Genomic DNA, 54,406 nt, shown 5'->3' with positions numbered 1-54,406 from the left:
GGTCAGCTGCAGCGTGCTGTAAGGCGCGGCTTTGTCGACAGGGTCTGTGGTGGTTGTGGTGGGCTGGCTTGGGACGGGCATCGACACGCTGTTGGTTTTTGGCAGCTCGACATTCTGCGTCGCCTGGCCTTCGGGCGGCTGGTCGGTGAATACCGTATTACCACTGGCATCGGTGTATTTGTAGATCTGCGCACTGGCCGGCAATGCCAGGCCCAGTAGCAGGCAAATAAGTAGAGGGCGCATACCGGACTCTCCCTAGTAAGGTGCCCTAAGCCTTGCACTGGTAGCGCGCGCTGGCAAGCATGTTGATGGCTGGGCGTGTACCAGCGCAGAAAACTACGGGCCGAAAGGTGGCTTGTGCCAGGCGCCAAACGCAAAAAGGCCACCCGAAGGTGGCCTCTTGTATTGCGTGCGGGCTTAGACGCTGTAGTACAGGTCGTATTCCAGCGGGTGTACGAAGGTGCGTACTTTGATTTCTTCTTCTGACTTCAGCTCGATGTAGGCATCGATGAAGTCGTCGGAGAACACGCCGCCTTTGGTCAGGAACGCACGGCCCTTGTCCAGCTCTTCCAGGGCTTCTTTCAGGCTGCCGCACACTTGTGGGATCAGCTTGCCTTCTTCTGGCGGCAGGTCGTACAGGTTCTTGTCGGCAGCATCGCCAGGGTGGATCTTGTTCTGGATACCGTCGATACCGGCCATCAGCAGTGCAGCGAAGGCCAGGTATGGGTTGGCAGCCGGATCCGGGAAGCGTGCTTCGATACGGCGAGCTTTTGGGCTGGAAACGTATGGAATACGGATCGAAGCCGAACGGTTACGCGCCGAGTAAGCCAGCATTACCGGAGCTTCGAAACCTGGGACCAGACGCTTGTAGGAGTTGGTCGACGGGTTGGTGAAGCCATTCAGGGCCTTACCGTGCTTGATGATGCCGCCGATGAAGTACAGAGCGGTATCGGACAGGCCGGCATAGCCTTCGCCGGAGAAGGTGTTCTTGCCATCTTTGGAGATGGACATGTGTACGTGCATACCCGAACCGTTGTCACCGTACAGTGGCTTCGGCATGAAGGTCGCGGTTTTGCCATAGGCATCGGCCACGTTGTGTACGCAATACTTCAGGGTTTGAACTTCGTCAGCCTTGGCAACCAAGGTGTTGAACTTCACACCGATTTCGTTCTGGCCGGCAGTCGCCACTTCGTGGTGGTGAACTTCGATGACCAGGCCCATTTCTTCCATGGCATTACACATGGCAGTACGGATTTCGTGGTCGTGGTCGCACGGCGGAACTGGGAAGTAGCCACCTTTAACGGCTGGGCGATGGCCCTTGTTGCCGCCTTCGATGTCAGCGTCGGTGTTCCAGGAGCCTTGTTCGGAGTAGATCTTGAACATGGAGCCGGAGATGTCGGACTTGAACTTCACTTCGTCGAAGATGAAGAACTCAGGCTCTGGGCCGACGAATACGGTGTCGCCGATGCCTGTGGTTTTCAGGAACTCTTCAGCGCGCTTGGCGATCGAGCGTGGGTCACGGTCGTAGCCCTGCATGGTGCTTGGCTCGATGATGTCGCACACGATGATCAGGGTTGGTTCTTCGGTGAACGGATCCAGTACGGCGGTTTCGTCAACCGGCAGCAGGATCATGTCGGAGGCTTCGATGCCTTTCCAGCCGTGGATGGATGAGCCGTCGAACATTTTGCCGACTTCGAAGAATTCGTCGTCCAGCGCATCGCGTGCCGGCATGGTCACGTGGTGCTGTTTGCCCTTGGTGTCGGTGAAGCGCAGGTCAACCCACTTCACGTCGTGTTCTTTAATAAGTTGAATCGACTTCGACATGCTGTCCTCCAGGTGGATAAGGCTCGAATCGTGAGCCCTCAATAGTACGGTACGGCCGCGGCATACTCCGCCAGGGCATCCTGCCTCACAAGGGAGCAAATTGCATGCCAGTGCACAGGAATGGGTGTAAGCCCTGAAACTCAGGGCTGGCGGGGGTTGCGCGGCGCTGCCTGATAAATATTTGCACCGTTATGGATCGCTATATTTGTTGTGCGCACATTAATGGTGCGTGTTTTGCGCGAGTGAGGATTTTTGATCAAAGCGTGAGCAATTTCCGCTATAATCCGCGCCCCTGTTTTTTCGCGGCCTCGGCACCCCCTGTTTTCATGAAACTGATTGTTAAAGTCTTCCCAGAAATCACCATCAAAAGCCGGCCGGTGCGTAAGCACTTTATCCGGCAGCTGGCGAAGAACATTCGTTCGGTTTTGCGTGAGTTCGATCCCCAGCTGCAGGTCAGCGGTGTGTGGGACAACCTGGAAGTCGAAACCCAGATCAGTGAACCGAAAACCCTGCAGGCGATGATTGAGCGTTTAAGCTGCACGCCGGGCATTACCCATTTTCTGCAGGTCGACGAATACCCGTTGGGTGACTTCGATGACGTGCTGGAAAAGTGCAAGCGGCACTTCGCCGATCAGCTGCCAGGTAAAATTTTCTCCGTGCGCTGCAAGCGTGCGGGTAAGCACAGTTTCAGCTCCATGGATGTCGAGCGCTATGTTGGCAGCCAGTTGCGCCAACAGTGCGGCGCGGCCGGCATCTCGCTGAAAGACCCAGACGTGGTGGTGCGCATGGAGATTCGCGACCAGCGCCTCTTCGTTATTCATCACCAGCACGAAGGTCTGGGAGGTTACCCGCTGGGCTCGCTGGAGCAGACCCTGGTGCTGATGAGCGGTGGCTTCGACTCCACCGTTGCCGCCTACCAGATGATGCGCCGCGGCCTGGTCACCCACTTCTGCTTCTTTAATCTAGGCGGCCGCGCTCACGAGCTGGGCGTGATGGAAGTGGCGCATTACCTGTGGCAGAAGTTCGGCAGCTCGCAGCGCGTCCTGTTTATCAGCGTGCCGTTTGAGGAAGTGCTGGGCGAGATTCTCGGCAAGGTTGATAACAGCCAGATGGGTGTCATCCTCAAGCGCATGATGCTGCGCGCCTCCACGCGCATGGCTGAGCGCCTGCAGATTGATGCGCTGGTCACCGGCGAGGCGATTTCCCAGGTGTCGAGCCAGACCCTGCCGAACCTCGCGGTGATCGATTCGGCCACCGACATGCTGGTGCTGCGCCCGCTGCTGGCCAGCCATAAGCAAGACATCATCGACACCGCCACGCGCATTGGCACAGCTGAGTTCGCCAAGCACATGCCGGAATATTGTGGGGTGATTTCGGTCAACCCGACCACCCGCGCAAAGAAGCTGCGCATCGAGCATGAAGAGAGCCAGTTCGACATGGCCATTCTCGAGCGCGCCCTGGAACGCGCGACCTTGCTGCCGATCGACAAAGTGATCGACGAGTTGGGCAAGGACGTGCAGATCGAGGAGGTCAGCGAAGCGCTGGCCAACCACGTGATCATTGATATTCGTCACCCCGATGCTGCCGAGGACGAGCCACTCGCCCTGCCTGGCGTCGAGGTCATGGCGCTGCCGTTCTACGCCCTGAACAGTTCGTTCAAGGCGCTGGATGAGGCGCGTCAGTACCTGTTGTATTGCGATAAAGGTGTGATGAGTCGTTTGCACGCCCACCATCTGCTGAGTGAGGGGCATGCCAATGTGCGCGTTTATCGTCCGGCATAAAACGCCCGGGTTGAATGGCGGCAGCATCCGCCATCGCCCTCCCGACCTACAGGCGGCGTGATTAACACGCTCGCGCCGCCTGGCAGAAATCGCAATTAGTTAATACTCGCCGCCTAGACTAAGTGGCACACCGAATCCTCTGATCGAGATACACACGTGATCGAAAATCTACGCAACATCGCCATCATTGCCCACGTTGACCATGGTAAGACCACCCTGGTAGACAAACTCCTGCGCCAGTCCGGCACCCTTGAGCGTAACGAGCTCAACGATGAGCGCGTGATGGACAGCAACGACCAGGAAAAAGAGCGCGGCATTACCATTCTCGCGAAGAACACCGCGATCAACTGGAACGGCTACCACATCAACATCGTCGACACCCCCGGCCACGCCGACTTCGGCGGTGAAGTTGAGCGCGTAATGTCGATGGTTGACTCCGTGCTGCTGCTGGTTGACGCCCAAGACGGCCCGATGCCGCAAACCCGCTTCGTGACCAAGAAGGCCTTCGAAGCCGGCCTGCGTCCAATCGTGGTCATCAACAAGGTTGACCGTCCAGGCGCGCGTCCGGATTGGGTTCTGGACCAGATCTTCGACTTGTTCGACAACCTCGGTGCTACCGAAGAGCAGCTGGACTTCAAAGTCGTCTACGCCTCGGCCCTGAACGGCATTGCCGGTCTGGATCACACCGACATGGCTGAAGACATGACCCCGCTGTACCAGTCCATCGTCGACAACGTGCCGTCCCCGCAGGTTGATATCGACGGTCCGTTCCAGATGCAAATCTCCGCACTGGACTACAACAGCTTCCTCGGCATTATCGGCGTTGGCCGTATCGCCCGTGGTCGCGTCAAGCCGAACACCCCGGTGATCGCCATCGACGCCGACGGCAAGAAGCGCAACGGTCGTATCCTCAAGCTGATGGGCCACCACGGCCTGCACCGCATCGACGTTGAAGAAGCCACCGCCGGTGACATCGTCTGCGTCAGCGGCATGGACTCGCTGTTCATCTCCGACACCCTGTGCGACATCAACCATGTTGAAGCGATGACCCCGCTGACCGTTGACGAGCCGACCGTATCCATGACCTTCCAGGTCAACGATTCGCCGTTCTGCGGTAAAGAAGGCAAGTTTGTCACCAGCCGCAACATCAAAGAGCGTCTGGACAAAGAGCTGCTGTACAACGTGGCCCTGCGTGTTGAAGAAGGCGACAGCGCCGACAAGTTCAAAGTCTCCGGCCGTGGTGAGCTGCACCTCTCGGTACTGATCGAAACCATGCGTCGCGAAGGCTTCGAAATGGGTGTAGGCCGTCCAGAAGTGATCATCCGCGTTGTGGATGGCGTGAAGCAGGAACCGTTCGAAAACGTCACCATCGACACCCCGGAAGAATCCCAGGGCAAGGTCATGGAAGAAATGGGCCTGCGTAAGGGCGACCTGACCAACATGGTGCCGGATGGCAAAGGCCGTGTACGTCTGGAATACAACATCCCTGCTCGCGGTCTGATCGGTTTCCGTAACCAGTTCCTGACCCTGACCAACGGTGCTGGCATCCTGACCTCGATCTTCGATCGCTACGACACCATGAAGTCCGGCGACATGTCCGGCCGTCAGAACGGTGTTCTGGTCTCGGTAGAAACCGGCAAGGCACTGACCTACTCCCTGGAAACCCTGCAGGCGCGCGGCAAGCTGTTCGTCGAGCACGGCCAGGAAATCTACAACGGTCAGATCGTCGGCCTGAACAGCCGCGACAACGACATGGGCGTAAACCCAACCAAAGGCAAGAAGCTCGACAACATGCGTGCTTCCGGTAAGGACGAAACCATTGCCCTGGTTCCGCCTGTTCGCTTCACCCTGGAGCAGGCGCTGGAATTCATCCAGGACGACGAACTGTGCGAAGTCACGCCGAAGTCGATCCGTCTGCGTAAGAAGATCCTCGACGAAGGCGAGCGCACCCGCGCTGCCAAAAAAGCCAAGAACTGATAACAGTTCTAGCTAACTGAAAAGCCCCCGCCGGCGCGAGCCTGCGGGGGCTTTTTGTTTTCGGATGGTCTACTAGACGTGTGCTGAGTTTGCGCGCAAGGTTTGACGAGTTTTTCACAGTCTGTCTGGCATAACAGGCACCACTATTGGGCTGCAATGAGGTTGCTATGTCTGCAGTGTTGACAGGAGCGGCGCGCCAGCGGGTCGATTGGGCCGGGCTGGGTTGGGCGTTTGTGTTTTTCTGGTACTTCTCCGGCGTGACCCAGCTGTTGATCCAGCTGACCGGTACGGCTGGGTTTTCTGGCTTTCGTCAGGCATTACTGGCCAGTGCCTTGTGGCTGGTGCCGTTGCTGCTGTGGCCGGCGCGCTCGCGTCAGCTGGCTGCGGTGATTGGGGCGGTGCTATGGCTGTGTTCGCTGGGCAGCTTTGGTTACTTTCTGATTTACGGGCAGGAGTTCTCCCAGAGCGTAATTTTCATCATGTTCGAGTCGAACCTGAATGAGAGCCGCGAATACCTGATTCAGTACTTCTCCTGGTGGATGCTGTTGGCATTTGCCGCTTACGGTCTGGGCGGGTGGTGGCTGTGGCGCCAGGTGCGGCCGGTGTATTTATCGCGCCCGGGCGCACTGTTCGCAGCGGCTCTGGCGTTGTTTGTGTCGCTGGGTTACCCGGCGTTGCGTCAGTTCAGTAAGCACGACAGCTGGCAGGCAGGCTTCGACAATTTTGCCCAACGCATTGAAACGGCTACGCCGTGGCAGTTGGCGGTGGGCTACAAAAATTACCGTGAGCAGCTGGCCAATATGCAGGTCTTGCTAGCGGAGAACGCCAGCATTGCGCCCTTAAGCAACTTACAGGACGCCCATGCTGGGCAGCCGACCACCTTGGTATTAGTGATTGGCGAGTCGACCAATCGCCAGCGCATGAGCCTTTACGGCTACCCGCGTGAGACCACCCCGGAGCTTGATGCGCTGCGTGACCAGTTGCAGGTGTTCGATAACGTGGTCACGCCACGGCCTTACACCATCGAGGCCTTGCAGCAGGTGCTGACCTTTGCCGATCAGGAGCACCCGGAGCGCTACCTGACCACGCCTTCGGTGCTCAACCTGATGAAGCAGGCGGGTTACAAAACCTACTGGATCACCAACCAGCAGACGATGACCAAGCGCAACACCATGCTCACGACTTTTTCCAAGCAGGCGGATGAGCAGGTTTACCTGAACAATAACCGTGAGCAGAACGCCCGCCAGTACGACGGGGATGTGCTGGAACCCTTTGCCAAGGTGCTGGCCGACCCGGCCCCGCGCAAGTTTGTGGTGGTGCACCTGCTGGGCACGCACATGAGCTACCAGTACCGCTATCCGCCGGAGTTCGCGCGTTTCAACGACCGTACGGGTGTGCCGGCGAATGTCACGGATGATCAACTGCCGACCTATAACAGTTACGACAACGCGGTGTTGTACAACGATCATGTAGTGGCCAGCCTGATCAAGCGCCTGGCTGGGCAGGAACCGAATGGCTTTCTGCTGTACCTGGCGGACCATGGCGAGGCGGTGTTCGATGCGCCCAAGGCCGATGTGTTGGGGCGTAACGAGGCCGCGCCGACCAGCCCGATGTACACCGTGCCGTTTATTCTCTGGAACTCGCCCCAGTGGCGCGCGCAGCAACCCCGGGATTTCACCACGGCGCTGTCACGGCCCTACAGTTCGGCGCACTTTATCCACACATGGGCGGACCTGGCGGGCCTGCGATTTGATATGTATGAGCCGCATAAAAGCCTGGTGAGTGATGCGTTCAGGCCGTTACCGCTGCTGATTGGCAATCCCGAGCAGCCGAAGAGCCTGATCGATTTCAGCCTGATCAAGCCCAAGCTCGATGTGACAGAACTGGCTCAACGTGAGCGGGAGCAGCCTGCTGCCGAGCTGTAAGACGCATGAAAAAGCCCCCGTCAGCCTGGCTGGCGGGGGCTTTCTATGGGCTCGTTACGCTGCCCTCGGTTAAATCCCGCTTTTCACCTTGCTCCAGATGCGCGTGCGCACCCGGTCAATCTTCAGTGGCATGGCTTCCAGGGCGTAGAGGTTGTTCATCGCCTCTTGCGGCGGGTAAACCGTGGCATCGGCTTTCAGCTTGGGGTCAACCAGGCTGTCGGCAGCGCTGTTACCGTTGGCGTACTGCACGTGATTGGTGATCTGTGCGATGACCTGGGGCTGCAGCAGGTAGTTCATAAAGGCGTAGGCGGCCTGCTCGTTATTACTGTCGGCGGGCATGGTGACCATGTCGAACAAGATCGGCGTGCCTTCCTTGGGGATCACGTAGTTGATACGGATGCCGTTGTTCGCTTCTGCCGCGCGGTTGCCGGCCTGCATGATGTCGCCAGAGAAGCCCACGGCCATGCAGATGTCGCCATTGGCCAGGTCGCCGACGTACTTGGATGAGTGGAAGTAGCGCACGTTCTTGCGCATCTCCAGCAGCAGTGCCTCGGCCTTTTTGTAGTCCTCAAGGTTCTGGCTGTGGTGTGGCAGCCCCAGATAATGCAGGGCGATGGGCAACAGCTCCGGGCCGTTGTCGAGAATCGCCACACCGCACTGGCTGAGCTTGGCCAGGTATTCGGGCTTGAAGATCAGGTCCCAGGAGTCGAGCGGCACGTCCTCGCCGAGCACTTCACGCACCTTGGCCACGTTGTAGCCGATGCCGGTGCTGCCCCACAGGTAGGGAAAGCCGTACTGGTTACCAGGGTCGTTGGTTTCCAGGGCCTTCATCAGGATCGGGTTGAGATTGTTCCAGCCGGGCAGGCGGCTCTTGTCGAGTTTCTTCAGCGCGCCGCCCTGAATCTGCCGGGCCATGTAGTGGTTAGACGGGAATACCACGTCATAGCCCGAGCGCCCGGCCATCAGTTTGGCGTCGAGGGTTTCATTGCTGTCGTACACATCGTAGTGGGTGCTGATGCCGCTGCTTTGCTCGAATTGCTTGAGGGTGTCGGGGGCGATGTAGTCCGTCCAGTTGTAGATGCGCACGGTTTCCGCGGCCTGGCTGATGCTGCTGAGCAGCAGCAGAGGAAGCAGTTTTTTCAGCATGGGAATACCTCATCGTTTTTATCGGTGTTGTCGAAGCGGCAGTTGAATAGGGTGGAGCAGGGCCTGCGCTGGGCCCGGTTACTTGAGCAGAACGAAGCTCTTGCGTACGGTTTCCGTGATCTCCCACACGCCGAAGGTGTTGGCGGGCAGCAACAGGGCGTCGCCAGCTTGGATCTGCATGGGCTCGCCGCCATCTGGGGTGAAGGTGCAGCGCCCGGCGATAAAGTGGCAAAACTCCTGCTGGGCGATCTGCCGGCGCCAGCGCCCGGGCGTGCATTCCCAGACACCGGCGGCGACGCCGTCGGCATGTTCAATGCCCTGGCTGCTGGTGATCGCCACCGGCTCGCCGAGCGGCACGGCCACCGGCGTGGCATCGCTCAGGGGCAGGTGGGCGGTGTTTTTGAAGTGTTCGATGCTCATGAAACTCTCCGTTAACGCATGAATTTTTCCATGGTGCCGGCCAGGCTGCTGGCCAGCTGGCGCCGCCAGGGCGCGCTGTCTGGGTTGGCCAGTACGCGGTCCTCATGCACAAAGCTCTGGATGATCGCGTTGTAGCCGAGCCAGCGCAGCGGTTCCGGCTCCCAGCGCGGCAGGCGGTTGATCGGCTGGTCGCCGAGCACCCAGGGCTGGCGGGTTAGCTCGCTCTGCTGATCGAGAATCAGGTCGGCCAGGGTGCGCCCGCCGAGGTTGCTGGCGCCCACGCCTTCGCCGCCGTAACCGCCGGATAAGGCGATGCCGTTGCTGCGGTCCACCAGCATGTGCGGGCGAAAGCGCCGCGCCATGCCCAGGTTGCCGCCCCAGGCATGGGTGATGCGCACCTGCTTGAGTTGCGGGAAGAGTTCGCCGAACAGGTAGCGGCGTAGGTCGCGCTCGTCCTCGCTGAGGTTGAAATCGGTGCGCAGGCGGCCGCCAAAGCGGTAACCGCCTCGGGCGCCGAATACCAAACGGTCGTCGGCGCTGCGCTGGCCATAGGTCACCTGGCGACTGTTCTCGCTGAAGGCCTGACCGCGCTCCAGGCCGATATCGGCCCAAACTTCCTTGGGCAGTGGCTCGGTGGCCACCAGCAGGCTCTGTACCGGCAGCTGATGGTTGCCTAGCGGTGGCAGGCTGGCGGCGTAACCTTCCACGGCCGGGACGATCCAGTCAGCGCGCACGCTGCCAGTGGCGGTACGCACCAGGCCGGTTTGCCAGTCGACTACCCGACTCTGCTCATACAGCTCGACACCCATGGCCGCCACGCAGCGCGCCAGGCCGCGCACCAGCTTGGCGGGTTGAATGGTGGCGCAGTGCGGGGTGTAGATGGCGCCAAAGGCGTTGGCCAGCTGCAGCTGTTTGCCCAGGTCGAAGGGCGTCAGCCAGCGGTAGTCGGTTTCGTCCAGGCCCAGGGCACGCAATTCGGCCAGGTGTTGACGCAGGCTGGTCAGCTGCTCGGGGTAGCGCGCGGCACAATACAGTACGCCGGCCTTACGGTAATCGCAGGCGATCTGCTCGTCCTGCAGCACACTGGCGACTTCATCAGGAATGCCATGCAGCAGGGCATAGGCACTTTGGCGCGCGGCGCTGGGTTGGTCGGCGAGCAGGTTGTCCTGGCCGAGCAGGTTGCCCATCAGCCAGCCGCCGTTGCGCCCGGAAGCGCCGAAGCCGGCAATCTCGCCTTCGAGGATGACGATGCGCAGGTGTGGCGCCTGGCGCTTGAGGTAATAGGCGGTCCACAGGCCGGTGTAGCCGGCGCCGATGATGGCCACATCGGCATGCAGGTCTTCGGTCAGCGCGGGGCGGGCGGTCAGCGGTTCGGTCAGCTGATCCATCCACAGGCTGAGGGAGTGCCATGGGCTCATCGTCGATCTCCGGCAGTCAATCACTATGCGATGCGCAGAGACTAGGAGGTCGATCAGGGCTTGTCTTGTGTGCGTGCCCGCAAGGAAATTTGTTTGAGGTAGGCCTTGGGCGACAAGCCGGTGTGCCGGCGGAAGCAACTGTAGAAAGCCGAGAGCGAATTGAACCCAGCGGCGAAGGCCAGCTCATCGATGCGGAGCAGGTCGTTGCCGGCGTCCAGCCCCGCCAGCAGGTGCTGCAGGCGCTTCTGGTTGATGTAGCGGTAGAAGCTCTGGCCGAGCACCTGGTTGAGCAGGTGGGAGATCTGGTTGCGGCTGTAGCCGGTGGCGGCTGCGACCTGCGGCAAACTGAGTTGCGGGTCGAGGTAAGCCTGGGCGCGCTGCATGTAGTCTTCCAGGTCCTGCGCCAACAGCCCCAGCTGGCGGGCACTGAGGCCGAGGCGGCTAAGGGCCGGGCGGGAGTCAGCGCTAGAGGATAGCTCGCGTTCTTCGCGCATCAACGTGGCGTATTCATGGATGCGCCAGATCAGCCCGTCACGCACGGTAATCGCCTCGCCGGTGCGGAACGCCAGCAGGCCGCCACTACCGTGCAGGCTGATGCGGTACTGGATAAACGCGGTATGGCCGTCGATGCGGATGCGGTCGGTGTGCTCCAGCGCTTCACCGGGCTGGCGCGGCAGGTTGTTGCGCACGTAGTCGCGCAGCTCGGCAAAGCCCATGCAGCGCTGCTGGAAAAAGTCATGGTACTGGATATCCGGGTGATACAGCGCCATCACCGCGTCGAGGTCGCGGTCTTTCCAGCTGTAGTGATAGCGCATCACCGTGGCGCGGGTGCGCTCGGTCTGTTGGGCGTCATCGGGGAAGTCGGCGTTGTGCATGCCTGCCAGCTTGCCCGAGGCGTCGCGGCAGCTCAATGCTGTTGCTTAGCTCTTCGGCTTGTAGGCGCAGTAGCCGGGACGTGGGCCGATCTTTGGGTGGTTGCGGCAGGTGTCCGGGCGCTTCTCGTAGATGGTGCACAGGCGGGTTTTACGATCGAGGTAGTAGCAGTCGTTGTTGCTCATGCGGGTCAGGGTGAAGATGCCCGACTTCTGATGGAAGCGTTCGACGATGCCGTCTTTCTGCAGGCGCTTGGCGATGTTCTTCAGCGGCTCGCTGCGTTCGAACTCATCGACCACGCCAATGCGAATCAGGTCATTCAGGCGCGCTTCGACCGGCAGCGTGCAGCAGCTGGACATGCAGCTGTGGCACATATCAGCTGTGTATTTGGCCCAGGTTTCCAGGCGGTCGAGTTCGGCGGCGGCAATCAGGTTGTTTTTCATCGGGGCAGGCATGCATCAGTGGTTCGGCGCGCGATGATAGCGGCCTGGCGGCGTTTGTGAATGACTATCTGCCGGCTGGTCATCGTTTGTGCGGCAGCGTCGCCCCGAGTTTCTTGTTGTGCTGTGATGCGTGCGGCATGCGTCTCTCTGGGTATGTACCGGTCGGGCTCCTATACTGCTGCGCAGTGTGCGCCGGGTGCCGGGCAACAGGATGTTCGGGTTTAGCTGATATAGGAACGCGCTGCATGCAATGGATCTTCATGCTGGTGGGGTTGGTGCTTGGGGCGTTGGCGGATGAGACGCTGACGGCATCACTGCTGGGCGCTCTGATAGGCTTGGGCCTTGGCCAGGCGCTCAAACTGCAGGGTTTGGCGCGCGAGAATGCTGCGCTGACAGCGCAGCTCAAGGCGTTTTCGCAGCGCTTCGAGCAAGGCACTGCGGCGCTGTATGAGCGCTTGCTCAAGTTTGAGCAGGCTGCCACGCCAGCTGCCGAGGCACCGCCTGTTTCGGAACCGATCAGCTCCGTTGCCGAGCCTGCACCTGAACCTATCGTCAGTGCCCAAGCGGCCCAGCCTGAACTGGATTGGACCCTGGATTTTGTCCTACCCGAAGTCGCTCCCGAACCTGTCATGGCCATGCAGGCTTCGCCTCAACCCGCAGACGCCGCGCCGATAAAACCGCCGCCCGCGACCCCCTGGAAACCTGCCGAACCGCGTCAGCCAACGCTGCTTGAGCGGGGCTTCACTGCGGCCAAGGACTGGTTACTGGGCGGCAATACGGTGCTGCGCGTCGGTGTGGTGCTGTTGTTTCTCGGTCTGGCCTTCCTATTGCGCTACGCCACCGAAGGTGTGGTGGTGCCGGTGGAATTTCGCTACGCCAGTGTCGCCGCCAGTGCGGTGGCCTTGCTCGGCCTCGGTTGGTGGTTGCGTCTGCGTAACCCGAACTATGCCCTGATGCTGCAAGGCACCGGCGTTGCCGTGCTGTATCTGACGGTGTTTGCCGCGATGCGCTTACACCCGCTGTTGGATCCTGGCGTGGCGCTGGGTCTGCTGGTGCTGGTCACGGTTTTTTCGGCGATTCTGGCGGTCAAACAGGATGCCCTGGGCCTGGCGGCTGCAGCGGCGTTGGGTGGTTTCGCCGCGCCGATCCTGACCAGCACGGGCAGTGGCAACCATGTGGCGCTGTTCAGTTACTTCGCCCTGCTCAATGCCGGGATCTTTGCCATTGCCTGGTTCAAGGCTTGGCGGCTGCTCAACCTGATCGGCTTTGTCGGCACCTTCGGCATCGGCTTCGCCTGGGGCATTCGCTCCTATAAACCAGAGCTGCTGTGGAGCACCGAGCCGTTCCTGATTCTGTTCTTCCTGATGTATGTGGCCATCGGCCTGCTGTTTGCCCGGCGCAAGCTGCGTGAAGCCCTGGATGCGCCTGAGGACCGCGATGAACTGTTGCGCTGGGCCGCACGCAAAGGCGACTACATCGACGCCACCGTGCTGTTCGGCCCGCCGCTGGTGGGCTTTGGTTTGCAGTTTGCGCTGGTGCAACACATCGAGTTTGCCGCAGCGTTCAGTGCGCTGGCGCTGGGCTTGTTCTACCTGCTGCTGGCGCGGCTGCTGGTCGGTCGCACCGGTGATCGTGCCGTGTTGCTGGTGGAAACCTGCCTTGCGTTGGGCGTGGTATTCGGCAGTTTGGCGATTCCCTTGGGCCTTGATGCGCGCTGGACTTCGGCCGCCTGGGCGGTGGAAGGTGCGGGCATCTTCTGGCTCGGCCTGCGCCAGCAACGCAGCCTGGCACGGGCATTCGCCCTGCTGCTGCAGGTGGGCGCGGCGCTGGCGTTCGTCATCGGCTTACGTGGCGGTGAACTGACGCTGCTGGACGGTGCGCCGTTGGGTGCGTTGATGCTCGGCGTGGCTTTGCTGTTCAGTTACTGGCAGCTGCGCCAGAACACGCAATACGCCAGCAGCTGGGAGGTGCGCGGATTGCCGGTACTGGCCTGCGCCGGGCTGGCGTTTCTCTATCTGCTTGCACCACTGCTGTTTGCCGCCCAGGGCACGGCGATCAGCTGGGCGCTGGCCGGTCTGCTGACGCTGTGGCTGGGTTTGCGTATTCAGGCGCCGAGCTTTCTGTTCAGCGCCTTTGCTGTGCAGTTGCTAGGTGGGGTGGTGTTTATGCTGGACATGGCCGGCAATGTGGCCACCGGCATGGGCGGCTTCTCTGCTGGTTGGCAGGGCTTGCTGACTTCGTCCTTGATCGGTTTCGGCCTGATCGCCGGCATGCTGCTGGCCGCGCGCGATCCGCAGGTGGGTAACGACCGTCGTCTGCTGCGCGGGCTATCCGTGGTGCTGCTGGTGGGTCTGGTGTTCCTCAATCTGGCGGTGCTGTTCGTCCTGCCGTGGGCCACGGCCAGTGCGGTGTGGGGCGGCAGCGGGCTGCTGATTATCTGGCTCAGTCTGCACTTGCAGCAGCGCGCCAGTTTTATCTTCGGTCTGCTGTTGCAGGTGCTGGCGGGACTGGTGTTCCTTGCGGTCAGCCCGCTGCTGTTTGGGCTGCTGTCGACCGAGGGCATTCGCCCACTGGCGCATATGGATTTCTGGACGCCGCTGGTGCTGGGTGTCGCCGCGTTGGTCGGCGCCTGGCGTTTGCAGCAGCTGGCGCGGCGCGAGGGGCCTAGCGCTCTTGGCAATTTCAGTTTGCTTGGTCTGGCGCAACTGCTACTAGTGTGGGGCGCAGCATGGTGGGCGTTGGCGCTGAGCAGCGAAGTGCTGCGCTTTGTGACGCCTGAGTGGCAGAGCAGTACCTTGCTTGTTGTGTTGGCGGCCAGCGTCGCCCTGGCGGCTTTCCTCGCGCCGCGTACACGCTGGGCCGAACTGGCGTTGCTGTGCTGCCTGCTGACGCCGCTGGCCGGTGTGGTACTGCTGCATGCCTGGCACTTGCACTATCACCCCGCTGCGCAGTTCGGCTGGCTGGCCTGGACGCTGCTGTTCGCCGTGCACTTCTGGGCGCTGCGTCGCTTGGCTGCGCAGTTGCCGGCGGGGGCGCTGAGCGCTGCCCATGTACTCGGCTGCTGGTTGCTGCTGGGCGTGCTGGCGCTGGAGTTGCGTTACCTGCTGCTGGCACTGTCGGAGCATTACAACGCCTGGCGTTGGCTGGGCTGGGCGCTGCTGCCGAGCGCCTACCTCTGGCTGATGGCGCTGCCGCGTCGCTGGCCTTGGCCGGTGGCCGCTTATCCGCGCGAATACCGCGTGTTGGCGTCGGCGCCGTTGGCGCTGCTGATGCTCGGCTGGTTCTGGCTGGCCAATGTCGTCAGCGCTGGGGAGGCTGAACCGCTGGCCTATCTGCCGCTGCTCAACCCGCTGGAGCTGGGCCTGCTGTTTGCCCTTGGCGCGGTATTCGCCTGGGCGCGCCTGGGGCTGGCCGAGCTGTGTGTCGAGAGTCTGCGCAGTCAGTGGCTGACTCAGGGCGTGGCGGGCGCCTCGCTGTTCGCGTTGCTGACTGCCATGGTGATGCGCACCGCACATCATTGGGGTGGCGTGCCTTATCAACTGGATGCGCTGCTTGATTCGATGCTGGTGCAGGCGGGGCTGTCGATTGTCTGGACGCTGATCGCGCTGCCGTTGATGGTCCTCGGCAATCGCCTTGGCCGTCGCGAGCTGTGGCTGATTGGCGCGGCGCTGATCGCGCTGGTGGTGGCCAAGCTGTTCTTCGTCGAGCTGGGTAATCGCGGTGGCCTGGAGCGCATCGTGTCGTTTATCGGGGTGGGTGTATTGCTGTTGGTGGTGGGCTATTTTGCGCCCTTGCCAGCACGCAAAGCGGATGCGGATCAGCCGCAGGAGCCAGCATGATCAGTCGTTTAATCAGCACTATTTTGCTCAGCCTGCTGTGCAGCGCGTCAGCCTTGGCGAAGGAGCAGCCAGGCGACTATGCCGTGCAATTACCGCTGAGCCTCAGTGGCGAAGGCCCCTGGTATCGCCTGGATGTGCCGATGGCACTGCATTTCGCTGCGCGCTATGGCGATTTGCGTGATCTGCGGGTGTTTAACGCCGAAGCCCAAGCACTGGCTTACGCCTTGGTGGCAGGGCAGGGCGAGTCGCGCGACAGCCAGCAGGAGCAGGCGGTGAAGTGGTTTCCGCTGTACGCCGAACAGGGCGACAACGCGGCCTCGCCAAGTTTGCGGGTACAGCGCAGTACCAGCGGCACCTTGATCGAGCTGCTTGATGAGCCAGATGCAGCCGCCAAGCCGGCTCTGCTGCGCGGCTGGCTGCTGGATGCCAGCGCAATGGACGAGCCGCTGGTGCGCTTGCAGCTGGATTGGAGCGGCGCTCAGGACGGTTTTCAGCGCTTCAGCATCGAGGCCAGTGATGACCTGCAAGACTGGCAGTCCTGGGGCAGTGGCCAGCTGGCGCGCCTGTCGTTTGATGGTGAGCGTGTCGAGCAGCGCCAGGTCGAGCTGCCAGGGCTTAAGGCGCGCTATGTGCGTCTGCTCTGGCAAAGCCCGCAACAGGCGCCGCAGCTGACGGCCGCGAGTCTGCTCAGTCAACGCAGTGACAGCGTGCCCGCGCCGCTGGTGTGGTCACAGCCGCTGGCAGCAACGCGCAGCCCGGATGGCGAATACCAGTGGCAGTTGCCCTTGGCCTTGCCCCTGGAGCGTCTGCATGTCGAACTCAGTCAGGCCAATAGCCTGGCGCCGATTCGCGTCAGTGGTCGCCATGAAGCCAAGGGCGCTTGGCAATCACTGGCGCAGGGCCTGCTGTACCGGTTGCCGGAAAATGGTGCGGAAATCCGTCAGGACGAATTGCTCTTGCCGGGCTGGCCGGTACAGCAGCTGCGTTTACAGGTGGATGAGCGTGGCGGCGGTTTGGGTGTCGAGCCGCCACAGATAAAGGTGGCGGTGCGCGCCACCCAGCTGGTGTTCCTCCAACGTGGCAGCCCGCCTTATCGGCTGGCGTTGGGGCGAGCGGGAGCGCAGTCGGCGGCTTTGCCGCTGACCACTCTGATTCCGGGTTATGAGCCACAGCGCCTGCAGCAGCTGGGTATAGCTGAGGCGCAGTTGCAGGCTGAGAGTCTGGTGCAGCAAGAGCAGGCCGCAGCGGGTGAGAGTGACTGGAAACGCTGGGGTTTGTGGCTGGTGCTGTTACTTGGGGTGGGCTTATTGGCGCTGATGGCGGTCAGCCTGTTGCGCCGGCCGAGTGCTGAATAGCGACTGTTGGTGAAATAAAGGCCAGCTGGCTAACGATTTTTGCAGTATGGTTGGCACCTTAAATTGATTAGCGTTTGAGGTCAGGAAGGCCCTTGCGTATCTCGACTTTGCCCCGTCTTGTGGGCGCGCCTGTGCGTTTTCGCGGTCGCTCTGACCGATTCGCTCAGCTGCTTCTTTCGGCAGAACCTACCCGATGAATGCCTGCGGTAATTCTGGCTGGGCGCTCAGCGCCCCGGTCATTCTCACCGGTCTGGTGTGCGTCGGGGTGCTCTTGCTGGCCCGCTGGGTCACGCGGCAGCGCTATTTCCCAGGGCGCGAGAGCTTTATCGTGCTGCACTTGGCGAGCCTCTGGTGGATGATTGCCGCCAGCCTGGAAATGGCTGCGCAAGGCCCACAGTGCAAAGTGTTCTGGGCCACCATGGCCTGGCCGGGCATTCTGGTGGTGCCCACCTTCTGGGCCATTTTCCTCTGGCAATACGTCAACAGCGTGCGTCAACCGCTGCCGCTGCGTAGTACCCTGGGGTTGGCCGTGGTGCCGGTGCTGATCTGGCTGATGGCCCTGAGCAACCCCTGGCACGGCCTGTTCTACGGCGCGGGTACGGCGCCACTGAGCGATGAACCAGGCGCGCCGATTCGCTATCAGCACGGGCCGCTGTTCTACGCCGCTGCTGCTTACGTCTACCTGTTTATGACCTTCTGCATGGGGGTGGTGCTGCGCGCAGCCATCGTCAGTTATGGCGTGCATCGCCGTCATTACCTGGCGTTTGTCTTCGTCACGGCGGTGCCCTGGGTTGCCAATATCAGTTATGTGGTGTTTGGCTGGATGCTCTTTGGCTTCGACCCGACGCCCTTCAGTTTTGCCTTTACCCTGGTGGCGTTTGCCTGGTTGATCGTTGGCGTAAGGTTGTTTGACCTGCTGCCGGTGGCCCGTCACCTCCTGTTGGATGCCTTGCTCGATCCGGTGCTGGTGGTTGATGCGCAATTGCGCGTGATCGAGGCCAATCCAGCCGCCTTGAAGCTCGCCAACCTGCGCAGCGGCTGGCAGGGCCGGCAATTGGAGGATTGGCCGATTCTCGGGGCAGATTTGCAGCAGCTGCTCAGTCAGCAGGAACAAGGTGAGCATGACCGCCTGTTGACCTTGGCCAACTCGGCGCGGTATTTCGAAGTGCGTATTCGCGCCATCGAGCGGGTGACCCATCGCGGCACCGTGGTGCTCGGGCAGATGCTCTACCTGCGTGATGTTACTCAGCGCCACCTCAGTGAGTTAAAACTGGCCGAAGCCCTGGCACTCAGCGAAGAGCGCCTGCGCACCATCACCAACCTGCATGAGCAACTGCAGGAACAGGCGCTGTGTGACCCGCTGACCGGGCTTTACAATCGGCGTTATCTGGATGAGTTTTTTACCCGCGAGTTGGCCGTCGCACAGCGCGAGCGCACGCCGATTTCTCTGGCTCTGATCGACCTGGATCATTTCAAACAGCTTAACGACGAGCATGGCCACCTCGAAGGCGACGACGTGCTCAAAGGCGTGGCCCAGCACCTGCTGGAGAATCTGCGCAGCTCGGACGCGGTATTCCGTATTGGTGGCGAAGAGTTCCTGCTGATCCTGCCGCGTGCCGATGCCCATGAGGCCCGCGCGCGTCTAGAAACCATCTGCCGTGATTTGGCCGCACACCCCTTGCCAACGCGCGGGGGCGCACGTTATGTGACCCTCTCGGCCGGCCTGGCGCTGTGGCCGGAGCAAGGCTTGGTGCTCGATGAATTGCTGCACGTAGCCGATGACGCGCTGTATCAAGCCAAGCATGCGGGGCGCAATAGGGTCTGCAGTCTGGCCTGATGGTCCGGCAACTCCTTCCATCCAGTGCTAAAGCGCTTTCCCCGCTAAAAGGGTAAACTGCGCGCGATTTTTCTTCCTTCCCGGAGCCATCCATGTCCCGCGTTACCCTCAGCCGCTACCTGATCGAGCAGACCCGTTGTAACAACACCCCGGCCGATCTGCGTTTCCTTATTGAAGTGGTCGCACGGGCCTGTAAGGAAATCAGCCATCAGGTATCCAAGGGTGCACTGGGCGGCGTGTTGGGCAGCATGGGCACCGAGAACGTGCAGGGCGAGGTGCAGAAGAAACTCGACGTGATTTCCAACGAAATCCTGTTGGAAGCCAACGAGTGGGGCGGTCACCTGGCCGGCATGGCGTCCGAAGAAATGGACAATGCCTACCAGATTCCCGGCAAGTACCCGAAAGGCGCTTACCTGTTGGTTTTCGATCCGCTGGACGGCTCCAGCAACATTGATGTCAACGTTTCGGTCGGCACCATCTTCTCGGTGTTGCGTTGCCCGGATCGTAATGGTGATGAAGGCGACCTCGGTGAGGAAGCCTTCCTGCAGCCGGGTACCGAGCAAGTGGCGGCTGGTTACGCGATCTATGGTCCGCAAACCATGCTGCTGCTGACCCTTGGTGATGGCGTTAAAGGCTTTACCCTGGACCGTGAGCTGGGCAGCTTTGTGCTGACCCACGACAACATCAAGGTGCCGGAGTCGACCAAGGAATTCGCCATCAACATGTCCAACCAGCGCCACTGGGAAGCGCCGGTACAGCGCTATGTCAGCGAGTTGTTGGCGGGCGAAGAAGGCCCGCTGGGCAAGAATTACAACATGCGTTGGATTGCCTCGATGGTGGCCGACGTGCATCGCATCCTGACCCGTGGCGGCGTGTTTATGTACCCGCGCGACAGCCGCGAGCCTGAGAAGCCGGGCAAGCTGCGCCTGATGTACGAAGCCAACCCGATGTCGATGATCATCGAGCAGGCTGGCGGCGTGGCCACCAACGGCACCCAGCGCATTCTCGATATTCAGCCGACTTCCCTGCACCAGCGCGTCGCCGTTTTCCTGGGTTCCAAGGAAGAAGTGCTGCGCATCAGCGCCTATCACCGCGAGTAAGCGATGAACGCGCCCTGGCAGCCGTTACTCGACTGGTGGTTCGGTGCTGCCGGCTGCGGCGCTGGCGTGACGGCTGCCGAGGTGGCTGCCAGTCGTACTGCGCTGTGGTTCGGCAAGCAGGACAGCCAGGATGACCAGGCGCGCGAGCAGTTTGGTGGGCTGGTTGAGCAGGCTCTGAGTAACCAGCTGCAAGACTGGCAGCACGAACCTGAAGGCTGGCTGGCAAACTTGCTGTTGCTCGATCAGCTGCCACGGATGATCTTTCGCGATACCCCGCGCGCTTTTGCTGGGGATCTGCTGGCTCGACCGTTGGCCCTGCACGGGCTGGCCCAGTGCTGGGATCAGCAACTGCCACCAATCCAGCGGGTATTTACCTACCTGGTGTTGGAACACGCCGAAGAGCTGGCGCTGCAGGATCAGGCTGTGCAGCTGTTTGAGGCTTTACTTGAGCAAGCCGTTACGGCCGAACGCGAGCTGTTTGCCGGTTATCTGGATTTTGCCGAGCGCCATCAGCGAGTAATCGCGCGTTTTGGCCGCTTTCCCCATCGCAACGTGATTCTCGGGCGTACCTCCAGCGCCGAGGAATCTGCCTTCCTGTTGGAACCTGGCTCGCGCTTCTAGCATCCAAGCAGGCATGCTCGGTATTGCTATGCCAAGCTGGTCTTGGTTCTTTCCTCAGGAGTTTCCCCATGTCTCTGCGTGTCGTCGCACTACTCGCCGGTTGCCTGCTGCTGGCCGCCTGCAACAAGATCAATCAGGACAATTACACCCAGCTCAAGGCGGGCATGAGCAAGGATGAGGTTGAGAGCCTGCTGGGCAGTCCAGGCGAATGCGCCGGCGCGTTGGGTATGTCCAGCTGCACCTGGGGCGATGAGCAGCGCTTTATCAGCGTCCAGTACGCCGGCGACAAGGTCATGATGTTCTCCGGCAAGGGGCTGAAGTGATGCGCCTGTTGGCGGCGTTGGCCGCAGCGGCGTTGTTGGTGGGTTGCGCCAACTCCGGCACGGGCGTGGTGCCGCCAAAGACGGTAGAGCAGGTCGATCTGCAGCGTTACCAAGGCACTTGGTACGAGCAGGCGCGTTTGCCGATGTTCTTTCAGCGCAACTGCGCGCAGTCTGAAGCGCTCTATACGCTGCAGGATGACGGCGCGATTGGCGTGACCAATCGTTGCCGCACGTATGACGGCGATGTGCAGCAGGTGCAAGGTCAGGCCGTGGCGCAGGTGCCGGGCGAAACCAATAAGCTCTGGGTGCGTTTCGACAACTGGGCCAGCACCCTGCTGCCAGGGCTGACCAAGGGCGAGTATTGGGTGCTGTACCTGGATGACGATTACCAGACTGCGCTGGTTGGGCACCCCAATCGCGAGTACCTCTGGCTGCTGACGCGCGATCAGGACATCAGTGCGCAACGTCGCGCCACTCTGCTTGAGGAAGCGCGCAGCCGTGGCTACGACACTCGCGCACTCATCTGGCGGCGGACGGATGCCGAGATGGCCTTGCAGCGTTAAGCGCCGCTTATTGCTTGGCTTTCGGGCTCTGCAGGCGGATATGCAACTGAGTGTCCGCCGTGCCGTGCTCAAACACGCTATCAGCCGGGGTCGGTTTGCCATTGAACAGCGGTGGGTTGCTGGATAAACCCACCGGCTCAAGTGGAATGCCCCGTCGGCCTTGGTCGAGCAGACCGTTGCCATTGCTGTCCTGGAACACCTGGATGGCATAGCGGCCGGGCGGCACGTTATCCAAACGCAGCTCGCCGTCGTCACTCCGTTGCTGGCGCAGTGGTTGTTCGGGCCAGCGGTTTTGTTCGCCGCTCACCAGTGCTGCGTACACGGGGCCTGTGGCCTGTATGCCGCCGACTGTGACCAAGATGTCGCCAGCCTGGGCCGCTGAGCTGACCAGTAGCAGCAAAAGGCCAGTCTGATAGCCGGCCTTCTTTACGGTTTGAAGAATTCTCTGTGGCATAATCCGGGCATTTCGCAGGAAGTGGCTGGCGATGCGTCAGGTCTTGATCGTTCATTTTTCGCAAACCGGCCAGCTAGACAGGTTGGCACAGTCGGTATGCGGACCTTTACAGCAATGCCGCGATATTCAGCTGGATTTTCTCACGCTGCAACCCGCGCAACCTTACCCGTTTCCTTGGCCGTTTCTCGGTTTTTTCCGGATTTTTCCGGAAACCGTGTTGATGCGCCCGCAGCCATTGCTGCCGTTGGCGGTCGATGCGAACAAGCGTTATGACCTAGTGATCCTCGCCTATCAGGTGTGGTTCTTGTCGCCCTCGCAGCCGATGACGGCTTTCCTGGCTTCCACTGAGGCGGCGAAGCTGCTCAAGGACACGCCGGTGGTGACGCTGATCGGCTGCCGCAACATGTGGCTGATGGCTCAAGAGAAGGTCAAGAAGCAGCTCACTGAACTGGGCGCGCGGCTGGTGGACAATATCGCCCTGACGGACGCTTGCGGAACAGCAGCGAGCTTTCTAGCAACGCCCTTGTGGCTGTTTACCGGACGGCAGAAGCCCTACAGCTGGGTGCCGCGCGCCGGTATCGATGAGGCGCAAATTAGCTCCGCCAGCCGCTTTGGCGTGGCCATGAGGCAACGCTTAACGGCTGACAGCCTACCGATTGCGCAACCGATGCTCCGCGGCCTCGGTGCCGTGCGAATTGATGAAAAGCTGATCGCCAGCGAGAGGGTCGGCAATCGCAGCTTCCAGTTATGGAGCCGCTTGCTGGCGGCGTTAGGCCCGCAGCAGAGCCGTCGGCGTGGCGCCGGGCTGGTGGTGTATATCGTCTTTCTGTTGTGCCTGATTGTCACGGTCGTGCCACTCAGTGCCTTGCTTAAAAAACTGTTGGCGCCGCTGTTAAAAGAGCGCACCCAGCGTGAGAAGGCTTACTTTGCCGGCCCGTCTGGCGAGTGACGGGAGCCTCTAAAAACTACCTGCGTTGTCATCGCTGCGTTGAAAACAGGCTCAAAATGCTCATTTACCGCACGTAAACTGCGCTTTTTCTCCTGTTTTCGCCTTGCGCTGACTGCCTCGCTTACGTTTTTAGAGGCACCCTAAGTGACCCGAGGAAGTCCCGTGGTACAACCTGTATATATCAACCGCATCAGCGCATTCCTGCCCCATGAGCCGGTCGACAACGAGCAGATGGAAGCACGCCTGGGCCTGGTCGGCGGCAAACCCTCGCGGGCGCGCAAGCTGATTTTGCGCAGCAATGGCATTGTTCAGCGCCACTATGTGATCGACCCGCAGACCGGCGCACCGAGCATGAACAATGCCCAGGTCAGCGCGGCAGCGATTCGTGGCTTGCTCGGTGGCGATTTCCAGTTGAATGACCTCGATTGTCTGGTGGCCAGCAGTGCCTCGCCGGATCAGGTCATGCCTGGTCATGCGGTGATGGTGCAAGGCGAGCTGGGCAATCCGCCGTGCGAAGTGGTGTCCACCGCCGGTATTTGCCTGTGCGGCATGACCGCGCTGAAATACGCCTGGATGAGCGTGGCCAGTGGCGAAAGCCGCAACGCCGTAGCCTGCGGCTCGGAAGTAGCGTCGACCCTGATGCAGGCAAGCAATTTCAACGCCGAGTACGAGAGCCGCCTCGACGAGCTGGAAACCCACCCGGAAATTGCCTTCGAGAAGGACTTTCTACGCTGGATGCTCTCCGATGGCGCAGGTGCCGTGCTGCTGCAAGGCCAGCCTAACCGCACAGGCCTGAGCCTGCGCATCGACTGGATCGACATCTTCTCCTTTGCCGATCAGATGCCGCCGTGCATGTATGCCGGCGCGGAAATGGTCGACGGCCAGCTGCAGGGCTGGAGCCGCTATGACGGCGGCGAGCGCAACCGCCGCTCGCTGATGGCGATCAAGCAGGATGTCAAACTGCTGAACGACAACATCGTCAAATACACCGTGGAAGAGACGCTGAAGCGCATCATGGCGCGCCGCGAGCTGCAGGCCGATGCGGTGGATTATTTCCTCCCGCACTATTCCTCCGAATTCTTTCGCGAGCGCCTCTCCGTAGGCCTGGCCAATGCCGGCTTGCCAATCCCGCAGGAACGTTGGTTTACCAACTTGACCCGTAAGGGCAATACCGGCGCCGCGTCGATCTTTATCATGCTTGATGAGTTGTTCAATTCAGGTAGCCTGCGCAGCGGCCAGCGTTTGCTCTGCTATGTGCCGGAAAGTGGGCGCTTCTCCAGCGCCTTTATGCAGTTGACAGTGGTTGGCCAGGACGGTGACAACACATGAAGCTCGATGAGGTTCCTCAGGACCACAGCTCCACTTACGGCGGCCATTGCAAGCTGGTTTATGCCGTGGATGCCAGCGGCCATTACCAGGGCGCGCAGAGCGATGGCTGGGAGCCGGAAGCTTTTGCCACCCAGCTGGCCGTAGCCGAACTGCAGGAGCAGGAAGCCGAGGCCGAGGCTGGCTGGCAGCGCGGCGAGCTGTCGCCGCTGAAGTGCCTGATGTACCGCTACCGCCTGGATGAGCCAGCGTTGGCGCAGATTACTGGGCTGTGGCAGTGGCGTATTCGGCGGCACTTTCGTCCGGCGATTTACAAGACACTGTCGGCAGCCATCCTGGCGCGTTATGCGGACGCCTTCGGCCTGCCTGTTGAGCAGCTGATCATCTATCAAAAGGATTTGGCATGAGCAGTTTTCAGCATCAACAGAGCGCCCACTGCGAAAGCGGGGTGATGGCCAGTCTGTTGACCCATGCCGGTTTGCCGATGAGCGAGCCGATGGCGTTCGGCCTGGCCTCGGGCCTGGCGTTTGCCTACCTGCCGATCGTCAAACTCAGCGGCATGCCGCTGATTGCCTACCGCATGCCGCCTAAGCACCTGATCAAGACCCTGAGCAAACGCCTGGGAGCGAAGCTGCACACGCGCACCTTCGGCGATCCCGAGCAGGGCCGACGTGAACTGGATGCAGCGTTGGACAGTGGCCGTCTGGCCGGGCTGCAGAGTTCGGTGTTCTGGCTGCCGTATTTCCCGTCGGAGATGCGTTTTCACTTCAATGCGCACAACCTGCTGGCCTATGGCCGCGAGGGCAATGACTACCTGATCAGCGATCCGGTGTTCGAAGCGCCCGTGCGCTGCGCCGCCGAAGACCTGCAGAAGGCGCGTTTTGCCAAAGGGGCGCTGGCCGCCAAGGGGCTGATGTACTGGCTCGATGATGTGCCGCTGGAGCAGGACTGGAACAAACTGATCCGCCAGAGCGTGCTGTCCACCACACGGATTCTCGATGGCATGCCGCTGCCGTGGATCGGTATTCGCGGTATTCAGCACCTGGCCAAGCAGATCGACAAACTCGATCCCGCGCAGAGCAAGTACAACCGCCTGTACCTGACCCATATCGTGCGCATGCAGGAAGAAATCGGCACCGGCGGCGCGGGTTTTCGCTTTATGTATGCAAGCTTTTTGCAGGAAGCTGGCGAGAAGCTGGGCGACAACAACCTGCAGGAAGCTTCAGCGCAGCTGACCGCCATCGGCGACCAGTGGCGTCAGTTTGCCTCTGCTTGCGTGCGCGCCAGCCGCAACAAGGGCGAGACGCCCAACTTTGCGCCCATCGCCGAGAGTCTGCGTGGCATTGCCCTGCAGGAACGCGGGTTGATGAAAGAGCTGGCGGCCTGGAGCAAACGCTAGGGTGGATCGCGCTGTATCGATCCACTGTTCAACGCCGCTGGTGGATGAACGCGGCGTCATCCGCCTTACAGCTTGATACGCAGCACCTCGGTATCTGCACTTAACTCGGCAAAACTGTTGGCGTAAGCGCCAGCAGTTGCACCTTCAAGCAGCACCGCCTGCACACAAAAATCCCCGTGCTCATCGCAGACCAGCAGCAACGCCTGCTCGATGAGGCCGTCCTGCAAATCCAGATTGGCCAGGGCCTGTAGTTGCATCCAGACCTGTGCGCCAGCACCGATAAACAGGTTTGGCCCCTCGATGCTCAGCTGTTGGGCGATATGAAAGCCGGCGGCATTGCTCACGCTGTTCACAAACTCGAAAGGCTTGGGCTGCTTGTGTTGTACGCACACGGCCTCCAGCAACGCGCCCATGGTGGCTCGCGCCGGGTGCGCCGAAGCCAGGTACAGGCCGCAATTGCGGCGCACCTGGGGTTTCAGCGGCGCGGCGGCCAGCAGGCATTGCAGAATCAGCCGGTCGATACGCCGTGGCGGGCTGTCAAGCCACTGCCCGAGGGCGGTCTTCAGCTGTTTATCATCCATGCTGGCCAGGCCGTGGATCTCACAGGCAGCGATTATCGGCATGCTGAATCTCCCTGGGCGCAGCCTTGTAAAACCAGGCTGGCATTATTGCCGCCAAAACCGAAGAAGTTGGCCAGCAGCAGGCTGTCGGCCGCCAAGGCTTGCGGTTCTGCGCTAAAGGGCAGCAGGGCTTCGTTGGCGTAGTCCACGGCTGGAAGTGCGCCCAGCTGCAGGGTTTTGAGCAACAGCAGGCTTTCACTCAGGCCACAGGCCCCCAGGGTGTGGCCGAGCCAGGGTTTAAGCAGGCTCAGGGCCGGCATCTGTTCGCTATACAGCCGGCGCATGCCGTTGCTTTCGGCTTCATCGTTGGCGCTGGTGGCGGTGCCATGCAGTTTCACCAGATTGATCTGCGCCGCCGAGCAGCCGGCACTGTTGAGCGCCTGTTGCATGACCCAGTGGATATGGCTGCCATCTTCGCGAGTGGTGGTCAGGCTGCTGGTGTCGCACGCACTGAAACCGCCGAGCAGGCGCGCCAGCGGTGCGTCACCGGGTTCGCGGCTGAGCAGCGCCGCGGCATAGGCTTCGCCCAGCAAAAGGCCGTCGCGTTCAGGGTGGAAGGGGCGGTATTGCCCGCTGGGGCTGGTCAGCATCAGCGCGCCGAATCCCTGCATAGCGATGGCGCTGGGTGTCTCGAAACTCAGCACCAGGGTGCGGGCATACTGGCCTGCGTTGATCAGGCGGGCGCCGTACAACAGGCCATTAGCCGCGCTGGTGCAGGCGGTGTTCAGGGTAAAGGCCGCGGCAAACCCCCAACGCTGGCGCAGTTGGTGGGCCAGCAGGTCGAGGGATGTTGAGTCATCTGGGCAAAAGCTCTGGCGTTCGGTGGTCAGGGCTTCCAGCTCACTGATATCCAGGCTGGTGCTGGCGACAATCAGCAGGCAGTCGTCGAGCGTTTGCGGTGGGACGCCGAGGGTCTCAGCCAGCAGGCGATCCAGGCGCTCACTCAGACTTTCGCCAGTGTTAGCCGCGTAGAGGTACGTGCGCGGCTCCTGCACTTCATGCAGTACGAAGGGCTCCCCCTGAGGCGCCTGGCCGCGTTGCAGGGCCTGGGCGGCATTGAGCAGATCATCACCCAGGGCGCAGTGCAGGGCCGCGCGTTGCAGGTAGATGGGGGTCACTGCTGCTGCCTGATGTAGGCGGCAATGCTGGAAATGCTGCCGAGAATGCGCCGTCCATCCTTGGCGCCCTCAATGCGCACGCCGTAGTGCTGCTGCAGCGCCAGGGACACTTGCAGAGCATCCAGGCTGTCCATGGCAATACGGCTTTTGCCGCCGAACAGTGGCTCGTCATCGCTGATGCTTTGCCAGTCGATATCGTCTTCCTTGTCGCACTCGCGAATCAGCAGTTGTTTGAGTTGTTGTTCTAGTAGTGAGTGGTCCATTGCGTGCGCTGTACTCGTCGGGTGAACAGAAGCAGCCCAGCCATGCCGCATACGGCTGCAAACAGCAGCAGGCGCGCGCAGTAGGGGGCGATGTCGGCCAGTGAGCCGTGGCCCACCAGCAGGGTGAGGAAGGCGTCCAGCGCCCAGCTCATGGGGGAGATTTCCGCCAGTTGGGCCATGGCCGCCGGCATCACACTTTTCGGCACCATGATCCCGCCAATTGCGGCCAGCAGGATATTGATGCCGCCGCCGAGCAGTAGCGCTTGTTCGCTGCTGCGCGCCAACGCGGCGAGCAACAGGCCCAAACTGCAGGTGGCAAGCGCCACACTGATGGCCAGCAGCGGATACGCCATGGCGCTACCGGGCAGGCTAAGCGCCGGCAGACCAAGCAGTGGCAGGCCGTAGACGCCAATACTCAGCAGCAGAGCGAACTGCAGCAGGTTGATGGCGAAGTACGGCAGCAGTTTGCTCAATACCAGGGTGCCAAGGTTCAGCCCCAGGCAGCGCAGGCGCAGCAGGGTGCCGCTTTGTTGTTCGCGCTGAAAGCCACCGGCCATCGGTAGCATCACAAAGAACATGCCGAAGATCAGCCAGGCCGGCACGCTCAGTTGGGTGGCATTGGCGCGGCCGCTGAGGTCGCCGCTGGCCAGTTGTTCCTGTTCATTGATCTGGCTCTGAGTGCGCTGCTGCACCAGTTTCAAACGCTCAGCACGGCTGAGTTCGGCATCAACTACGCCGCTGTCTTCCAGATAGGCCAGCAGCCGGGTCTGCGCCAAGGCGATGCTCACCGCGCTGTGCAGGCGCTGGCGTGAGAGTTTGTCGAACTGTGCCGGGTAGCTCAGGCTCGGCCCTTGATGCGGGCTGTCCAGCAGCGTGTCGGTGAAGTCTGCGGGCAGGCGAACCCGGGCCAGACGTTCGTCGCTGTTTGTGAGCAGCGTGCTGTCCGCCAGTTGCGCCTGCAGGGCGTCGCGGAAGAACTGGCTGGCGTCGTCCTGCGGCGCTTCGATAATCAGGCGCAGTGCGGGCGGTTTATCCTGCATATAGCTGGACATGGCCCCGGCCATCAGCAGCAGAAACAGCGTCGGCATGATGAACAGCACGGCCAGCGCATGGGGGTCGCGCAGCAGCAACAGCACTTCCTTGCGCGCCAATGCCAGGAGCCCTGTCCAGAGCCTCATAGCCGGCCTCCGTTAAGGCGCAGATAGAGCTGCTCGAGCGATGGGCGGCCGAAGCGCAGCAGGTTGGGCAGGCCATCCTGGGCGGCGACAAATTCTGTAATGGCCAGCAGCTGCTGGCCATTCAGTGCTGCGAGACGTAGACCCTTGGGCAGCACTTCGGCGCTCAGTTGCAGGTGTGCGAGCAGTTCGCTCAGACCTGTGGGCGCAGCGTCCGGCCATTCCAGCAGCAGGCCGTGGTCGTCGCCGAGCAGCTGGCGTTTGTCCAGATCCAGGCGCACCTGGCCTTCGTGCAGCAGCAGAATGCGCTGGGCGACCCGTTCGACTTCTTCCAGATAATGGCTGGTGTAGATCACCGCCTTGCCGTCGGCCGTCAGCTGCTCGACGGCTGCCAGCAACTGTTGGCGACTCGCGGCGTCGACGCCCACGGTGGCTTCATCGAACAGATAGAGGTCAGCCGGTTGCAGCAAGCCGATGGCAAAATTCAGCCGCCGCTGTTCGCCGCCGGACAGCTGCTCGCTGCGCCGCGTCAGCTTGTCTTCCAGTGCACAAATATCGATGCATTGTTGTAGACGCTGACGGCGTTCAGCACCGCGCAGGCGATACAGGTCGGCAAACAGTTCGAGGTTCTCGCCTACCTTGAGCCCGGCATAGAAGGCCAGCTGCTGCGGCACCAGGCCCAGCCTGGGTTGACCTTCCCAGCGCAGCTCACCCTGCTGCAACGCCAGCACGCCGCTAAGCAGTGAGAGCATGGTGGTCTTGCCGGCGCCATTGCTGCCCAGCAGGCCCAGGCATTCGCCGGCCTGCAACTGCAAGTCGATGCCTTGCAATGCGGCGCGGTTGGCGCCTGGATAGCTGTGGACGACATTGCGCAGTTCAAGCATGAATCAGCACCAGCAGCAGTTTGCCGTCGAGCAGCAGTTGTTCTTCGCTGTGGATACTGAAGGCATAGAGCGCGCCGGCCGGGCTCAGTGCCTCCTGCTGGGCGCTGACCTGCAATGCGCCACTGCGCTGAGCTGGCTCGTGATGCAGCTGCAGCTGCGAGAGCTTGCCGACCAGGGCCATTTCAATGGCATTGCCGTCGCCGTATAAGGCACCATGCGCGGCGCACAACTGGGCCGCCGCCTCGAACAGCAGGCAGGGCGAGGCCGCTGGGCCGAAGGTATCTAGGTAGCGCCAGGCACTCAGGCCCTGAATGCTCAGGCTGTCATGCGCCAACAGGCCGTCCAGCCAGAGAGCTGGGCCTTGATGGGGCAGCAGGCTGTGCAGTTGAGTGCGATCCATTGCGGGCGGCCGAGGTAAATAGGTCGGCAGTGTAACAGAGGGGCTGCAAGTCACGCAGTGCCTGGGTTTGGCAGGCCAGCGAGCAAAATTGGAGAGGTTCTATGGCGTGGTTGCAAGGGGGCGCTTTTGCGCTGGGGACGCTGGTGTTGGTGGCGCTGTCCTGGCGGGCATTGCAGCGGCCCAAGTCCCACGGCTTCTACCGTTTTTTTGCCTGGGAGGCGATCCTGGCGTTACTGGTGCTCAACGTGCCACAGTGGTTTGTCGACCGTTTTTCCACTCACCAGCTGGTGTCCTGGGCCCTGTTATTCGCTTCGCTGCTGGTGCTGTTTCCCGGTCTTTATCAATTGCGCCGCATGGGCCGCCCGAACGAGCAACGCACGGATGCCGAGCTGTTTGCCTTTGAACGCACCTCGCAGCTGGTGACCAGCGGCATTTACAGCCACATCCGCCACCCGTTGTACGCCTCGCTGCTATTGCTGGCCTGGGGCGTGGCCTGTAAGCAACCTAATGGCCTGAGCCTGGTTCTGGCGCTGCTGGCCAGCCTGACACTCTGGCTGACTGCCAAGCGCGACGAAGCTGAGTGTCTGCAGCAGTTTGGTGAGGCGTACCGCGACTATATGCAGCGCAGCAGAATGTTTATTCCCTGGGTGATATAGCGCGATTCAACCGCTGAATAGGCTTTCTATTTACCCGTTTGGGTGAGAGCCGCGTGCGTGGGTTCTCATTAGTCTCCTTCGCTTGCCTGTGTAGGGCATCACAATAAGAAGGGGAACCCCATGAGTCATCCATTGAAAGCCTTGAGCGCTGCTGTGCTGCTGGCGAGTCTGTCTGCAGCGTCACAAGCCATGCCTTATTCGCAGTTGATCATTTTTGGCGATTCCTTGAGCGACAGTGGGCAGTTTCCGGATCTGGGTAGCCCTTTACTGGCGGGTAACCCGACTGGAGGGGTGCGCTTTACCAACCGCACTGGACCGAACTACTTAGGCAATAACAGCGAGTACTTCGATACGGTTGCCACCCAGCGTTTGGCTTCCCTGCTAGGCCTACAGGCGCTGCCCTCGACACCCATTCTGCCGCAGATACTGACTGGTAACGCCGATGGCACCAACTATGCCGTGGGCGGCTATCGCACTGATCAGATCCTGAGTTCGATCACCGCGGCCAATGGTTCTGTGGTGGATGCTGGCGGCGGCATCAGTCGTACTCGTAATGGGTATCTGGTAGATGTGCCACGCGTTGACCCCAATGCGTTGTTCTACATCAATGGTGGTGGCAACGATGTGCTGCAGTTTGTTGTGACTGACCAGGCAAGCGCTGCGGCTGCAGCGGCTGATTTGGTCGCGGGGGTAGCGGCTCTTCAGGCTGCAGGCGCGCGGACCATTATCGTCGCCGATCTACCTGACGTCGGCTTGACGCCAGCGGGTTTCGCCACCGGCTTCCGCGCGGCCTGGTCGAATGCATCAGGGCTGCTCAACGATGAGTTGGGTACTCAGTTGGCTGCATTGGGCGGCAATGTCATTCGCCTCAATTTCCGCGGTTTGCTTACCGAGGTGAAGGCTGATCTGGCCTCTTTCGGCTTCGACCCCTTGGTGGCGCAGACTGATGTCTGCTTCAGCGGCAGTAGTTGCCTGGCCGATCCGACCTGGGGCATCACAGGGCTCACGCCCAACCCTGACCGCTTGATGTTCAATGACGGGGTGCATCCGACTGCAGCCGTGCAACAGATCAGTGCGGATTATATTTTTTCGATACTGGGCGCGCCCTGGGAAGTGTCCCTGCTGCCGGAAATGGCGATGGCCAGCCTGAATGCCCATCAGCAGCAATTGCGCAGTGAGTGGCAAACAGATCGCGGCCTTTGGCAGGCTCAGGGCCAGTGGCGTAGTTTTGTCACGGCCAGCGGCATGCGTCAGCAGTTTCAGCGTGATGCTGCCACGAGTGGTGGTGACAGTGATGGCTTGGGCGTCCACCTGGGCGGTAGTTACCGCTTCGATGAAAACTGGCGCTTCGGCCTCTCGCTGGGCTTACAGCATCAGCAATTGGAAAGCGACAACGATTCCGAGTACGACCTGCGTAGCTATTTGCTCAGCGCCTTTTCCCAGTACCAAAAGGAGCGTCTGTGGGCTGATGCCAGCCTGAGTCTAGGGCTGCTGGACTACAGCGACCTCAATCGTCAGTTTGCTCTGGGGATTGCCGAGCGCCGCGAGAAAGGCGATACCGATGGCAAGCTCTATGCGCTGTCTGCGCGAATTGGTTATGACCTGGCCAATGCCGGCACTGACTGGCGTGTCAGCCCCTTTATCAGTGCCGATCTGGCACGGGTGGATGTGGATGGTTATGCCGAGCAGGGCAACAGTTCCACGGCACTCAACTTTGGCGATCTGCAGCGTGACAGTCGCCGCTTGGGTGTAGGCCTGCAGCTTAATTATCAATTGAGCAACAGCACCCAGCTGTATGCCGAGGTCGCCCGTGAACGCGAGTTCGAGGACGACCGGCGTGACTTGAAAATGGGGCTTAACTCCGTGTCGGGCAATCAATTCGAACTGCAGGGGCATACGCCAGCCAATGGACAGACGTTGGCCAGCTTCGGTGTGCAGCATGTTTTGGGGAATGAGTTAAAGCTGAGTGCAGGCTACAACTTCCGTGGCACTACAGACCGCCAGCACGGCATTAACCTTGGGCTCAGCTTGGACTGGTAACTCTGTTAGCCGCCCGCAGCCTTTCTGTAGGCGGCTTATTGCCAGCTCAGCCGTGCCAGCTTCCACTCATCGCCTTCAAGCCACCACTCCATCTTCACGCTGTAGTGACGTGCACTGTCTGGGATCAGGCCTTCGGCACCGGCCAGGGCGACCTGGGCTTCGGTGTGGCCTTTTTCACTGTAGGTCGTGTCGAGGTAGCTGTTCTTGCTCAGGGCCAGCACCTTGATGTTCTTGTGGCGCATAAACAGCAGCAACATGGTGCGCTGCGCCCACTCACGGTCAAATTCGCCTTGGGCCGAGAACTGCGGGTGCAGCTGGTCGAGTACCACGTTGTTCTTCTTCGCTTCCAGGTTGTCCTGCAGTTGTTGCACGGCTGCTTCCAGCGCGGCCTGCGGATCATCTTTGGCACCGCAACCGGCGAGCAGGGTGCAAAACAGTAGGAAAGCTAAGGCAAATATCCGTGTTGGCATGCTGAACTCCTTTTTCATGGTTATGATGCCCGGCAGAGCTTAAAGCGGTTGCGCCCGTGGGTGTTCGGCGCAAGGCCGTCGACGTTACATCGCGCATTATTCAGGTCAAGTCAGGAGCATGCCATGCAGACCTTGTATCCGGAGATTAAACCCTACGCCCGTCATGAGCTGGCGGTGCAGGCGCCGCACGTGCTGTATGTCGACGAGAGTGGTTCGCCGGATGGTCTGCCTGTGGTGTTTATTCATGGCGGCCCGGGCGCCGGCTGCGACGCGGCGAGCCGGCGCTATTTCGACCCCAACCTGTACCGTATTGTCACCTTCGATCAGCGTGGCTGCGGCCGTTCCACACCGCACGCCAGCCTGGAGAACAACACCACTCAGGCACTGATCGCTGACATGGAGCAGATCCGCGAGCACCTCGGCATCGACAAATGGGTGCTGTTCGGCGGCTCATGGGGTTCGACCTTGGCGCTGGCTTATGCTCAGGCTCATCCGCAGCGCGTGCATGGGCTGATTCTGCGCGGCATCTTTCTGTGTCGCCCGCAGGAAATTCAGTGGTTCTACCAGGACGGGGCGAGCCGCCTGTTCCCCGACTACTGGGAAGATTACCTCGCGCCGATCCCAGCGGATGAGCGCGGTGATCTGGTACAGGCCTTCTATAAACGCCTGACCGGCCCTGATCAGATAGCCCAGATGCATGCCGCCAAAGCCTGGTCGACCTGGGAAGGGCGTACTGCCACCCTGCGCCCCAATCCGCAGGTGGTCGACCGTTTCAGTGACGCTCACCGCGCGCTGTCGATTGCCCGCATCGAATGCCATTACTTCGTCAATAACGCTTTCCTCGAAACCGATCAGCTGCTGCGCGACATGCCGAAGATTGCCCACTTGCCCGGGGTGATCGTGCACGGCCGCTATGACGTGATCTGCCCACTGGACAACGCCTGGGCGCTGCACCAGGCCTGGCCGAACAGCGAACTGCAGATCATCCGTGATGCGGGGCATTCGGCCGCAGAAGTCGGCATTACCGATGCCCTGGTACGTGCGGCGGACGACCTGGCGCGGCGCCTACTCAACCTGTCTCCGGACGAAGCATGAAGGCACTGATTCAACGGGTGCTTGGCGCCCGAGTAGAAGTGGCGGGTGAGGTGGTTGGCGCAATTGATCAGGGCTTGCTGGCGCTGGTGGGCGTCGAGCCGCAGGACACCCCGGCCAGTGTCGATAAAATTCTGCACAAGCTGCTCAACTACCGCGTGTTCAGCGATGCGGCTGGCAAGATGAACCTGTCGCTCAGCGATAGTGGCGGCGGCTTGCTGTTGGTGTCGCAATTCACTCTGGCCGCCGACACCAAGAGCGGACTGCGCCCAAGCTTTTCCAGTGCCGCACCACCGGCGCTGGGCGCGGAGCTATTCGACCTGTTGGTTACCCAGGCCCGCGGCAAACACTCGCAGGTTGCCACTGGCCAGTTCGGTGCCGATATGCAGGTGCATCTGGTCAATGACGGGCCGGTGACCTTTCTGCTGGAGAGCTAGCAGCGCGGCTAGCGCGCGAGGGCTTCGGCGACAAAGTCCAGACGATCCTGGCCGAAGTGCATCTCCTGGCCGATGAAGAAAGTCGGTGCGCCAAACACGCCGCGCTTGATCGCTTCTTCAGTGGTGGCCTTGAGGCGTTCCTTCACCGCTTCATCGCTGACCAGTTGCTCAAACTCACTCAGGTCGAAACCCGCGCTGCTCAATACTTCTGCCACGACCTCAGGCTTGCTGAGGTTTTTCTGTTGCACCCACAGCGCCTCGAAGAGGGTTTTCACGTAGTGCTCGAAGCGTTCGCTGCCCTGATAACCGGCTGCGCCGCGCATCAGGGTGAGGGTGTTGATCGGGAAATGCGGATTGAAGGCCATCGGCACGCCATAGCGGCTGGCAAAGCGTGCAAGGTCCCTGAGCATCCAGGCGCCCTTGCTCGGGATCATCACTGGCGACTGGTTGCCGGTGGCTTTGAATACGCCACCGAGCAACATCGGTCGCCAGATAAGCTGCGCGCCGGCTTCGCGGGCGATTCGCGGCACCTGGGTCCAGGCCAGGTAGCTGGCTGGGCTGCCGAAATCGAAAAAGAATTCCAGGGTTTTGCTCATTGCATGCTCCTTTGGGAGATTTTGTTATTGGGCGAGCGCGCAGTCGTTAGAACGTCTCAGACCATGGCCGCAGGTCCAGCTCATGCACCCAGCAATCGCGAGGCTGGCAATGGATCTGCCAGTAGGTGTCAGCGATGTGGTCGGGATTGAGAATACCGTCCTGATCCTTGAGCTGGTACAGCTGCGGAAAGGTGTCGCGGATAAACGCGGTGTCGATGGCCCCGTCGATAATCGGGTGGGCGACATGGATGCCCTTGGGGCCGAGCTCGCGGGCCATGCTCTGGGCCAATGCGCGCAGGGCGAACTTGGCACTGGCAAAGGCGGCGAAATTCGCGCGGCCACGCAAAGAGGCGGTGGCACCGGTAAAAATGATCGTGCCCTGACCGCGCGGCAGCATGACCTTGGCCGCTTCACGGCCCGTGAGAAAACCGGCCAGCGCCGCCATTTCCCAAACCTTGCGGTAGACCCGTTCGGTGGTTTCGGTGATGGAAAACTGCACGTTGGCGCCGATATTGAACACCACCGCATGCAGCGGGCCGAACTCGCGCTCAATGGTGGCCAACAGCTCGACCACCTGCTCCTCAACGCGTGCATCGCAACCAAAGGCGCGGGCAGTTCCGCCAGCCGCTTCGATCTCCGCCACCAATGGCACGAGTTTCTCGGCGTTGCGTCGTGCCACGCAGGCGACATAACCCTCGCGGGCGAAGCGTTTGGCGATGGCGCCGCCGGTGGCATCACCAGCGCCGACGACCAGAATTGTTTTGCGTTCGCTCATTGCGATCTCCATCAGTTCTATTTTGGAACCTGTTTCGATAGTCGGTTCCATTTTGGAACCTGTCAAGCTATCGTGAGCCATTGCTGTTGGAGGTTGGCTTATGCGTTGGGAAGAACTGGAGCAGCAACCCTGCTCGCTGGCCCGCACCCTGTCGGTGGTGGGTGATCGCTGGACGCTGCTGGTGCTGCGCGAGAGTTTTCTCGGTATTCGTCGTTTTGACGCGTTCGAGAAACGCCTGGGGATTACCCGGCATGTGCTGGCCGATCGCCTGAAAAAACTGGCTGAAGCGGGCGTGTTGGACAAGGTGGCCTATCAGCAGCGGCCGTTGCGTGAGGAGTACTGCCTGAGCGCTAAGGGCCGTGATCTGTATCCGGCCATCATGGCGCTGGTGCATTGGGGCGACCGCCATATGAGTGGCGCGGAGGGTGCGCCGATTCGGCATATCCACCGCAGTTGCGGCCAGCCGATGCATGGCGTGCTGGTGTGTTCGGATTGTGGTGAGCCGCTGCAGCCGCGTGATGTTCAGTTGGTTGAAGCGCCAGCGCTCAAGGGTCAGCTACTGCCGGCGCATTGGCATCAACTGCAGGATCAGGCTTAGAACAGGCGCGCCAGTAATGCAGTCACCGCTGTTTCCACCCGCAGAATTCGCGCGCCCAGCTGCACCGGTTGCAGGCCGGCTTCGGTGAGCTTTTCCACTTCGTAGGGAATCCAGCCGCCTTCGGGGCCGATGGCCAGCGTCACAGGCTGTTCGACTGCGCGCGGGCAGGCTGGGAAGTCGCCGGGATGGCCGACCAAGCCCACTGTGCCAGCAGCGATGCCAGGCAGCTGATCTTCGACAAAGGGCTTGAAGCGCTTCTCGATAATGACTTCCGGCAGCACGGTATCGCGGGCCTGTTCCAGGCCGAGAATCAGCTGTTCGCGAATCGCTGCGGGTTCGAGGAAAGGCGTCTGCCAGAAGCTTTTTTCCACCCGGTAGCTGTTCAGCAGAATCAGCCGAGGCACGCCCATGCTGCTGACGGTTTGTAACACGCGCCGCAGCATCTTCGGCCGAGGCAAGGCGAGCAGCAGGGTCAGTGGCAGTTTCTCAGGCGGCGGCTGATCGAGCTGCACCGCTAGTTCAGCCTGCTCGGCGTCCAGACGCAGCAGCTGTCCACTGCCCATCAAACCATTCAGGCGGCCGACACGCAGGTTGTCGCCGGCTTCGGCGCGGTGCACTTCATGCAGATGCTTGAGGCGACGGCCGCTGAGCAGCACGCGGTCGGCAGCGATAAAGTCGCCGTCTTCCAGCAGCAGCAGGTTCACGGTTGTGCAGCGGGTGGTTGGTCGTTGGTCGAACTGTCGCTTTCCTCTGTCGCCGCGGTTTCCTCGTCGTCACGGCGCTTGACCAGGCTGCCGCAGAGCAGGCCGGCTTCAAACAGCAACCACATGGGTACGGCCAGCAGGGTTTGCGAGAACACGTCTGGCGGTGTCAGCACCATGCCAACGACGAAGCAGCCAACGATCACATAGGGCCGGCTTTTACGCAGGGTGGCGACATCGACCACGCCAACCCAGATCAGCAAAAAGGTCGCGATGGGGATTTCGAAGGCCACGCCAAAGGCGAAGAACAGGGTCAGAACAAAATCCAGGTACTGACCGATATCGGTCATCATCGCCACGCCTTCAGGGGTCACGCTGGCGAAGAAACCGAACATGATCGGGAACACCACGAAGTAGGCGAAGGCCATTCCCGCATAGAACAGCAGGATGCTGGAGATTAGCAGCGGGACGGCAATGCGCTTCTCATGCTTGTACAGCCCTGGCGCGATAAAGCCCCATATCTGATGCAGGATGATCGGGATGGCCAGAAATAGCGCGACCATCAGGGTCAACTTGAACGGCGTGAGAAACGGCGAGGCCACACCGGTGGCGATCATCGTTGCGCCTTCCGGCAAGTAAGCGCGCAGTGGCGCGGCGACCAGTGCGTAGATGTCCTGAGAGAAATAGAACAGCCCGGCAAACAGGGCGAACACCGCTGCGACAATGCGCAGCAGGCGCGTGCGCAGTTCGGTCAGGTGGGAGACCAGGGGCATTTCCTGATCGCTGTCCGGTCGTTGGCTCATGGTTGTGGGCTTTTGTCCTGACGGGTGCTGTCGGTAGCGGCTACCGGCTCTGCGGCGGGTGCAGCGGCAGGGCTCGGTTCCGTGATACTGCTAAGCGGCGCGCTGAGGCTTTGCTTCATCGCGTTCATTTCCCGCTCCAGCTCAAGGATCTGCTCGTTATGCAGCTGGCGGCGGATTTCATCCGCGCCGATCTCACGCTCGACCTCAGCCTTGATCGCGCTGAAGCTGCGTTTGATCCGGCCGATCCACAAACCGGCCGTGCGTACGGCGCCGGGCAGGCGATCAGGCCCCAGCACCACCAGGGCGACGATGCCGACCAGCAGCAGTTCGGTAAAGCCGATATCAAACATGGCTTAGTCTTTTTTCGCCGGTTCTTCGACCTTGCGCGCCTGAGCGTCGATGGTCTGACCTTTCGGCTCATCCACGGCAGGGGCCGGCTTCTCTGCGTCGCCGTTGTCCATCGACTTACGGAAGCCCTTGATCGCGTCGCCCAGGTCAGAACCCAGGCCCTTGAGGCGCTTGGTGCCGAACAGCATGACCACGATCAGCAGGATGATCAGGAGTTGCCAGATGCTAATGCCACCGAATCCCATAATGCGTACTCCGAAAGTGAAGGTTTAATCAGTCTTGCGAGCGTGCGGCTTTTTCCGCGTGCCCGGAGAGGCCGAAGCGCCGGTCCAACTCGTCCAATACGGCCTGGGGGTGCTGCCCCAGAGCGGCAAGCATAACCAGGCTGTGGAACCACAGGTCGGCGGTTTCATAAATCACATCGCTGCAGTCGCCGCTGACGGCTGCATCTTTGGCCGCGAGGATGGTTTCCACCGACTCCTCACCGACCTTTTCCAGAATCTTGTTCAGGCCCTTGTGGTACAGGCTGGCGACATACGAGCTGTCGGCGGCAGCGCCTTTGCGCGACTCCAGCACCTCGGCCAGGCGGCTCAGGGTATCAGTCATGGCTGAGTCACTCATGGGTATGTCCTGCGCTGTAGATGGCGTGCGGGTCTTTCAGTACCGCTTCGACGATTTTCCAGGTACCGTTCTCAAACACCCGGTAAAAGCAGCTCTCGCGGCCGGTGTGGCAGGCGATACCGCCCAGCTGTTCAACCATCAGGATGATCACGTCGGCGTCGCAGTCCAGGCGCATTTCATGCAGTTTCTGCACATGCCCTGATTCTTCGCCCTTACGCCAAAGTTTGCCGCGCGAGCGTGACCAGTAGATGGCACGTTGTTCGGTGGCCGTCAGGGTCAGCGCCTCACGGTTCATCCAGGCCATCATCAGCACACGGCCGGTCTTGTGGTCCTGGGCGATGGCCGGTACCAGGCCGTCGCTGTTCCAATTTATGTCGTCGAGCCAGTCAGTCATTGCAAGTTCCGCCCATCTCGGGCTGTCTGATTCAGAAAGCTAGTGTGCCAGTGCCTACCCGGTGTGGCTATCGGCGCAGCACCAGATAGAGGCCGCCCGCCAGCATTAGCCAGCTCGGCCAGGCGATCAGGCTCAGCGCCAGGCCCTGTGTAGCAGCGCCACCGATCAGCGCTGCGCCGAGCAAGCGTGCAGGCCATTGGCGGCGTGCCACGGGCTGCTCCTGGTGGCTGGCCGGTTGCTGATTGAGGCGCTCAAGGGTTTCACGGGCAATTTGCGACAGATGCGGCACCTGCTCGGCCTGCAGTTGCAGGTTGCGCAGCAGCTGCAGCGGGCTGATGCGCTCACGCATCCAGCGCTCAAGGAAGGGCTGGGCGGTGCTCCACAGATCCAGGTCGGGGTAGAGCTGGCGGCCCAGGCCTTCGATATTCAGCAGGGTTTTTTGCAGCAGCACCAGCTGCGGTTGCACTTCCATATTGAAGCGCCGCGCGGTCTGGAACAGGCGCAGCAGCACCTGGCCGAAGGAGATGTCCTTCAGCGGTTTTTCGAAGATCGGCTCGCAGACGGTGCGGATCGCCGCCTCGAAATCATTGATCTTGGTTTCCGCCGGCACCCAGCCCGAGTCGATATGCAGCTGTGCCACGCGACGGTAATCGCGCTTGAAGAAGGCAATCAGGTTGCGCGCCAAGTAGTCCTGATCTTCAGCGGTGAGGCTGCCGATGATGCCGCAGTCGATCGCGATGTATTGCGGGTTCCATGGCGTGCGCGTGCTGACGAAGATATTGCCGGGGTGCATGTCGGCATGGAAGAAACTGTCGCGGAACACCTGGGTGAAGAAAATCTCCACGCCGCGTTCGGCCAGCAGTTTCATATCGGTGCGCTGATCGGCCAGGGTTTCCAGGTCGGTAACCTGAATGCCGTAGATGCGCTCCATGACCAGCACCTTCGGCCGGCAATAATCCCAGTACACCTGCGGCACATAGAGCAGCGGCGAGCCTTCGAAGTTGCGCCGCAGCTGGCTGGCGTTGGCCGCTTCGCGCAGCAGGTCGAGTTCGTCGTAAATGGTCTTTTCGTAATCGCTGACCACTTCCACCGGGCGCAGGCGACGCGCATCCGCGGAGGCGCGCTCGGCCACTTTGGCCAGTAGGAATAGCCAGGCGATGTCCTGCTCAATGACCGGTTTTAAGCCTGGGCGGATGACTTTGACCACCACCTCTTCGCCGCTTTTCAGCTGCGCGGCATGCACCTGGGCGACCGAGGCCGATGCCAGCGGTTGCGTATCAAAACGGGCAAACACTTCACCGACCTTTGCGCCCAATTGGGATTCGATCAGTGCCAGCGCTTTGGCCGGGTCGAAGGGCGGTACCTGATCCTGCAGCTTGGCCAGCTCGTCAGCGATATCAGTGGGCAACAGGTCGCGGCGGGTGGAAAGCAGTTGGCCAAACTTGATAAAGATCGGCCCCAGTTCTTCCAGCGCCAGACGCAGACGTGCGCCGCGCGACAGCAGCAGGTCGCGGCGCGGCAACCAGCGCCAGGGCAGCACATAACGCAGTAAGCGAGCCCAGAAAGGCAGCGGCAGGGCGAATAACAGGTCGTCCAGCTGGTAGCGGATGACTACGCGCTGGATACGCAAAAGACGACGAACGGCAAGCAGCTTCATGCGATGGGCTTATGGCGTTGGGCGAGGCGCTCGATGCGCGCGTCGAGTCGGTCGAGGGATAGCTTGAGGTGGTCCAGTTCGGCGAAGCGCGCATCGGCTTCGCGCTGGCCGACCAGGCTGCGGGATTCTTCACTGAGGTAATCGGCCAGGTTCAGGCGCAGGCTGTCAAGCGCCTGGCTGCTCCAGTTCACCCGGCTGCGCAGATGGCCACCGAGCAGCTGGCTGCCGACTGGGCCGAGCCAGCGCGACAGTTCGTATTCCCAGTCCAGCTCAAGGTCCTGAAGGATTCCGGCCAGCTCCAGCAGGGCGGCGCTATCGCCATCCAGGCTGACGTCCGAGCTGTGCAGGATGCTGGTCTTGTCGCGGCTCACGGCCAGGCGCAACAGGCTGGCGGCGGGGGCGCGCAAGTGACAATCAGCATCGCCGGCCCATTGCGCGGCCAGTTGCAGGCCGCTGGCGCTAGGCAGAATAAACAGCTGCAGATTTGGCGCGGCGCACTCCACGGTAATCACCCGGCCGCTCAAGCGCGCCAGGCGCGGCAGCGCGGTGCTGTCCATGGCCAGCACGCGATTGAGGCCGAGCTCGACGCCGGCCAGCAGCCCGGTCAGCAGCATCAGGGCTTGATGCCGCGGTGCAGGGCGACGATGCCGCCGGTCATGTTGTGGAAGGTCACGCGCTCGAAACCAGCTTCAACCATCATCGCCTTGAGGGTGTCCTGATCCGGGTGCATGCGGATCGACTCGGCCAGGTAGCGGTAGCTTTCGGCGTCGTTGGTGATCAGCTTGCCGGCCAGCGGCATGAACTTGAACGAGTAGGCGTCGTAGAACTTCGACAGCAGCGGACTGGACGGTTTGGAGAATTCCAGGATCAGCAGGCGGCCGCCCGGCTTGAGCACGCGCAGCATCGAGCGGATGGCTTCTTCTTTATGCGTCACGTTGCGCAGGCCGAAGGCGATGGTCACCACGTCGAAATGGTTGTCCGGGAACGGCAGTTTTTCTGCATCGGCCTGAACGAAGCTGACGTTGCCGGCCACTCCTTTGTCGAGCAGGCGATCACGGCCGACGCGTAGCATCGATTCGTTGATATCGGCCAACACCACTTCGCCAGTCGGGCCGACCAGGCTGGAAAACTTGCGGGTCAGGTCCCCGGTGCCGCCGGCGATATCCAGCACCCGGTTGCCGCTGCGCACGCCAGACAGTTCGATGGTGAAACGCTTCCACAAGCGGTGCATACCGCCAGACAGCACGTCGTTCATCAGGTCGTACTTGGCCGCGACCGAGTGAAAGACTTCGGCGACTTTTTCCGCCTTCTGGCTTTCCGGCACGCTCTGGAAGCCAAAGTGCGTGGTGGGTTCGCTGTCGCTGCTCTTGCGCGGATCGTTCATCGTGGCCTTTCCTAAAACACAGAGGCTGCATCTAAAGTGGCGGTCATTCTAAACCCAAAAAGCCCCGCTGGGTTTGGGCCGTGCGGCGGCGAACAACAAAGTTCTGCAACGGACTGAGCACTGGCGTCGCGTGCAGCTTGCGGTCTGCAGCCTTGCTATAGTCGCAGCGACGTAAGGTCGCAGTTAACGGGCGAGGAGAAATGCCATGGCCAAAATCACCGTAGAACGTCCCCACACCCTGGGGCGCGAAGTCGCCCGGGAAAAAGCCGAGCAACTGGCCGAGCGCCTGGCTCGCGAATACGACGTGCGTTACCGCTGGAATGGCGACACGCTGGAATTCAAGCGCAGCGGCGCGGATGGGCGTATTGAGGTGCATGACCACAGTGTGCGCGTACAGCTCAGCCTGGGGCTGTTGCTGTCGGCGATGAGTGGCAGCATCAAACGCGAGATCGAAGAGGTGCTGGACAAGAATCTGCAGGCCTGAGGTTTACGGCCGTTGCTGCTCTCTTTTTGAGCATGGCTCCTGCAATTTTCCGCATGCTTAGTATGCGGTTTCTAATTTTCATCGATACCGTGCACCTAAGCCTGCATTCCGTGGGCGTTTCCTCGAAACACTTAGAGTGAGGTGCACCATGTCGAAAGTTGCCGTTAAAAAGAAAGCCGTCGTTGAAGAAACCAGCACTGTGCTGAGCGACGCGAAAGTTTACGCCCGCAAAATCTGGCTGGCAGGTCTGGGCGCATACGCCAAAGCCGGTCAGGAAGGTTCCGAGTACTTCAAAGAACTCGTGAAAAGCGGCGAAGGCGTTGAAAAGCAAGGCAAAAAACTGGTCAACGAACAAGTTGAAGCCGCCAACAGCCAGATCGACAGCGTTAAGACCACTGTCACCAGCAATGTCAGCAGCGTGAAAGGCAAGTTCGAAGTTCAGCTCGACAAAATCGAGAAGGCCTTCGATAACCGTGTTGCCAGCGCCCTGAATCGCATGGGTATCCCGTCCAAGCAGGATGTTGAAGTACTGTCTGCTAAGCTGGATGAGCTGAGCGCGTTGCTCGAGCACGTCGCGCGTACCAAGTAAGGAGAGCAGGATGGCTGTCAAAAAGAAAACCGAAAAGCAAACCACTTCCTGGATTGGCGAAGTAGAAAAATACTCGCGTCAAATCTGGCTGGCTGGTTTGGGTGCCTACTCCAAGGTCAGCAAGGACGGCAACAAGCTGTTCGACACGCTGGTTAAGGATGGCGAAAAAGCTGAGAAGCAAGCCAAGACCGAAGTCGACAAGCAAGTTGGCGCAGTGAAGACCACTGTGGGTTCGAAAGTGGACACTGCCAAATCGAAAGTTGATGAAGTTAAAGACAAGGCTATTGGCAAGTGGGGCGAGCTGGAAGAAGCCTTCGACAAGCGTCTGAACAATGCCATTTCGCGTCTCGGTGTTCCGAGCCGCAATGAAGTGAAAGCGCTCAACGCCAAAGTTGAAAGCCTGACCAAGCAGATCGAGCAACTGACTGGTGTTTCGGTCAAGTCGGTCAAGCCTGTTGTGAAGAAAGTAGCGGCCAAACCAGCTGCTAAGCCAGCAGCCAAGCCGGCCGCTAAAGCAGCCGCCAAGCCTGCAGCGAAACCTGCTGCCAAGCCAGCGGCTAAACCGGCCGTCAAGGCTGCAGCCAAACCAGCGGCTAAGCCTGCTGCCAAAGCTGCTGCTAAGCCAGCCGCCAAGCCAGCGGCTAAACCTGCTGCCAAGGCACCAGCCAAGCCGGCCGCCGCGAAGCCCGCTGCTGCTCCGGCCGCCGCTGCTGCACCTGCACCGGCCGCTGCATCTGCTGCACCTGTAACACCTGCCGCCCAGTCGTAAGACGCGCAGCAGTCAACGCAAACGCCCGGCCTCGTGCCGGGCGTTTGCGTTTATGCATTCGCGTTAATCTTCGAGGTAGCGCTGCGCCAGGTGTTCGGCGGCGTAGCGTGATTCTTCGGCCAGGTGTGGAGCCACCAGCATCATCACCTGATACACCACCAGGCGACTCTCGCCTTCGCGACCGATGATGCGTTGGTAGTCCAGGGAAAACAGCAGGGTCAGGGTTATTTGCTCGACCAGTTGGCCGAGCGAACGTGTGTCGCTTTGCAACTGGCCATCAAGTTGCAACTGGGCGAGCAATTCGGCCAGCGCGCGTTTCAGGGTGTTGAGCCAATGACGCATGCCGCGTTCCAGTTTTGGCAGACGGCTGGTCAGGTTGGACAGGTCCTGGAACAGGAAACGGTAGTGCGCCAGGCGCTCGACGATCAGGTGCAGAAACAGCCAGTAATCTTCCACATCCAGCTGCACGTCTTCGGGCGGTGAAAGCAACGGTGCGAGTTCGGCCTGAAAACGCTCGAACAGACCGAGGATCAGCGGCTCTTTGCCATGGAAGTGGTAGTAGAGGTTGCCCGGGCTGATGCCCAGCTCGTTGGCGATTTCCAGGGTGGAGACATTCGGCTCGCCCTTCTGGTTGAACAGCAGCAGGGCACATTCAAGGATTCTGTCGCGGGTTTTCATCCGGTCTTCTTATTCTGGCCGCGGGAAGGCTGACGATACCTGGCCGCATGGGGTTGCGGCCAGTTTGATCAGGCATGTTTGGGTGGTTTAGCGCACGTGCACATAGGTGCCGGGCGCAGCTTCCATGGCTGGGTAGTGCTGGTTACCAAGCGCCATCAGGGTGTCCTTTTGTTCACCCGAACGCTCCTGCATCCAGCTCAGCCACACCGGCCACCAGCTGCCTTGCACGTGCTCGGCATCGTGGTACCAGGCGCGCGGGTCACCAGTGAGCTTGGGGTTCTCCAGGTAATTGGACTTCGGATTACCCGGCGGGTTGAGAATGCTCTGGATATGTCCGCTGTTGGACAGAATAAAGCGCCGATCACCGCCCAGCAGGAGGGTCGAGCGGTACACCGCATCCCAGGGGGTGATGTGGTCATTGATCCCGGCGACGCTGAAACTGTCGACCGTAACCTTCTGCAGATCGACGGGTGTACCGCAGACTTCCAGGCCGCGTGGGTGGGTCAGTGGGTTGTGCTTGAAGAAGTCGATCAGGTCGCCATGTAAAGCAGCGGGTAGGCGGGTGTTGTCGTTGTTCCAGTAGAGAATGTCGAAGGCCGGTGGCTGCTTGCCGAGCAGGTAGTTGTTGATCCAGTAATTCCAGATCAGGTCGTTGGGGCGCATCCAGGCGAACACCCGTGCCATGTCGCGACCATCTAACACGCCCTGCTGGTAGGAGCGGCGTTTGGCGGCTTCGAGGGTCAGCTCGTCGGCAAACAGCATGGCCGGGCTGTCGATCTGGCTGTCCAGCAGGCTGACCATGTAGGTGGCGCTGGCCACTTTGCGCAGCTGGCGCTTGGCCTGCAGATGACCTTGCAGTGCCGCAATGGTCAGGCCACCGGCGCAGGCGCCGAGCAGGTTAACGTCCTTGCTGCCGGTTATTTCACGGCAGGCGTCGATGGCTTTTTCCAGTGCTTCTACGTAACTCGACAGGCCCCATTCGCGGTGCCGTGGGTCGGGGTTACGCCAGCTGATGACGAAAGTTTGCAGGCCGTTCTTCAGCGCGTATTGGACGAAACTCTTTTCGCTGGAAAGGTCGAAAATATAGAACTTGTTGATTTGCGGCGGCACGATCAGCAGCGGCTTGACGTACTGCTTTTCGCTCATCGGCTTGTACTGGATCAGCTCCAGCAGTTCACTGCGAAACACCACGGCACCGCTGGTGGTGGCCAGGTTGCGGCCGACTTCGAAGGCGTGTTTGCTGACCTGGCTGGGCATGCCGTCGTTATTGACCAAGTCATCGAACAGGTGACTCACGCCCTTGAACAGGCTGCTGCCGCCACTGTTGAATAGCTCTTTGATGACTTGCGGGTTGAGCAGGGTGTTACTAGGCGCCAGGGCATCGCCGAGCAGGGTGGCGACAAAGCGCGCACGGGCACGGTCGTCAGCGTCCAGGTTGCTTTCGTCGATCCAGCTGTTCAACTGCTTCTGGCAGGCCAGGTAGGCTTGCAGGCTGCGGCTGTAGATCGGGTTATCACGCCAGGTCGGGTCGGCGAAGCGCGGGTCCTGCGGGTTGACCTTGAACGGCTTGTCACCCAAGAGTACGCGACCGAGTTGACCGCCCAGTGCGGCGACATGGCGGGCGCTGTGAATGGGTTGTTTGATCCCTTGCAGCGCCAGGCCGCGCAGGGTGGACAGCAGGTCGCGGCCGCGCAGACCGACCACTGCGTTTTGGGCATTCATCGAGCTGCTGCGTACGGGCAGGGCACGTTTGGCAGGTTGGTCTCGCATTGGGCAACACTCCGTCGTCAAACCATGAGACTTGATAAGCAGCAAGGCTTATACCAATGCGCGCGCATGGGCGTTCCAGACTGCCGCGCGCTAATTCTCAGGTAATACAACGTGCCCGAAAGTGGGTCAAGCACTGTGCTTCGGCACAGCCCCGGTGCGTGTTGTTGACATGCTCGCCCAGCTTGAGTGCGCTTAGCCGAGCGTGCGGGCTGGCGCGGGTTGTGGGTGCATGATCGCGCGCTGCCGTTCTTCCTCAAGAAATTTCATGATGATCGGCGCTACAGCTTCGGCGCGGGTTACCAGGAACAGGTGGCCGTCGTCGATCACGTGCAGTTCCGAGTTGGGGATGCGCCAGGCCAGCAGACGCATGTTCACCAGCGGGATGAGCGGGTCATCATCGCCGGCCATTACCAGCGTCGGTTGGCGAATCTTGTGCAGCCAGTGGATGCTGGTCCAGCCGAGGCCGGCGAACAGCTGCCAGTAGTAGCCCATCTTGCCGCCTGAACGGACTTTACTGGCATGTGCCAGGGCTAGTTTCGGGTCGCGGCGGAATGCGCCACCGTAGATTTCCGGGGCAATCTGCACGCCGTAAGACGGTTGTACATAACGCCGCGGGCTGGCCATGCACCAGAGCACCTTGGGTTTGCCAGGCACCATCACCGCGCCGGCCGAGGTGGCCGCGAGGATCAGCTTCTTGCAGCGCTCGGGGTAGTCATGGGCAAACTGCTGCGCCAGGGCACCGCCCCATGACACGCCAATCGCATTGACCTGACCGTAGTCGAGGTAATCGAGCATGCGTGCGGCCAGTTTGGCCAGGCCAGGAAAGCGGTAGGGCGTGCTGGGCGTGGAGGAGCCGCCGACACCGGGTACGTCGAAGGCGATGACCTCCAGGCCGGGGTCCAGGGCGCGCACGAACGGCATCACCAGCTCCAAGTTGGCGCCGATGCCGTTAAAGATCAGCAGCGGAGTCATCTCGCCGTTACCGGGGCGAACCGCGGTGCGGATGGTCTGGCCGTCCAGTTCAATGGTGCGGAATACGAAAGGTAGCGACATGCGCAAAAGCCCTATCAATTAAAACGCTGGATCAGACCCTCCGGGTCTTTTCCAGAAACACCAGGGCTAAGCCTGGTTCGCCTCACCCGCGCCAATGAGCGGGTGGGCGAGCGACACCTCCAGTGCCGCGGGCAGTGTGCGCAGTGCGCAGGTGATCAACGTTCGTGCACGTAGGTACCGGGAGCCGCTTCGCCGGCCGGGTATTTTTTGTTGCCCAGCTGCGTCGGTGCCTTCTTGTGCGCGCCGGAGCGCTCGCCCAGCCAGACTTGCCAATGCAGCCACCAGGAGTCGGCGTGCTTGGTCGAACTGGCTTGCCAGGTTTTCGGGTCCGCATGCATCTGGGTGTTGGTCATGTAGCGTGCTTTCGGGTTACCCGGCGGGTTGAGAATGCTCTGAATATGCCCGCTGTTGGACAGCACGAACTCGACATTGCCGCCGAACAGATTGGCCGATTTGTAGCACGACTCCCACGGCGTAATGTGATCGGTGGTGCCGGCCACGCAGTAGAGGTCGCTGGTAACCTGCTTGAGGTCGATCGGTGTGCCGCAGACTTCCAGTGCGCCCGCGCGGATCAGCGGGTTGGAGGTAAACATGTCGATAAACTCGCCATGCAGGGCAGCGGGCAGGCGCGTGGTGTCGTTGTTCCAGTAGAGGATATCGAACACCGGCGGCTCGTTACCGAGCAGGTAGTTGTTGACCCAGTAGTTCCAGATCAGGTCGTTGGGGCGCATCCAGGCGAACACCTTGGCCATGTCGCTGCCTTCCAGCACACCGGCCTGATAGGAGCGGCGCTTGGCCAGCTCCAGGCTCTTTTCGTCGGCGAACAGCGCCACATCGGTTTCCAGACGGTTATCCAGCACGCTGACCAGCAGGGTCAGCGCATGCACCTTCTTCTCACCCAGCGCGGCGTAATGGCCCAACAGCGAGGTGGTGGTCAGGCCGCCGGAGCAGGCGCCGAGCATGTTGATGTCTTTGCTGCCGGTGACGGCGGTGACCACGTCGATGGCTTCTTTCAGTGCTTCGATATAGGTCGACAGGCCCCACTCGCGATGTGCCTTGGTCGGGTTGCGCCAGCTCACCACGAAGGTTTGCACGCCATTGCGCAGCAGGAAGCGCGCCACGCTCTTTTCCGGCGACAGGTCGAACACGTAGAACTTGTTGATCTGTGGTGGTACTACCAGCAGAGGGCGTTCGTGTACCTGCTCGGTGATTGGCTTGTACTGGATCAGCTCCAGCAGGTCGTTGCGGAAAATCACTGCGCCATCGGTGGTGGCCAGGCTTTTACCGACCTCGAAGGCGTTCATGTTGACCTGGCTGGGCATGCCGCCGTTGTTGACGATGTCCTGGGCCAGGTGCGACAGGCCGTCGAGCAGGCTCTTGCCGCCGGTTTCGAAGAAGCGCTTAACCGCGGCCGGGTTGGCCATGCTGTTGCTGGGGGCCATGGCTTCGGTCATCAGATTGATCACGAAGTGGCCACGGCTGGCATCCTGTTCGGACAGGTTGCTGTGCTCGACCCAGTCATGCAGCTCCTTGCGCCAGGCCAGGTAGGTCTGCAGGTAGCGGCGGTACAGCGGATTCTGGCTCCAGGCGGGATCAGCAAAGCGCCGGTCGCCATCGGCGGGGGTGAGGTCGGAGTGGCCGAGCATCACGTTCTTCAGCTCCATGCTGAAGTGGGCGAGGTGTTTGGCGCTGTGCAGGGGTTGCTTGAGGGCTTGCTTGAGTACGACTCGGGCGGAGCTAAGTAGGTCTTTACCGCGGATGCCGATCACCGGGTTAAGGCCCAGCGTGTTCTCGGAGGCCTGGTGTTTCAGGTCATCATTATTCTTATCTGTCATCTACAACGCTCCATTGTCCTGAGACGAAATACCGGCGTACTGCTGTGCTCGGCGACACAGGGCTAAGGGCCAGGTATTGCCCGGATTACCAAGGGCGGATCGCTCCGCAATCGTCCTCGTCGCAGGGGCTGCCTGGCGCGAGAAACTTCCAACTACTTGGTTACCCGAGTTTGAGAATTTGTGCAAGCCGGCCGCGATCCAGGCCGAATGCATGATGAGTATGCAGGGAAGGATTAGAAAATGCGCTCTAACCCGCCAGGATCAACGAGCTAGACGGGCTGCTGCGCTGCGGCAGATTGCCGCTTGGTGGTGCGGGCGTGAGGAAATAGCTGAAGCACCTGGGTCAATTCCTGACGGTATATCGCCTGGGCACTTCAGAGCATCAGCTTGACCACGCTCTCGCTGGGATCGCGGGACTTGCCGGCGGCGGCGAGGGTGGCGAGGTAATCGTTCCACAGTTCAGTCTGGCGCAGGGATAGCTGCTCCAGGTAATCCCAGGTGAACAGGCCGCTGTCGTGGCCGTCATCGAAGGTCAGTTTGAGGGCGTAATTACCGGCGGGCTCGATCTTGTTCAGGCCGACGCCGAGCTTGCCGGTCTGCAGAATGGGCTTGCCGTGACCCTGCACTTCCGCCGACGGCGAATGCACGCGCAGAAACTCGGCGGGCAGGGTATAGCGCTCGTCCGCCCCATAGTGAAGCTCCAGGGTTTTCGAGGCTTTGTGCAGTTTTATTGCGGTTGGGATGCGCATGCTCGCTTCCTGAATGGCGCCCTGGCCCAGAGAGCATCCGGGCCAGGGCGGGGCGCGTTAGAGAATATAGCGCGACAGGTCTTCGTCTTGCGCCAGCTCGCCGAGGTGGCTGTTGACGTAAGCGGCGTCGATCACGATCGGCGTGCCGTTCTGCTGGCCAGCCAGGTCGCCAGCGCTGAAAGAGACTTCCTCCAACAGGCGTTCGAGCAGGGTGTGCAGGCGGCGCGCACCGATGTTCTCGGTCTTTTCGTTGACCTGATAGGCAATCTCGGCGATGCGCTTGATGCCTTCGGCAACGAACTGGATGCCCAGGCCTTCGGTGTTAAGCAGTGCGGCGTATTGCTCGGTGAGCGAGGCGTGCGGCTCGGTGAGAATGCGCTCGAAATCCTGCGGGGTCAGGGCTTTAAGTTCGACGCGAATCGGTAGGCGGCCTTGCAGCTCGGGCACCAAGTCGCTCGGCTTGCTCAGGTGGAACGCGCCGGAGGCGATAAACAGGATATGGTCGGTTTTCACCATGCCCAGCTTGGTGTTCACCGTGCAGCCTTCGATCAGCGGCAGCAGGTCGCGCTGCACGCCTTCGCGGGACACGTCGGCGCCGCCGGTGTTGCCGCGTTTGGCGACTTTGTCGATCTCGTCGATAAACACGATGCCGTTCTGTTCCACGGCTTCCAGGGCCTGGGCCTTGAGTTCTTCCTCGTTGACCAGGCGCGCGGCTTCTTCATCGCGCACCATTTTCAGGGCTTCCTTGACCTTGAGCTTGCGGCTCTTCTTCTTGCCCTTGCCCATGTTGGAAAACAGGCTTTGCAGCTGGTTGGTCATCTCTTCCATGCCCGGCGGGGTCATGATTTCGATGCCGGCCGGAGCGTCGGCCACTTCGATCTCGATGTCCTTGTCATCCAGCTGCCCCTCGCGCAGGCGCTTGCGGAACAGCTGACGGGTGTTGGAGTCGTTGCCCGGTGCGGCTTCTTCGCTGAAACCGGTGCGGGCCGGTGGCAGCAGGGCATCGAGGATGCGCTCTTCAGCGGCATCTTCGGCGCGGTGACGGACTTTGACCATCTCCTGCTCGCGCAGCATCTTGATTGCCGCATCGGCGAGGTCACGGATGATCGACTCGACATCACGGCCGACATAACCGACTTCGGTGAACTTGGTTGCTTCCACCTTGATAAACGGCGCATTGGCCAGTTTGGCCAGGCGGCGGGCGATTTCGGTTTTACCGACGCCGGTTGGGCCGATCATCAGGATGTTCTTGGGCGTGACTTCGGCGCGCAGCTCAACCGGCAGCTGCATGCGCCGCCAGCGGTTGCGCAGCGCGATGGCCACGGCGCGCTTGGCGTCGTCCTGACCGATGATGTGGCGGTTGAGTTCGTGAACGATCTCGCGGGGCGTCATGGACATGCGGGTTACTCCAGAAAAGACCGCTAATCAGGGTGTTTAAAGCGTCGCGAGCGAAGGCCAGGCAAGGCGAAAGTAGGCGAGGAAGCGGAGTTTACGTCTGTAAATGAGCATTCCGAGCCTGCTTTCAACGCAGCATGGCCGAGCGCAGTAGCTTTAAACGGCCGGATCGGCGCAGTCTTCTTCTTCGATAGTCAAGGTTTGGTTGGTGAAGACACAAATGGAGCCGGCAATGTTCAGCGCGGTTTCGGTGATTTCACGGGCACTCAAATCGGTTTTCTGCAGCAGGGCCATGGCTGCGGCTTGGGCGAAACCGCCGCCGGAGCCCATGGCGATCAGGCCGTGTTCGGGCTCAACCACATCGCCGTTTCCGGTGATGATCAGCGAGGCGTCCTTGTTGGCCACGGCCAGCATGGCTTCCAGGCGGCTCAGCGAGCGGTCGGTGCGCCAGTCTTTGGCCAGCTCGACGGCGGCGCGCACCAGATGGCCCTGGTGTTTTTCCAGCTGGCCTTCAAAGCGTTCAAACAGGGTAAAGGCGTCGGCGGTGGCGCCGGCAAAACCGGCCAGCACCTGGCCGTGGTACAGGCGGCGAACTTTCTTCGCGTTGCCTTTCATCACGGTATTGCCGAGGGACACCTGGCCGTCGCCGCCCATGACGACTTTGCCGTTGCGGCGCACTGAAACGATGGTGGTCAAGGGGAGAGTCTCCACGCAGCGGGGCGAAAGTGCCCAATGCCGTATGAAGTGGGGGCAGCGGCAGCCCGCTTCAAGCCCTGTAGCGCATGCTGTCCGACAAATAGTCGTCAGGGCACGCCGCAGGGCCTGAAATCGCGCGGTTTATTGCGCCTGACGCTGCTGTAACAACAGATTGCTGAAGCCGCTGGCGGACAGGGTTTTCTGCGCCTGGCCAAGCTGTTCGCGGGTGGCGAAGGGGCCGACCAGCACGCGGTGCCAGGTTTCCTCGCGCACGGTGCCGGATTCCACCTGCACGCTTTGCCCGAGCAGGATGATCTGCGCGCGCAGGCTGTCGGCGTCGTCCTTGCGGCGGAACGAGCCAGCCTGAAGGAAGAACTGTGAGCTGACCGGGCCTTTGGCGACCACCGGCGGCGGTGGCGGCACCTGGCCGTTGAGTGCCGCTTCGGCGCGGGCGGCATCGATCTTCGCGGCTTCTTCCGGTGTGACTGGTTTCTGCTCAGGCACGGCCACCGGTTGCTCGATGGCCTGCGGCGGCAGGATCACTTCTGATTCTGGCAGCAGGGTGTAGAAGTCGTACTTGGGCTTGGCGGGCTCGCTGGTGGCAGGCTTGGCGGCTGCAGCTTTGCTGGCCTGAGTGGCGCGCTCCTGTTCGACCTTGGTGCGCTTGATCTCGTCGCGGCCCGGTTCAAGGCTGAACAGAAACACCATAAAGCCGCCGATCACCAGGCCGCAAACTAGCCAGAACCAGCCCGGCACCGGTTTTTTCGCGGGTGCCTGGTAACGGCTGGCGCCACGTTTGGCGGCGGGTTTCTTTTTCGCCGCCACTTACATGCGCTCCAGGGTTTCCAGGCCGAGCAGTTCCAAGCCCTGCTTGAGCGTGCGCGCAGTCAGTGCGGCCAGGCGCAGGCGGCTGTTGCGCAGCGCTTCGTCCTCGGTGGAGAGGATCGGGCAGTTCTCGTAGAAGCTTGAGAACAACCCGGCCAGGTCGTAGAGGTAAGCGCAGAGCAGGTGCGGCTCGCCCTTGTCGGCGACGCTGGCAAGCACTTCGGCGAACTGTGCGAGTTTGCCGGCCAGTTCGATTTCGTGAGCGGCCTGCAGGTCGAGGTTGCCGCCGATCTCGTCGAAACCCTTGCCCAGCTTGCGGAACACGCTGGCCACACGGGTGTAGGCGTACAGCAGATATGGCGCGGTGTTGCCCTCAAAGCTCAGCATCAGCTCGAAGTTGAAGCGGTAGTCGCTGGTGCGATGCTTGGACAGGTCGGCGTATTTCACTGCACCGATGCCCACCGCGCGAGCGATCTGGCGCAGTTCGGCTTCGTCCAGTTCAGGGTTCTTGCCTTTGACCAGGGCGTAGGCGCGTTCTTCGGCTTCATCGAGCAGGTCGACCAGCTTCACCGTGCCGCCATCGCGGGTCTTGAACGGGCGGCCATCGGCGCCGTTCATGGTGCCGAAGCCCATATGTTCCAGCTGCATGTTGACCGGGACGAAGCCAGCCAGGCGCGCGGCAGTGAAGACCATCTGGAAGTGCAGGGCTTGGCGTTGATCGACGAAGTACAGCGCGCGATCAGCTTTCAATACATTGGCGCGGTAGCGGGTAGCTGCCAGGTCGGTGGTGGCGTACAGGTAGCCGCCGCCGGCCTTCTGCACGATCAGCGGCAGCGGATTGCCTTCGGCGTTCTTGAACTCGTCCATAAACACGCACTGGGCGCCGTCGCTTTCGCTGAGCAGGCCCTTGGCCTTGAGGTCGGCGACCACGTTGGCCAGGTCGTCGTTGTAGGCGCTC

General features: G+C 61.0%; 57 protein-coding genes (2 of these 57 only partly in view). 22 read left to right on the top strand and 35 right to left on the bottom strand.

What is annotated here, in order from left to right; genetic code table 11:
- Together HBN63_RS10265 and glnA are read right to left on the bottom strand one after the other, a co-directional pair.
- Window positions 1–243, bottom strand: partial view of a DUF4124 domain-containing protein gene (locus HBN63_RS10265; protein ID WP_170049345.1) — the 5' portion only. Its footprint begins 330 nt before the window's first position; only the first 243 of its 573 coding nucleotides appear in the window; its start codon is at window positions 241–243; its stop codon lies off the left edge, out of view.
- A gap of 174 nt (window positions 244–417) precedes the next feature.
- Window positions 418–1,824: a glutamate--ammonia ligase gene (gene glnA / locus HBN63_RS10260; RefSeq protein ID WP_090254820.1), complete on the bottom strand. Its 1,407-nt coding sequence runs from the start codon at window positions 1,822–1,824 to the stop codon at window positions 418–420.
- 326 nt (window positions 1,825–2,150) lie between these two features.
- Between glnA and thiI the strand changes: the two genes are divergently transcribed.
- The 3 genes from thiI (at window position 2,151) to cptA (ending at window position 7,507) form a co-directional block, all read left to right on the top strand.
- Window positions 2,151–3,605 (top strand): tRNA uracil 4-sulfurtransferase ThiI, encoded by a 1,455-nt coding sequence (gene thiI, locus HBN63_RS10255; RefSeq protein ID WP_090254822.1) that lies wholly within the window; start codon window positions 2,151–2,153, stop codon window positions 3,603–3,605.
- Between the two features lie 156 nt (window positions 3,606–3,761).
- The gene (typA, locus tag HBN63_RS10250) at window positions 3,762–5,582 is read left to right on the top strand and encodes a translational GTPase TypA (RefSeq protein ID WP_170049344.1); all 1,821 of its coding nucleotides are present in this window, start codon (window positions 3,762–3,764) and stop codon (window positions 5,580–5,582) included.
- A 167-nt stretch (window positions 5,583–5,749) separates the two neighbouring features.
- Window positions 5,750–7,507 (top strand): phosphoethanolamine transferase CptA, encoded by a 1,758-nt coding sequence (cptA, locus tag HBN63_RS10245; RefSeq protein WP_170049343.1) that lies wholly within the window; start codon window positions 5,750–5,752, stop codon window positions 7,505–7,507.
- Window positions 7,508–7,576: 69 nt separating this feature from the next.
- Here cptA and HBN63_RS10240 read toward each other — a convergent pair whose 3' ends face one another.
- The 5 genes from HBN63_RS10240 to HBN63_RS10220 form a co-directional block, all read right to left on the bottom strand.
- Complete coding sequence (locus HBN63_RS10240) at window positions 7,577–8,653, bottom strand: polyamine ABC transporter substrate-binding protein (RefSeq protein WP_170049342.1); 1,077 nt, start codon at window positions 8,651–8,653, stop codon at window positions 7,577–7,579.
- Window positions 8,654–8,731: 78 nt separating this feature from the next.
- Window positions 8,732–9,073 carry a cupin domain-containing protein gene (locus HBN63_RS10235; protein WP_170049341.1) on the bottom strand — a complete coding sequence of 114 codons (342 nt, stop codon included), beginning with the start codon at window positions 9,071–9,073 and terminating at the stop codon, window positions 8,732–8,734.
- Between the two features lie 11 nt (window positions 9,074–9,084).
- Window positions 9,085–10,491, bottom strand: coding sequence for an FAD-binding oxidoreductase (locus HBN63_RS10230; RefSeq protein WP_170049340.1), 1,407 nt, complete (start codon window positions 10,489–10,491; stop codon window positions 9,085–9,087).
- Between the two features lie 53 nt (window positions 10,492–10,544).
- A complete protein-coding gene (locus HBN63_RS10225; protein ID WP_170049378.1) occupies window positions 10,545–11,366 on the bottom strand; it encodes a nuclear transport factor 2 family protein in 822 nt (273 codons plus the stop codon).
- A gap of 45 nt (window positions 11,367–11,411) precedes the next feature.
- Complete coding sequence (locus HBN63_RS10220; RefSeq protein WP_090254835.1) at window positions 11,412–11,807, bottom strand: YkgJ family cysteine cluster protein; 396 nt, start codon at window positions 11,805–11,807, stop codon at window positions 11,412–11,414.
- A 245-nt stretch (window positions 11,808–12,052) separates the two neighbouring features.
- On the opposite strand from HBN63_RS10220, the gene HBN63_RS10215 reads away from it, so the two are divergent.
- The 7 genes from HBN63_RS10215 (at window position 12,053) to HBN63_RS10185 (ending at window position 21,445) form a co-directional block, all read left to right on the top strand.
- A complete protein-coding gene (locus tag HBN63_RS10215; RefSeq protein ID WP_170049339.1) occupies window positions 12,053–15,646 on the top strand; it encodes a DUF2339 domain-containing protein in 3,594 nt (1,197 codons plus the stop codon).
- Window positions 15,643–17,001, top strand: coding sequence for a DUF3999 domain-containing protein (locus HBN63_RS10210; protein WP_170049338.1), 1,359 nt, complete (start codon window positions 15,643–15,645; stop codon window positions 16,999–17,001). Before HBN63_RS10215 ends, HBN63_RS10210 begins: the two co-directional genes overlap by 4 nt.
- 193 nt (window positions 17,002–17,194) lie before the next feature.
- Complete coding sequence (locus tag HBN63_RS10205; RefSeq protein ID WP_170049337.1) at window positions 17,195–18,838, top strand: histidine kinase N-terminal 7TM domain-containing protein; 1,644 nt, start codon at window positions 17,195–17,197, stop codon at window positions 18,836–18,838.
- Between the two features lie 92 nt (window positions 18,839–18,930).
- Entirely contained in the window at window positions 18,931–19,938 is a 1,008-nt protein-coding gene (locus HBN63_RS10200; RefSeq protein WP_160089719.1) for a class 1 fructose-bisphosphatase, read from the top strand.
- A gap of 3 nt (window positions 19,939–19,941) precedes the next feature.
- Window positions 19,942–20,559: a DUF924 family protein gene (locus tag HBN63_RS10195; protein ID WP_170049336.1), complete on the top strand. Its 618-nt coding sequence runs from the start codon at window positions 19,942–19,944 to the stop codon at window positions 20,557–20,559.
- 68 nt (window positions 20,560–20,627) lie between these two features.
- Complete coding sequence (gene bamE, locus HBN63_RS10190) at window positions 20,628–20,882, top strand: outer membrane protein assembly factor BamE (protein ID WP_090254847.1); 255 nt, start codon at window positions 20,628–20,630, stop codon at window positions 20,880–20,882.
- Window positions 20,882–21,445 carry a lipocalin family protein gene (locus HBN63_RS10185; protein WP_170049377.1) on the top strand — a complete coding sequence of 188 codons (564 nt, stop codon included), beginning with the start codon at window positions 20,882–20,884 and terminating at the stop codon, window positions 21,443–21,445. Before bamE ends, HBN63_RS10185 begins: the two co-directional genes overlap by 1 nt.
- Before the next feature lie 7 nt (window positions 21,446–21,452).
- Here HBN63_RS10185 and HBN63_RS10180 read toward each other — a convergent pair whose 3' ends face one another.
- Entirely contained in the window at window positions 21,453–21,899 is a 447-nt protein-coding gene (locus tag HBN63_RS10180) for a DUF2141 domain-containing protein (protein ID WP_170049335.1), read from the bottom strand.
- 31 nt (window positions 21,900–21,930) lie between these two features.
- Here HBN63_RS10180 and HBN63_RS10175 point away from each other — a divergent pair, with 31 nt between their 5' ends.
- The 4 genes from HBN63_RS10175 (at window position 21,931) to HBN63_RS10160 (ending at window position 25,573) form a co-directional block, all read left to right on the top strand.
- Entirely contained in the window at window positions 21,931–22,848 is a 918-nt protein-coding gene (locus HBN63_RS10175) for a dialkylrecorsinol condensing enzyme (protein WP_170049334.1), read from the top strand.
- Between the two features lie 162 nt (window positions 22,849–23,010).
- Window positions 23,011–24,177 carry a beta-ketoacyl-ACP synthase III gene (locus HBN63_RS10170; protein WP_170049333.1) on the top strand — a complete coding sequence of 389 codons (1,167 nt, stop codon included), beginning with the start codon at window positions 23,011–23,013 and terminating at the stop codon, window positions 24,175–24,177.
- Window positions 24,174–24,581 (top strand): hypothetical protein, encoded by a 408-nt coding sequence (locus HBN63_RS10165; RefSeq protein ID WP_160089708.1) that lies wholly within the window; start codon window positions 24,174–24,176, stop codon window positions 24,579–24,581. The genes HBN63_RS10170 and HBN63_RS10165 overlap by 4 nt, the downstream gene beginning before the upstream one ends.
- Complete coding sequence (locus HBN63_RS10160; RefSeq protein ID WP_170049332.1) at window positions 24,578–25,573, top strand: BtrH N-terminal domain-containing protein; 996 nt, start codon at window positions 24,578–24,580, stop codon at window positions 25,571–25,573. The genes HBN63_RS10165 and HBN63_RS10160 overlap by 4 nt, the downstream gene beginning before the upstream one ends.
- A gap of 65 nt (window positions 25,574–25,638) precedes the next feature.
- On the opposite strand, the gene HBN63_RS10155 is transcribed toward HBN63_RS10160, so the two are convergent.
- Genes HBN63_RS10155 through HBN63_RS10130 form a run of 6 tightly spaced genes read right to left on the bottom strand, consistent with a single transcriptional unit; the run spans window position 25,639 to window position 30,033 of the window.
- The gene (locus HBN63_RS10155; protein WP_170049331.1) at window positions 25,639–26,196 is read right to left on the bottom strand and encodes a hypothetical protein; all 558 of its coding nucleotides are present in this window, start codon (window positions 26,194–26,196) and stop codon (window positions 25,639–25,641) included.
- Window positions 26,187–27,311: a beta-ketoacyl synthase N-terminal-like domain-containing protein gene (locus tag HBN63_RS10150; RefSeq protein WP_170049330.1), complete on the bottom strand. Its 1,125-nt coding sequence runs from the start codon at window positions 27,309–27,311 to the stop codon at window positions 26,187–26,189. The genes HBN63_RS10155 and HBN63_RS10150 overlap by 10 nt, the downstream gene beginning before the upstream one ends.
- Entirely contained in the window at window positions 27,308–27,574 is a 267-nt protein-coding gene (locus tag HBN63_RS10145) for an acyl carrier protein (RefSeq protein WP_170049329.1), read from the bottom strand. Before HBN63_RS10145 ends, HBN63_RS10150 begins: the two co-directional genes overlap by 4 nt.
- The gene (locus tag HBN63_RS10140) at window positions 27,556–28,752 is read right to left on the bottom strand and encodes an ABC transporter permease (RefSeq protein WP_170049328.1); all 1,197 of its coding nucleotides are present in this window, start codon (window positions 28,750–28,752) and stop codon (window positions 27,556–27,558) included. Before HBN63_RS10140 ends, HBN63_RS10145 begins: the two co-directional genes overlap by 19 nt.
- The gene (locus HBN63_RS10135; protein WP_170049327.1) at window positions 28,749–29,633 is read right to left on the bottom strand and encodes an ABC transporter ATP-binding protein; all 885 of its coding nucleotides are present in this window, start codon (window positions 29,631–29,633) and stop codon (window positions 28,749–28,751) included. The genes HBN63_RS10140 and HBN63_RS10135 overlap by 4 nt, the downstream gene beginning before the upstream one ends.
- On the bottom strand, window positions 29,626–30,033 hold the full coding sequence (locus HBN63_RS10130) for a beta-hydroxyacyl-ACP dehydratase (protein ID WP_170049326.1): 408 nt from the start codon (window positions 30,031–30,033) through the stop codon (window positions 29,626–29,628). The genes HBN63_RS10135 and HBN63_RS10130 overlap by 8 nt, the downstream gene beginning before the upstream one ends.
- A gap of 101 nt (window positions 30,034–30,134) precedes the next feature.
- Between HBN63_RS10130 and HBN63_RS10125 the strand changes: the two genes are divergently transcribed.
- Window positions 30,135–30,689: an isoprenylcysteine carboxylmethyltransferase family protein gene (locus HBN63_RS10125; protein WP_170049325.1), complete on the top strand. Its 555-nt coding sequence runs from the start codon at window positions 30,135–30,137 to the stop codon at window positions 30,687–30,689.
- Between the two features lie 120 nt (window positions 30,690–30,809).
- Complete coding sequence (locus HBN63_RS10120; protein ID WP_170049324.1) at window positions 30,810–32,729, top strand: autotransporter domain-containing SGNH/GDSL hydrolase family protein; 1,920 nt, start codon at window positions 30,810–30,812, stop codon at window positions 32,727–32,729.
- 35 nt (window positions 32,730–32,764) lie between these two features.
- On the opposite strand, the gene HBN63_RS10115 is transcribed toward HBN63_RS10120, so the two are convergent.
- The gene (locus tag HBN63_RS10115; protein WP_170049323.1) at window positions 32,765–33,199 is read right to left on the bottom strand and encodes a hypothetical protein; all 435 of its coding nucleotides are present in this window, start codon (window positions 33,197–33,199) and stop codon (window positions 32,765–32,767) included.
- Window positions 33,200–33,322: 123 nt separating this feature from the next.
- Here HBN63_RS10115 and pip point away from each other — a divergent pair, with 123 nt between their 5' ends.
- Entirely contained in the window at window positions 33,323–34,294 is a 972-nt protein-coding gene (pip, locus tag HBN63_RS10110) for a prolyl aminopeptidase (RefSeq protein WP_170049322.1), read from the top strand.
- Entirely contained in the window at window positions 34,291–34,728 is a 438-nt protein-coding gene (dtd, locus tag HBN63_RS10105; protein ID WP_170049321.1) for a D-aminoacyl-tRNA deacylase, read from the top strand. Before pip ends, dtd begins: the two co-directional genes overlap by 4 nt.
- Window positions 34,729–34,736: 8 nt before the next feature.
- On the opposite strand, the gene HBN63_RS10100 is transcribed toward dtd, so the two are convergent.
- Window positions 34,737–35,324: a 2-hydroxychromene-2-carboxylate isomerase gene (locus tag HBN63_RS10100; RefSeq protein ID WP_170049320.1), complete on the bottom strand. Its 588-nt coding sequence runs from the start codon at window positions 35,322–35,324 to the stop codon at window positions 34,737–34,739.
- Between the two features lie 46 nt (window positions 35,325–35,370).
- Window positions 35,371–36,099: an SDR family oxidoreductase gene (locus HBN63_RS10095; protein WP_170049319.1), complete on the bottom strand. Its 729-nt coding sequence runs from the start codon at window positions 36,097–36,099 to the stop codon at window positions 35,371–35,373.
- A gap of 100 nt (window positions 36,100–36,199) precedes the next feature.
- On the opposite strand from HBN63_RS10095, the gene HBN63_RS10090 reads away from it, so the two are divergent.
- On the top strand, window positions 36,200–36,697 hold the full coding sequence (locus HBN63_RS10090) for a helix-turn-helix domain-containing protein (RefSeq protein WP_170049318.1): 498 nt from the start codon (window positions 36,200–36,202) through the stop codon (window positions 36,695–36,697).
- Here HBN63_RS10090 and HBN63_RS10085 read toward each other — a convergent pair.
- The 9 genes from HBN63_RS10085 to ubiE all read right to left on the bottom strand — a co-directional run bounded on the left by HBN63_RS10085 (window position 36,694) and on the right by ubiE (window position 42,605).
- Entirely contained in the window at window positions 36,694–37,401 is a 708-nt protein-coding gene (locus HBN63_RS10085; RefSeq protein WP_170049317.1) for a 16S rRNA (uracil(1498)-N(3))-methyltransferase, read from the bottom strand. The two genes, HBN63_RS10090 and HBN63_RS10085, sit on opposite strands and share 4 nt — an antisense overlap.
- Entirely contained in the window at window positions 37,398–38,201 is an 804-nt protein-coding gene (tatC, locus tag HBN63_RS10080) for a twin-arginine translocase subunit TatC (RefSeq protein WP_160089674.1), read from the bottom strand. Before tatC ends, HBN63_RS10085 begins: the two co-directional genes overlap by 4 nt.
- Window positions 38,198–38,551 carry a Sec-independent protein translocase protein TatB gene (gene tatB / locus HBN63_RS10075; RefSeq protein ID WP_170049316.1) on the bottom strand — a complete coding sequence of 118 codons (354 nt, stop codon included), beginning with the start codon at window positions 38,549–38,551 and terminating at the stop codon, window positions 38,198–38,200. The genes tatC and tatB overlap by 4 nt, the downstream gene beginning before the upstream one ends.
- 3 nt (window positions 38,552–38,554) lie before the next feature.
- Window positions 38,555–38,794, bottom strand: coding sequence for a twin-arginine translocase TatA/TatE family subunit (gene tatA, locus HBN63_RS10070; RefSeq protein ID WP_090254894.1), 240 nt, complete (start codon window positions 38,792–38,794; stop codon window positions 38,555–38,557).
- Window positions 38,795–38,822: 28 nt separating this feature from the next.
- On the bottom strand, window positions 38,823–39,155 hold the full coding sequence (locus tag HBN63_RS10065; RefSeq protein ID WP_090255176.1) for a phosphoribosyl-ATP diphosphatase: 333 nt from the start codon (window positions 39,153–39,155) through the stop codon (window positions 38,823–38,825).
- Between the two features lie 7 nt (window positions 39,156–39,162).
- A complete protein-coding gene (gene hisI / locus HBN63_RS10060) occupies window positions 39,163–39,564 on the bottom strand; it encodes a phosphoribosyl-AMP cyclohydrolase (protein ID WP_090254896.1) in 402 nt (133 codons plus the stop codon).
- A gap of 67 nt (window positions 39,565–39,631) precedes the next feature.
- Window positions 39,632–41,221, bottom strand: coding sequence for a ubiquinone biosynthesis regulatory protein kinase UbiB (ubiB, locus tag HBN63_RS10055; protein WP_170049315.1), 1,590 nt, complete (start codon window positions 41,219–41,221; stop codon window positions 39,632–39,634).
- Window positions 41,218–41,835: an SCP2 sterol-binding domain-containing protein gene (locus HBN63_RS10050; protein ID WP_170049314.1), complete on the bottom strand. Its 618-nt coding sequence runs from the start codon at window positions 41,833–41,835 to the stop codon at window positions 41,218–41,220. The genes ubiB and HBN63_RS10050 overlap by 4 nt, the downstream gene beginning before the upstream one ends.
- Window positions 41,835–42,605 (bottom strand): bifunctional demethylmenaquinone methyltransferase/2-methoxy-6-polyprenyl-1,4-benzoquinol methylase UbiE, encoded by a 771-nt coding sequence (gene ubiE / locus HBN63_RS10045; protein WP_170049313.1) that lies wholly within the window; start codon window positions 42,603–42,605, stop codon window positions 41,835–41,837. Before ubiE ends, HBN63_RS10050 begins: the two co-directional genes overlap by 1 nt.
- A gap of 205 nt (window positions 42,606–42,810) precedes the next feature.
- On the opposite strand from ubiE, the gene HBN63_RS10040 reads away from it, so the two are divergent.
- The 3 genes from HBN63_RS10040 (at window position 42,811) to HBN63_RS10030 (ending at window position 44,447) form a co-directional block, all read left to right on the top strand.
- Window positions 42,811–43,089, top strand: a complete 279-nt coding sequence (locus tag HBN63_RS10040) for a polyhydroxyalkanoic acid system family protein (RefSeq protein WP_090254902.1) — start codon at window positions 42,811–42,813, stop codon at window positions 43,087–43,089.
- 148 nt (window positions 43,090–43,237) lie between these two features.
- Window positions 43,238–43,678: a phasin family protein gene (locus HBN63_RS10035; RefSeq protein WP_090254904.1), complete on the top strand. Its 441-nt coding sequence runs from the start codon at window positions 43,238–43,240 to the stop codon at window positions 43,676–43,678.
- 10 nt (window positions 43,679–43,688) lie between these two features.
- Window positions 43,689–44,447 (top strand): phasin family protein, encoded by a 759-nt coding sequence (locus tag HBN63_RS10030; protein ID WP_170049312.1) that lies wholly within the window; start codon window positions 43,689–43,691, stop codon window positions 44,445–44,447.
- A 63-nt stretch (window positions 44,448–44,510) separates the two neighbouring features.
- Here the strand turns inward: HBN63_RS10030 and HBN63_RS10025 are convergent, their stop codons facing one another.
- The 9 genes from HBN63_RS10025 to argS all read right to left on the bottom strand — a co-directional run.
- Window positions 44,511–45,125, bottom strand: coding sequence for a TetR/AcrR family transcriptional regulator (locus tag HBN63_RS10025; RefSeq protein WP_160089662.1), 615 nt, complete (start codon window positions 45,123–45,125; stop codon window positions 44,511–44,513).
- A gap of 87 nt (window positions 45,126–45,212) precedes the next feature.
- Window positions 45,213–46,895, bottom strand: coding sequence for a class II poly(R)-hydroxyalkanoic acid synthase (gene phaC / locus HBN63_RS10020; RefSeq protein WP_170049311.1), 1,683 nt, complete (start codon window positions 46,893–46,895; stop codon window positions 45,213–45,215).
- A 192-nt stretch (window positions 46,896–47,087) separates the two neighbouring features.
- The gene (gene phaZ / locus HBN63_RS10015) at window positions 47,088–47,948 is read right to left on the bottom strand and encodes a poly(3-hydroxyalkanoate) depolymerase (protein ID WP_090254912.1); all 861 of its coding nucleotides are present in this window, start codon (window positions 47,946–47,948) and stop codon (window positions 47,088–47,090) included.
- A 155-nt stretch (window positions 47,949–48,103) separates the two neighbouring features.
- Window positions 48,104–49,783 carry a class II poly(R)-hydroxyalkanoic acid synthase gene (phaC, locus tag HBN63_RS10010; RefSeq protein ID WP_170049310.1) on the bottom strand — a complete coding sequence of 560 codons (1,680 nt, stop codon included), beginning with the start codon at window positions 49,781–49,783 and terminating at the stop codon, window positions 48,104–48,106.
- Between the two features lie 374 nt (window positions 49,784–50,157).
- Window positions 50,158–50,532, bottom strand: a complete 375-nt coding sequence (locus tag HBN63_RS10005; RefSeq protein WP_090254917.1) for a DUF971 domain-containing protein — start codon at window positions 50,530–50,532, stop codon at window positions 50,158–50,160.
- Window positions 50,533–50,589: 57 nt separating this feature from the next.
- The gene (gene hslU, locus HBN63_RS10000) at window positions 50,590–51,930 is read right to left on the bottom strand and encodes an HslU--HslV peptidase ATPase subunit (protein ID WP_090254919.1); all 1,341 of its coding nucleotides are present in this window, start codon (window positions 51,928–51,930) and stop codon (window positions 50,590–50,592) included.
- 153 nt (window positions 51,931–52,083) lie between these two features.
- Window positions 52,084–52,623 (bottom strand): ATP-dependent protease subunit HslV, encoded by a 540-nt coding sequence (hslV, locus tag HBN63_RS09995; protein WP_167146634.1) that lies wholly within the window; start codon window positions 52,621–52,623, stop codon window positions 52,084–52,086.
- A 141-nt stretch (window positions 52,624–52,764) separates the two neighbouring features.
- The gene (locus tag HBN63_RS09990) at window positions 52,765–53,448 is read right to left on the bottom strand and encodes an SPOR domain-containing protein (protein ID WP_170049309.1); all 684 of its coding nucleotides are present in this window, start codon (window positions 53,446–53,448) and stop codon (window positions 52,765–52,767) included.
- Window positions 53,449–54,406: the 3' portion of an arginine--tRNA ligase gene (argS, locus tag HBN63_RS09985; RefSeq protein WP_170049308.1), read on the bottom strand. 782 nt of this gene lie beyond the right edge of the window; the window shows 958 of its 1,740 coding nt (coding positions 783–1,740); its start codon lies beyond the right edge, outside the window; its stop codon occupies window positions 53,449–53,451. It abuts the gene before it with no gap.

It is taken from the genome of Pseudomonas sp. WS 5011 (assembly GCF_012985775.1).
In the GTDB taxonomy this organism is placed as follows: Bacteria; Pseudomonadota; Gammaproteobacteria; order Pseudomonadales; family Pseudomonadaceae; genus Aquipseudomonas; species Aquipseudomonas peli.
Note: the sequence above shows the minus strand (reverse complement) of the source record. Positions and strands in the feature narration are given on the sequence as shown.

Excerpts from the sequence above, each read along its gene's own strand:
- bamE (WP_090254847.1), top strand. The coding sequence starts at position 20,628 with ATGTCTCTGCGTGTCGTCGCACTACTCGCCGGTTGCCTGCTGCTGGCC.
- tatC (WP_160089674.1), bottom strand. The coding sequence starts at position 38,201 with ATGAGCCAACGACCGGACAGCGATCAGGAAATGCCCCTGGTCTCCCAC.
- HBN63_RS10180 (WP_170049335.1), bottom strand. The coding sequence starts at position 21,899 with ATGCCACAGAGAATTCTTCAAACCGTAAAGAAGGCCGGCTATCAGACT.
- HBN63_RS10230 (WP_170049340.1), bottom strand. The coding sequence starts at position 10,491 with ATGAGCCCATGGCACTCCCTCAGCCTGTGGATGGATCAGCTGACCGAA.
- cptA (WP_170049343.1), top strand. The coding sequence starts at position 5,750 with ATGTCTGCAGTGTTGACAGGAGCGGCGCGCCAGCGGGTCGATTGGGCC.
- HBN63_RS10095 (WP_170049319.1), bottom strand. The coding sequence starts at position 36,099 with ATGAGCGAACGCAAAACAATTCTGGTCGTCGGCGCTGGTGATGCCACC.
- HBN63_RS10165 (WP_160089708.1), top strand. The coding sequence starts at position 24,174 with ATGAAGCTCGATGAGGTTCCTCAGGACCACAGCTCCACTTACGGCGGC.
- tatB (WP_170049316.1), bottom strand. The coding sequence starts at position 38,551 with ATGTTTGATATCGGCTTTACCGAACTGCTGCTGGTCGGCATCGTCGCC.
- dtd (WP_170049321.1), top strand. The coding sequence starts at position 34,291 with ATGAAGGCACTGATTCAACGGGTGCTTGGCGCCCGAGTAGAAGTGGCG.
- HBN63_RS10140 (WP_170049328.1), bottom strand. The coding sequence starts at position 28,752 with ATGAGGCTCTGGACAGGGCTCCTGGCATTGGCGCGCAAGGAAGTGCTG.
- HBN63_RS10050 (WP_170049314.1), bottom strand. The coding sequence starts at position 41,835 with ATGCTGCTGACCGGGCTGCTGGCCGGCGTCGAGCTCGGCCTCAATCGC.
- HBN63_RS10135 (WP_170049327.1), bottom strand. The coding sequence starts at position 29,633 with ATGCTTGAACTGCGCAATGTCGTCCACAGCTATCCAGGCGCCAACCGC.
- ubiE (WP_170049313.1), bottom strand. The coding sequence starts at position 42,605 with ATGAACGATCCGCGCAAGAGCAGCGACAGCGAACCCACCACGCACTTT.
- phaC (WP_170049311.1), bottom strand. The coding sequence starts at position 46,895 with ATGCGAGACCAACCTGCCAAACGTGCCCTGCCCGTACGCAGCAGCTCG.
- HBN63_RS10195 (WP_170049336.1), top strand. The coding sequence starts at position 19,942 with ATGAACGCGCCCTGGCAGCCGTTACTCGACTGGTGGTTCGGTGCTGCC.
- phaC (WP_170049310.1), bottom strand. The coding sequence starts at position 49,783 with ATGACAGATAAGAATAATGATGACCTGAAACACCAGGCCTCCGAGAAC.
- HBN63_RS10185 (WP_170049377.1), top strand. The coding sequence starts at position 20,882 with ATGCGCCTGTTGGCGGCGTTGGCCGCAGCGGCGTTGTTGGTGGGTTGC.
- HBN63_RS10035 (WP_090254904.1), top strand. The coding sequence starts at position 43,238 with ATGTCGAAAGTTGCCGTTAAAAAGAAAGCCGTCGTTGAAGAAACCAGC.
- HBN63_RS10120 (WP_170049324.1), top strand. The coding sequence starts at position 30,810 with ATGAGTCATCCATTGAAAGCCTTGAGCGCTGCTGTGCTGCTGGCGAGT.
- phaZ (WP_090254912.1), bottom strand. The coding sequence starts at position 47,948 with ATGTCGCTACCTTTCGTATTCCGCACCATTGAACTGGACGGCCAGACC.
- HBN63_RS10220 (WP_090254835.1), bottom strand. The coding sequence starts at position 11,807 with ATGAAAAACAACCTGATTGCCGCCGCCGAACTCGACCGCCTGGAAACC.
- HBN63_RS10215 (WP_170049339.1), top strand. The coding sequence starts at position 12,053 with ATGCAATGGATCTTCATGCTGGTGGGGTTGGTGCTTGGGGCGTTGGCG.
- HBN63_RS10145 (WP_170049329.1), bottom strand. The coding sequence starts at position 27,574 with ATGGACCACTCACTACTAGAACAACAACTCAAACAACTGCTGATTCGC.
- thiI (WP_090254822.1), top strand. The coding sequence starts at position 2,151 with ATGAAACTGATTGTTAAAGTCTTCCCAGAAATCACCATCAAAAGCCGG.
- HBN63_RS10005 (WP_090254917.1), bottom strand. The coding sequence starts at position 50,532 with ATGCGCATCCCAACCGCAATAAAACTGCACAAAGCCTCGAAAACCCTG.
- HBN63_RS10210 (WP_170049338.1), top strand. The coding sequence starts at position 15,643 with ATGATCAGTCGTTTAATCAGCACTATTTTGCTCAGCCTGCTGTGCAGC.
- HBN63_RS10030 (WP_170049312.1), top strand. The coding sequence starts at position 43,689 with ATGGCTGTCAAAAAGAAAACCGAAAAGCAAACCACTTCCTGGATTGGC.
- tatA (WP_090254894.1), bottom strand. The coding sequence starts at position 38,794 with ATGGGATTCGGTGGCATTAGCATCTGGCAACTCCTGATCATCCTGCTG.
- ubiB (WP_170049315.1), bottom strand. The coding sequence starts at position 41,221 with ATGAAGCTGCTTGCCGTTCGTCGTCTTTTGCGTATCCAGCGCGTAGTC.
- HBN63_RS10040 (WP_090254902.1), top strand. The coding sequence starts at position 42,811 with ATGGCCAAAATCACCGTAGAACGTCCCCACACCCTGGGGCGCGAAGTC.
- HBN63_RS10115 (WP_170049323.1), bottom strand. The coding sequence starts at position 33,199 with ATGCCAACACGGATATTTGCCTTAGCTTTCCTACTGTTTTGCACCCTG.
- HBN63_RS10155 (WP_170049331.1), bottom strand. The coding sequence starts at position 26,196 with ATGCCGATAATCGCTGCCTGTGAGATCCACGGCCTGGCCAGCATGGAT.
- HBN63_RS10240 (WP_170049342.1), bottom strand. The coding sequence starts at position 8,653 with ATGCTGAAAAAACTGCTTCCTCTGCTGCTGCTCAGCAGCATCAGCCAG.
- glnA (WP_090254820.1), bottom strand. The coding sequence starts at position 1,824 with ATGTCGAAGTCGATTCAACTTATTAAAGAACACGACGTGAAGTGGGTT.
- hslU (WP_090254919.1), bottom strand. The coding sequence starts at position 51,930 with ATGTCCATGACGCCCCGCGAGATCGTTCACGAACTCAACCGCCACATC.
- HBN63_RS10130 (WP_170049326.1), bottom strand. The coding sequence starts at position 30,033 with ATGGATCGCACTCAACTGCACAGCCTGCTGCCCCATCAAGGCCCAGCT.
- HBN63_RS10205 (WP_170049337.1), top strand. The coding sequence starts at position 17,195 with ATGAATGCCTGCGGTAATTCTGGCTGGGCGCTCAGCGCCCCGGTCATT.
- HBN63_RS10090 (WP_170049318.1), top strand. The coding sequence starts at position 36,200 with ATGCGTTGGGAAGAACTGGAGCAGCAACCCTGCTCGCTGGCCCGCACC.
- HBN63_RS10125 (WP_170049325.1), top strand. The coding sequence starts at position 30,135 with ATGGCGTGGTTGCAAGGGGGCGCTTTTGCGCTGGGGACGCTGGTGTTG.
- HBN63_RS10065 (WP_090255176.1), bottom strand. The coding sequence starts at position 39,155 with ATGACTGATACCCTGAGCCGCCTGGCCGAGGTGCTGGAGTCGCGCAAA.
- HBN63_RS10225 (WP_170049378.1), bottom strand. The coding sequence starts at position 11,366 with ATGCACAACGCCGACTTCCCCGATGACGCCCAACAGACCGAGCGCACC.
- HBN63_RS10175 (WP_170049334.1), top strand. The coding sequence starts at position 21,931 with ATGCGTCAGGTCTTGATCGTTCATTTTTCGCAAACCGGCCAGCTAGAC.
- pip (WP_170049322.1), top strand. The coding sequence starts at position 33,323 with ATGCAGACCTTGTATCCGGAGATTAAACCCTACGCCCGTCATGAGCTG.
- HBN63_RS10200 (WP_160089719.1), top strand. The coding sequence starts at position 18,931 with ATGTCCCGCGTTACCCTCAGCCGCTACCTGATCGAGCAGACCCGTTGT.
- HBN63_RS10235 (WP_170049341.1), bottom strand. The coding sequence starts at position 9,073 with ATGAGCATCGAACACTTCAAAAACACCGCCCACCTGCCCCTGAGCGAT.
- HBN63_RS10025 (WP_160089662.1), bottom strand. The coding sequence starts at position 45,125 with ATGAAAACCCGCGACAGAATCCTTGAATGTGCCCTGCTGCTGTTCAAC.
- hisI (WP_090254896.1), bottom strand. The coding sequence starts at position 39,564 with ATGACTGACTGGCTCGACGACATAAATTGGAACAGCGACGGCCTGGTA.
- HBN63_RS10100 (WP_170049320.1), bottom strand. The coding sequence starts at position 35,324 with ATGAGCAAAACCCTGGAATTCTTTTTCGATTTCGGCAGCCCAGCCAGC.
- HBN63_RS10160 (WP_170049332.1), top strand. The coding sequence starts at position 24,578 with ATGAGCAGTTTTCAGCATCAACAGAGCGCCCACTGCGAAAGCGGGGTG.